Annotated in this window: 39 protein-coding genes, 1 tRNA gene and 1 pseudogene; 14 read left to right on the top strand and 27 right to left on the bottom strand. The window is 47.6% G+C overall.

Annotation, left to right across the window (positions count from 1 at the left end):
• The 5 genes from DWY57_RS17520 to DWY57_RS17500 form a co-directional block, all read left to right on the top strand.
• The coding region (locus tag DWY57_RS17520; protein WP_243634711.1) for a hypothetical protein at positions 1–960 on the top strand (960 nt) is incomplete at its 5' end.
• Positions 945–1,424: a YqaA family protein gene (locus DWY57_RS17515; RefSeq protein WP_005830979.1), complete on the top strand. Its 480-nt coding sequence runs from the start codon at positions 945–947 to the stop codon at positions 1,422–1,424. The genes DWY57_RS17520 and DWY57_RS17515, both read left to right, overlap by 16 nt.
• A 162-nt stretch (positions 1,425–1,586) precedes the next feature.
• Complete coding sequence (mnmD, locus tag DWY57_RS17510; protein WP_119962157.1) at positions 1,587–2,273, top strand: tRNA (5-methylaminomethyl-2-thiouridine)(34)-methyltransferase MnmD; 687 nt, start codon at positions 1,587–1,589, stop codon at positions 2,271–2,273.
• A 70-nt stretch (positions 2,274–2,343) separates the two neighbouring features.
• Positions 2,344–3,246 (top strand): zinc ABC transporter substrate-binding protein, encoded by a 903-nt coding sequence (locus DWY57_RS17505; RefSeq protein ID WP_117964994.1) that lies wholly within the window; start codon positions 2,344–2,346, stop codon positions 3,244–3,246.
• A 34-nt stretch (positions 3,247–3,280) separates the two neighbouring features.
• Positions 3,281–4,090, top strand: a complete 810-nt coding sequence (locus DWY57_RS17500; protein ID WP_119962156.1) for a metal ABC transporter ATP-binding protein — start codon at positions 3,281–3,283, stop codon at positions 4,088–4,090.
• An 82-nt stretch (positions 4,091–4,172) separates the two neighbouring features.
• Here DWY57_RS17500 and DWY57_RS17495 read toward each other — a convergent pair whose 3' ends face one another.
• The 6 genes from DWY57_RS17495 to DWY57_RS17470 form a co-directional block, all read right to left on the bottom strand.
• On the bottom strand, positions 4,173–6,062 hold the full coding sequence (locus DWY57_RS17495) for a hypothetical protein (protein ID WP_207805184.1): 1,890 nt from the start codon (positions 6,060–6,062) through the stop codon (positions 4,173–4,175).
• Positions 6,052–8,580 (bottom strand): glycoside hydrolase family 9 protein, encoded by a 2,529-nt coding sequence (locus DWY57_RS17490; protein WP_119962155.1) that lies wholly within the window; start codon positions 8,578–8,580, stop codon positions 6,052–6,054. Before DWY57_RS17490 ends, DWY57_RS17495 begins: the two co-directional genes overlap by 11 nt.
• Positions 8,581–8,585: 5 nt before the next feature.
• Positions 8,586–9,830 carry an AGE family epimerase/isomerase gene (locus DWY57_RS17485; protein ID WP_119962154.1) on the bottom strand — a complete coding sequence of 415 codons (1,245 nt, stop codon included), beginning with the start codon at positions 9,828–9,830 and terminating at the stop codon, positions 8,586–8,588.
• Positions 9,831–10,032: 202 nt separating this feature from the next.
• Positions 10,033–11,712 (bottom strand): RagB/SusD family nutrient uptake outer membrane protein, encoded by a 1,680-nt coding sequence (locus tag DWY57_RS17480; protein WP_008662437.1) that lies wholly within the window; start codon positions 11,710–11,712, stop codon positions 10,033–10,035.
• Between the two features lie 24 nt (positions 11,713–11,736).
• A complete protein-coding gene (locus tag DWY57_RS17475) occupies positions 11,737–14,910 on the bottom strand; it encodes a TonB-dependent receptor (RefSeq protein ID WP_226791258.1) in 3,174 nt (1,057 codons plus the stop codon).
• A 211-nt stretch (positions 14,911–15,121) separates the two neighbouring features.
• Entirely contained in the window at positions 15,122–17,497 is a 2,376-nt protein-coding gene (locus DWY57_RS17470; protein WP_119962153.1) for a TIM-barrel domain-containing protein, read from the bottom strand.
• A gap of 256 nt (positions 17,498–17,753) precedes the next feature.
• Here DWY57_RS17470 and DWY57_RS17465 point away from each other — a divergent pair, with 256 nt between their 5' ends.
• A complete protein-coding gene (locus tag DWY57_RS17465; RefSeq protein WP_119962152.1) occupies positions 17,754–21,665 on the top strand; it encodes a two-component regulator propeller domain-containing protein in 3,912 nt (1,303 codons plus the stop codon).
• 5 nt (positions 21,666–21,670) lie between these two features.
• Here the strand turns inward: DWY57_RS17465 and DWY57_RS17460 are convergent, their stop codons facing one another.
• From DWY57_RS17460 to DWY57_RS17450, 3 genes are read right to left on the bottom strand one after another with little or no spacing between them, the layout of a single operon-like run.
• On the bottom strand, positions 21,671–23,401 hold the full coding sequence (locus DWY57_RS17460; RefSeq protein ID WP_117601054.1) for a glycoside hydrolase family 9 protein: 1,731 nt from the start codon (positions 23,399–23,401) through the stop codon (positions 21,671–21,673).
• Between the two features lie 43 nt (positions 23,402–23,444).
• Positions 23,445–25,319, bottom strand: coding sequence for a hypothetical protein (locus DWY57_RS17455; RefSeq protein WP_226791264.1), 1,875 nt, complete (start codon positions 25,317–25,319; stop codon positions 23,445–23,447).
• A 23-nt stretch (positions 25,320–25,342) separates the two neighbouring features.
• Positions 25,343–26,596, bottom strand: a complete 1,254-nt coding sequence (locus DWY57_RS17450; protein ID WP_117601094.1) for an AGE family epimerase/isomerase — start codon at positions 26,594–26,596, stop codon at positions 25,343–25,345.
• A gap of 349 nt (positions 26,597–26,945) precedes the next feature.
• On the opposite strand from DWY57_RS17450, the gene DWY57_RS17445 reads away from it, so the two are divergent.
• Positions 26,946–29,480: a glycoside hydrolase family 9 protein gene (locus tag DWY57_RS17445; protein ID WP_119962151.1), complete on the top strand. Its 2,535-nt coding sequence runs from the start codon at positions 26,946–26,948 to the stop codon at positions 29,478–29,480.
• A gap of 145 nt (positions 29,481–29,625) precedes the next feature.
• Here the strand turns inward: DWY57_RS17445 and DWY57_RS17440 are convergent, their stop codons facing one another.
• Together DWY57_RS17440 and DWY57_RS17435 are read right to left on the bottom strand one after the other, a co-directional pair.
• Entirely contained in the window at positions 29,626–31,047 is a 1,422-nt protein-coding gene (locus tag DWY57_RS17440; RefSeq protein ID WP_119962150.1) for a sialate O-acetylesterase, read from the bottom strand.
• A gap of 126 nt (positions 31,048–31,173) precedes the next feature.
• Positions 31,174–31,494, bottom strand: a complete 321-nt coding sequence (locus DWY57_RS17435; protein ID WP_117601093.1) for a multidrug efflux SMR transporter — start codon at positions 31,492–31,494, stop codon at positions 31,174–31,176.
• Positions 31,495–31,640: 146 nt separating this feature from the next.
• Here DWY57_RS17435 and DWY57_RS17430 point away from each other — a divergent pair, with 146 nt between their 5' ends.
• Both DWY57_RS17430 and DWY57_RS17425 read left to right on the top strand, forming a co-directional pair.
• Positions 31,641–32,216 (top strand): Crp/Fnr family transcriptional regulator, encoded by a 576-nt coding sequence (locus tag DWY57_RS17430; protein WP_117601050.1) that lies wholly within the window; start codon positions 31,641–31,643, stop codon positions 32,214–32,216.
• Between the two features lie 259 nt (positions 32,217–32,475).
• Entirely contained in the window at positions 32,476–32,934 is a 459-nt protein-coding gene (locus DWY57_RS17425) for a DUF1349 domain-containing protein (protein ID WP_119962149.1), read from the top strand.
• Between the two features lie 303 nt (positions 32,935–33,237).
• On the opposite strand, the gene DWY57_RS17420 is transcribed toward DWY57_RS17425, so the two are convergent.
• The gene (locus DWY57_RS17420; RefSeq protein WP_119962148.1) at positions 33,238–34,515 is read right to left on the bottom strand and encodes an ATP-binding protein; all 1,278 of its coding nucleotides are present in this window, start codon (positions 34,513–34,515) and stop codon (positions 33,238–33,240) included.
• A 419-nt stretch (positions 34,516–34,934) separates the two neighbouring features.
• Between DWY57_RS17420 and DWY57_RS17415 the strand changes: the two genes are divergently transcribed.
• Together DWY57_RS17415 and DWY57_RS17410 are read left to right on the top strand one after the other, a co-directional pair.
• A complete protein-coding gene (locus DWY57_RS17415; RefSeq protein ID WP_117878865.1) occupies positions 34,935–38,279 on the top strand; it encodes a DUF2723 domain-containing protein in 3,345 nt (1,114 codons plus the stop codon).
• A 112-nt stretch (positions 38,280–38,391) separates the two neighbouring features.
• Entirely contained in the window at positions 38,392–39,048 is a 657-nt protein-coding gene (locus tag DWY57_RS17410) for a polysaccharide deacetylase family protein (RefSeq protein WP_005831030.1), read from the top strand.
• Between the two features lie 143 nt (positions 39,049–39,191).
• Here the strand turns inward: DWY57_RS17410 and DWY57_RS17405 are convergent, their stop codons facing one another.
• Positions 39,192–40,088, bottom strand: a complete 897-nt coding sequence (locus DWY57_RS17405; RefSeq protein WP_005831035.1) for a DUF4595 domain-containing protein — start codon at positions 40,086–40,088, stop codon at positions 39,192–39,194.
• Between the two features lie 321 nt (positions 40,089–40,409).
• Here DWY57_RS17405 and DWY57_RS17395 point away from each other — a divergent pair, with 321 nt between their 5' ends.
• On the top strand, positions 40,410–42,299 hold the full coding sequence (locus DWY57_RS17395; RefSeq protein WP_117601046.1) for an ATP-binding protein: 1,890 nt from the start codon (positions 40,410–40,412) through the stop codon (positions 42,297–42,299).
• The gene (locus DWY57_RS17390; protein WP_098032031.1) at positions 42,296–42,928 is read left to right on the top strand and encodes a response regulator transcription factor; all 633 of its coding nucleotides are present in this window, start codon (positions 42,296–42,298) and stop codon (positions 42,926–42,928) included. Before DWY57_RS17395 ends, DWY57_RS17390 begins: the two co-directional genes overlap by 4 nt.
• 78 nt (positions 42,929–43,006) lie before the next feature.
• Here the strand turns inward: DWY57_RS17390 and DWY57_RS17385 are convergent, their stop codons facing one another.
• The 12 genes and pseudogenes from DWY57_RS17385 to DWY57_RS17330 form a co-directional block, all read right to left on the bottom strand.
• Entirely contained in the window at positions 43,007–44,239 is a 1,233-nt protein-coding gene (locus DWY57_RS17385; RefSeq protein WP_117601045.1) for a DUF4861 domain-containing protein, read from the bottom strand.
• Positions 44,240–44,414: 175 nt separating this feature from the next.
• Complete coding sequence (locus DWY57_RS17380) at positions 44,415–45,218, bottom strand: gluconate 5-dehydrogenase (RefSeq protein ID WP_117601044.1); 804 nt, start codon at positions 45,216–45,218, stop codon at positions 44,415–44,417.
• A 56-nt stretch (positions 45,219–45,274) separates the two neighbouring features.
• Positions 45,275–45,409: pseudogene (locus tag DWY57_RS17375) on the bottom strand (5-keto-4-deoxyuronate isomerase); the annotation flags it as partial.
• A 253-nt stretch (positions 45,410–45,662) separates the two neighbouring features.
• Positions 45,663–45,733 (bottom strand) — tRNA-Gln (locus DWY57_RS17370).
• A gap of 124 nt (positions 45,734–45,857) precedes the next feature.
• The gene (gene tyrS, locus DWY57_RS17365) at positions 45,858–47,150 is read right to left on the bottom strand and encodes a tyrosine--tRNA ligase (protein WP_005834072.1); all 1,293 of its coding nucleotides are present in this window, start codon (positions 47,148–47,150) and stop codon (positions 45,858–45,860) included.
• 107 nt (positions 47,151–47,257) lie between these two features.
• Complete coding sequence (locus tag DWY57_RS17360) at positions 47,258–47,923, bottom strand: TatD family hydrolase (RefSeq protein WP_117881053.1); 666 nt, start codon at positions 47,921–47,923, stop codon at positions 47,258–47,260.
• Positions 47,920–48,141: a membrane protein insertion efficiency factor YidD gene (gene yidD / locus DWY57_RS17355; RefSeq protein ID WP_005831056.1), complete on the bottom strand. Its 222-nt coding sequence runs from the start codon at positions 48,139–48,141 to the stop codon at positions 47,920–47,922. Before yidD ends, DWY57_RS17360 begins: the two co-directional genes overlap by 4 nt.
• Positions 48,138–48,554, bottom strand: a complete 417-nt coding sequence (gene rnpA / locus DWY57_RS17350) for a ribonuclease P protein component (protein ID WP_119962147.1) — start codon at positions 48,552–48,554, stop codon at positions 48,138–48,140. Before rnpA ends, yidD begins: the two co-directional genes overlap by 4 nt.
• A 144-nt stretch (positions 48,555–48,698) precedes the next feature.
• A complete protein-coding gene (locus tag DWY57_RS17345) occupies positions 48,699–49,451 on the bottom strand; it encodes a uroporphyrinogen-III synthase (RefSeq protein ID WP_005834069.1) in 753 nt (250 codons plus the stop codon).
• Between the two features lie 4 nt (positions 49,452–49,455).
• Positions 49,456–50,187 carry a DUF4271 domain-containing protein gene (locus DWY57_RS17340; protein ID WP_117601042.1) on the bottom strand — a complete coding sequence of 244 codons (732 nt, stop codon included), beginning with the start codon at positions 50,185–50,187 and terminating at the stop codon, positions 49,456–49,458.
• Positions 50,184–50,771, bottom strand: coding sequence for a TIGR00730 family Rossman fold protein (locus DWY57_RS17335; protein WP_117601092.1), 588 nt, complete (start codon positions 50,769–50,771; stop codon positions 50,184–50,186). Before DWY57_RS17335 ends, DWY57_RS17340 begins: the two co-directional genes overlap by 4 nt.
• Positions 50,772–50,844: 73 nt before the next feature.
• The gene (locus tag DWY57_RS17330) at positions 50,845–51,033 is read right to left on the bottom strand and encodes a hypothetical protein (protein ID WP_009037546.1); all 189 of its coding nucleotides are present in this window, start codon (positions 51,031–51,033) and stop codon (positions 50,845–50,847) included.
• A gap of 148 nt (positions 51,034–51,181) precedes the next feature.
• On the opposite strand from DWY57_RS17330, the gene DWY57_RS17325 reads away from it, so the two are divergent.
• Positions 51,182–51,580, top strand: a complete 399-nt coding sequence (locus DWY57_RS17325) for a DUF2809 domain-containing protein (RefSeq protein WP_117601091.1) — start codon at positions 51,182–51,184, stop codon at positions 51,578–51,580.
• A gap of 327 nt (positions 51,581–51,907) precedes the next feature.
• Here DWY57_RS17325 and DWY57_RS17320 read toward each other — a convergent pair whose 3' ends face one another.
• Together DWY57_RS17320 and DWY57_RS21415 are read right to left on the bottom strand one after the other, a co-directional pair.
• Positions 51,908–52,180 (bottom strand): hypothetical protein, encoded by a 273-nt coding sequence (locus tag DWY57_RS17320; RefSeq protein ID WP_009037544.1) that lies wholly within the window; start codon positions 52,178–52,180, stop codon positions 51,908–51,910.
• 329 nt (positions 52,181–52,509) lie between these two features.
• Positions 52,510–52,934 (bottom strand): RHS repeat-associated core domain-containing protein (locus tag DWY57_RS21415; protein ID WP_279387046.1); only part of this gene is annotated, 425 nt, incomplete at its 5' end.

The raw sequence follows: 52,934 nt of genomic DNA, 5'->3' as shown, positions 1-52,934 counted from the left end.
GGGCGGTTCACACTCCCCGCCGCTATCCTAATTTCAGTATCCTGCTGGATACTGACTGCCGTTCTGTTGCCCGAGACGGAGACACAGCAAAGCGGATATTCCCTTTGGGAAACATTCTGCGACTTCTGCATCCCCACCTGGGCAAACCGTCTCTTCAGCTTTATTCTGTATGCCGTCATCGGGTATTTCCTGATACAGCTCAACAATACGTTCGCCATCATCCGGATGCGGGCATCGGTACAGACTTCTGTCTACTTCCTGCTGATATCCGTCTGCCCCAGCCTGCACATGCTGTATGCGGGAGACTTGGCATCCGCCTCCTTCCTGGTGGCACTGTTTTTCCTCTTCAGGAGCTACCAGCAGGCACGGCCCACGGGCAGTCTCTTCCACGCCTTTGTCTTCATCGGACTGGGCAGCCTGCTTTTTCCGCAGCTCATGCTGTTTGTCCCTATCTTCTGGATAGGCGCCTACAACTTCCAGTCTCTCCAACCCAAAAGTTTCTTTGCTTCCTTGGTAGGATGGAGCGTACCCTACTGGCTGTTGCTGGGACACGCCCTCTACTACGGGCAAATGGAACTCTTCTGCCAGCCCTTCCGCGAGCTGGTGACCTTCGCTCCCATCCGGTTCGACTATCAGCCGTGGAAACTCGCCACCCTTGGGTATCTCCTTGTTCTGTTCATCGTCAGCGCGGCACACTGTCTCATTGCCGGCTATGAAGACAAGATACGCACCCGGAGCTATCTACACTTCCTCATCCTGCTGAATTTCTGCATCTTTGTCTATATCGGACTGCAACCGGCATTGAGTGTCCACTTGATGTCCTTCCTGCTCATCGGTGTCAGCATCCTGGCGGGACACTTGTTTGTACTGACAAATAGCCGCAGTTCCAATATATTCTTCATTTGTGCATTTATCGGATTATTCATTCTATTAGGATTCAATATATGGACGCTTTTGTAGATACACTCGTACAGCTGCTGATTGACTGGGGATATGTCGGTCTGTTCATCTCTGCCCTATTGGCAGGAAGCATCATTCCGTTCAGTTCCGAGATAGTGATGGTAGCACTGGTCAAGGTCGGTCTGAGCCCGGCACTGTGCGTACTCTCCGCCACCTTGGGAAATACGCTGGGAGGCATGACGTGCTACTACATGGGACGTCTGGGACGTATAGACTGGATTGAGAAATATTTCAAGGTAAAAAGGGAAAAGATAGAACGGATGCAGCATTTCCTCCAAGGGAAAGGGGCACTGATGGCTTTCTTCGCCTTTCTGCCTTTTGTGGGAGAGGCCATAGCCATTGCACTGGGCTTCATGCGCAGTAATCTGATGCTGACCACCACGTCCATGTTTGCAGGGAAACTGGTGCGCTACATAGCTATGCTGTGGGCACTGCAAGGAGCCATTTCGATGATGAATTATTGACATGTAGTGAGTTTGAGCAATAGATGTATAGATACAACGCGTTGGATGTATAGATGCAACGTGCTGGATGTATAGATGCAGCACGCTGGATATATAGGCGCAACAACACGCTGAATCACAGAGAATTAAACTAAATAAAAACATTCAACAAAAGCAGAAGTGATGCAACGAATCATAGAGAAGACGGAAGACGGAAGTGTGACACTGTTTGTACCGGAACTGAATGAACATTATCATTCGGTAAAGGGGGCACGTACAGAGTCACAGCACATCTTCATCGACATGGGACTGAAAGCATCCGCTACTGCCCGCCCGCATATCCTTGAAATCGGTTTCGGCACCGGACTGAATGCCCTGCTTACACTGGAAACTGCCGAAAAGGAAAAGAGACCTGTGCACTATATCGGTATTGAACTCTATCCGCTTGCATGGCCGGAGGTGGATGCGCTAAAATATAGCGACAATCCTCTGTTCGAGGAACTGCATCGGGCTGCGTGGGAAGAAGAAGTTGCCATAACTCCTTATTTCACACTGAGAAAAGTGCAGGCAGATGTCGAAACAATAAACATTGACAGTTTGTTAATGATTAATAAATCTCCGTTTGATGTTGTCTACTTCGATGCCTTTGCACCCGAAAAGCAACCGGGAATGTGGGAGGAAAAAGTCTTCCGGAATATCCATGCCACCATGAGCACTGATGGCGTGCTGACCACCTACTGCGCCAAAGGAGTAGTACGTCGCATGCTGCAAGCCATAGGATTCAAGGTAGAGCGTCTCCCAGGTCCCCCCGGAGGGAAACGGGAGATACTGAGGGGAAGGAAAGAGGAAGTGATAATGGATAAGGAATAGTTGATAATGAATAGTTGATGCCCCCTGCCACAGCGCAGCCAAATTGTAAATTGTAAATAGTAAATTGTAAATGAAAAAGTTTTGTTTTTTACTCCTCATAGCCACCTTGCTCTTCTCGTGCAAGCAAGGAGGCCAACAGAACAAGAAGAATGACGATAAACCCGTGATTACCGTCACCATCGAGCCGCTGCGGTATTTCACCGAAGCCATTGCCGGCGATGAATTCACCGTCGTCAGCATGGTGCCCAAAGGTTCAAGTCCGGAAACCTACGACCCCACGCCCCAGCAGCTCGTCGACCTCGCGCAAAGTAAGGCCTATTTCCGCATCGGCTACATCGGTTTCGAACAGACATGGACGGAAAAACTGACGGACAATGCTCCCCACCTGCAATTCTTCGACATGTCCGAGAATGTGGAACTTATTCTGGACGAGACCCATGCGCATCACCATAAAGACGGACATGTACACGAAGGCCATACGCACGCCGGTGGTGTGGAACCCCACATCTGGAACTCCACCATCAACGCCCAAATCATTGCCGGGAACATTCTGAATGCACTCTGCACCATAGACAAAGCCAATGAAAACGCCTACATGGAACGTTACAACGCACTCATCCGGCGGATAGAGCATACGGACAGCCTCATCTGCCAGATGCTTTCCAGTCCGAATGCCGACCGTGCCTTCATGATTTATCATCCGGCACTTTCCTACTTTGCCCGCGACTACAACCTGCACCAGATTCCTATCGAAGCCGGTGGAAAGGAACCCTCTCCCACCCATCTGAAGAACCTGATAAACTCCTGCAAGAAGGAGAAGGTACGCATCATCTTTGTACAGCCGGAATTCGACCGCCGCAATGCCGACCTTATCGCCCAGCAGACCGGAACCCGGGTGGTGGCTATCAATCCCCTCTCATACGACTGGGAGGAGGAGATGATGAATACCGCCAGAGCGCTTGTAAAAGAGTAAACGATGATTCTGTCCATTTAACGAAGAAGAAGCTATGCCTGCATCCCCCATTATAGAGATAAAGAACCTCAGCGCCGGATACGATAACCGGACCGTACTGCATGATATAAACCTGATTATCTACGAACGTGATTTTCTGGGCATCATCGGTCCCAACGGTGGTGGAAAGACTACCCTTATCAAATGTATACTGGGACTGCTGAAACCCACCGCCGGGGAAATTCTATATCACCCCTGCCCCCCATCCCCCTCCGAAATTGCCAATTGTCAATCATCAACTGTCAATTGTCAATTATCTATGGGTTACTTGCCCCAGTACAGCAGCATCGACCGGAAATTTCCCATCACCGTAGAGGAGGTCATCCTTTCAGGACTCAGCAGCAAGAAGCCGCTGGCTTCACGCTTCACCGCCCGGCACCGCGAGAAAGCCTCTGCCGTGATAGCCCGCATGGGGCTGGAAGGCATGGAGCAGCGTGCCATCGGCGCTTTGAGCGGCGGACAGTTGCAACGTGCCCTCCTGGGCCGTGCCATCATCTCCGACCCGCAGGTGGTGATTCTCGACGAACCCAGCACATACATCGACAAGCATTTCGAAGCCCGCCTCTACGAACTGCTGGCAGAGATAAACAAGGATTGCGCCATTATTCTCGTCAGCCACGACATCGGCACGGTGTTGCAGCAAGTCAAGTCCATTGCCTGCGTCAACGAAACCCTGGACTACCATCCCGATACCGGCGTTACGGAAGAATGGCTGGAACGCAACTTCAACTGCCCGATAGAGTTGCTGGGGCACGGGACACTGCCGCACAGGATATTGAAAGAACACAAGCATTCTCACGGATGACTGGAAGCAAAGGAGGCCGGCCCATTGTAGAACCGACCTCCCGTTACCCTTCCGAATAACTATCCGACAATCTTCTTACCCGTCATTTATATTGGAAAGCCTTATACGAATGGGGCAGTAATGACAAACGGAAAGAGTTCTTTGGTGTCACCGGACGCCTGCTCTGTACGGGTTCGGCAGGAAGGGGAGCCAGAATATCCCCATTCTCCAGATTTTCCAACTTCGTCACCTCATCATCGGTAACAATACGCACTTCCACCGGTTCATCATTGAAGTTCTCCACCACCAGTGTTTTATTGTCATACACAAACAATCCGACTTTGGAGGGAGCCTCCAGATAGACATCCATATCCTTACTCATAATGCGGCGAATCTCATTCAAGGCTTTTGCCGGGAAATCATATAAATTTCCCATATCATCGGGAATGGTCAATACATATAGATTGCCGGCGGCATAGGGAGCTCTCAACAAAATAGGATACCCCGATACTCCTCCCGTCAACGGACGGCCCGCACTGACTACTTCCCAAGCATCATTCGTATAATACTGAACCTGCGGTATCAATAAATCGCGTCCGGCTTGTCCGTATCGGCCAAAATCATTGACAAGAGCTTTCAAATCGGTACAACGCAACTCTACTATTTCGGCAATTTTTTCAGGAATGGCTTTCAGCAAGCCGCTTGTAATCACCACATCCCGTCCGCTTTGCAATTGCTTCCTAATGTCGGTCATGAGCTCCGGAGCTTGAGCCGCCTGGGCAGTCAGCAGCACCACTTGTTGGTCTTTCGGAAAAACGGGACGTATATCCATCGGCAAACCTATCATGCCCAGATAATTCTGCAAGAAATCATCACCCGCCACATGAAAAGGCTTGTAGGACTTGATGCCAATGGGGTTACCCAACTTACCTATCAGTTTATCAGTCTGTTTCAATACAACATCCGCAATGCGTGCCATGGTGGTAGGCTCTATGGAAGTTCCGTCCTTCTGCCGGATAGGGGCAGTCATCTCATCATAATTAAAGCTGGTGCCCATGCCCTGCCAAGGGGTACGGAACCTGGGAGACAACTTCACGCCCAGAAGCTGGTTATAGGCAAAGAAAATGATTTCGGGAGCCTTGGCAAGCATGGTCAGATGCAGCTGCTCAGCATAGCGGTCCATGCCTAGATTCAGTCCACCGGAGTCCACCCATCCTCCACCGTTGTAGCCCGGACGCAGATTATCGAAATAGCGGATAATATTATAGCTTAGATAATTCTGCAGATGCTGGTTGCCGGCAGGGTCCCTTGTTTCGGTACCCGTCCAGACACCGTCAAAGAGTTGGGGACCTTCCTCCAGATTAAAGCCCAAACCTTGGAAATGGTCGTACCAGTTGGGATACTTGATGATTACCTTTACACGAGGATTCACCTTCTTGGCAGGTTTCAGCACAAGGTCGCGCCCGGCTTCAGTCATCAGCTTCAAACGGTATTCCGTCCAGCTCTGCGCACCTTTGGCTTTTATCTCTATGTCCGACTTGCAACTGGTGAAGAAAAAGTCATCCAGAATAAACTCGTCAAAGTGCTTTGCCGTATGTTCTGCAATCTTTCGCACCATCTCACGATGCTCGGGATTGGAATAGCAGAACGTCTCGAAACTGTTTGCCTCGTTGATGGTGTAGGTAATTCCTCCGGCAGTCTCTATTCCCCGGTCATGGAAAAATTTCTTAGCTTGCTCCAGGGTGGCGTCATCCACAATCAGTAAATCACGATGTGTTTCCAGATAAATCTTGTCCACTTCCAACTGTTGTGAAATCACATTCCAAGTCGAATCCAGCCAATGGATGTCCTTCATCTTGTCTACCTCGTAGGCACGTACATAGACCGATACCTTAAAATTGTCATAAGCTTTTGCCTGCATGGCCATAGTGCAGACCATGCAGAGCAGAAAAGCTACAATTACAAACTTATCTACCTTTATTTTACTGTTCATTACCATTCAATATTTTCTGAGATGCCAATACCATATACATAAACCACGTAGCATGTCCGCCCAAACAGTATTCACCTTCCTGCCATAAGAACGGGAAATGAAGTAATTCGGGCAAGTCGGGACGAATCAGATTTGTACCCGGAGACACTCCACCCGGAATATAAGACCAGTCGGCACGGTTGACACCATAGGCAGCTTTCATCGTTTCGGCACCGACTCCCGTTACAAACGCTGCCTGATTACATCCCGGATGCATACCGAGCAGGTATTGGACAGCATTGAAAATATAGTCCGGTGCAAACAAGTCAGGATAGGCAGCATGCAGGTAACAGTAATTGTAGCCCAGATGCTGGGGTTCCCATGAACCGGAAGAACGGTTACCTCTGTCATGCGGCACTCCATACGGAGTTTTACTGCTATACTCCTGATACATAGCCTGCAACTCCGGCAGTGCTTTGCGAACAGCCTTGCTGAAACGTGCATTTCCCACAGCTTTGTCGAAACGTCCGATGAACCAACCCGTCTGACGGATATTCTTGCAGATGAAATCCTGCTGCTGCAAAACGAAATCACGGTACTCCACTTCCTTTGTCGCCAAATAAAGTTCTACGGCAGCATGTACCTTGGCTGTCAGCACCCGGTTGTTGTCGCAGCGGGTAATCCTGAACAATTCACGGGCTATCTCCAGACAATCCGCTCTCAATGCATCGTTATGTCCCTTCAAGACACGTGAAATACCTGCCAGCCAGGCAGCCACCTGAAGTTCCCTACCAGGGTTGTCCTCCGTAAACACCCAGCGGTCGTCGGCAGTCCCACTGACATGGTCTGTATGGGCCGACGCATCACCCAAGTGTGCATACTGGCGTACGGTAGGACACAGAATCCCTCTGTAGAGACGCCCCAGAGCCTTCCAACCCGCCACTATCGTCAAAGCACCGTTTTCCACCTGCTGCAACAAGTCATTCTTTCCATCCGGCTGGTGAATCTCGACTATCTTCTTTTCAAAATCTATGGAAGTCTCGTCCCAATAGGCACCAAAGTTCTCACAAGCCATGGCAAGTATATAGGCCTCGCCTGCCTGGGATTCCACACGCAAGTCATAGTCCCCCGCATCGTGCCATCCACCCACATTCAGCCCTGGAACCAAATCACCCGGCTGGTACTTACAAAGAGTAGAGGTTCCCTGAGTATATCCGTCTATATGGTTGATATCGGTTTTGGCCATACGTGCATCGTCATGATGACAGAAGTCATGCCATACACGGTATTTTTCGTTCACACGCATGTGGCACATCTGTACCGGCAAGAAGTATTCCACCTCTGCCTGCCAGATACCCTTGTCCCACACATCTTTGGCAATGCGGAACACCGGAGAAGCAGCATCGCCGTACATCACCTGATAGAGCCCTTCTTCCGTCACTTCCGTGAAGTCGAACTGCAGATAGTGGTAACGTTGGAAATCTCCCCAATCCTTGGCAGCCTGCTGCTTTACCAGTTTCCTGCCATCGGCAACAATGCGATAAAGGGCAGGTTGCTTGAAGTCTGTATCCCGTTTGTCCAACTCTATGACAGCTACTTTCTTCTGTCCAGGATGGTAACCTACTTGAGAGGCTTGCACCACCGGTGCATAACGCCAGTCTTTAGTGACTGTCGGACGGATTATCCATTTCACCGCACCTTCCTTTGTCCCTACCGGGAACTCCGAACGGAGCACAAACCAACCGTTGTTATGATTTATCCTTCCATCATACAGCAGCAAGTCTCCTTTCTCACTTTCAATCGTAATCTTTGCCAAATCATCCTGAGGATTGAGTACAAACTTTTTCCCTGCGGCCAAAGGAGCAGAGACGATATCATCGGCAATCATCGGGTTATAAGTCTTTCTATCCAACAGCAACTGGTCCAAATCAGCTTTCCCGCCAGGGTTGAAATCTCCGATATGCTCCATGTTGGAAGACTGTTTCATGGTGGGCCCCATCGCCTGGTGGGGAAAGACTCCCGTCCGGTTGTCCATAATCCACGGCTTGCCCAGCAAAGTGGAAGGTACCAATTCCAGATTAAAGCCCAACTTGCCGGCAAACCGCTCGGGCACCGGTTGGTCCAAATCAACGGTCAATACCAGATAATCCTTCTCGCCTTTGACCTTAATGGTATAGCCAAAAACAAAATCCGGATAAATCATCGGATTAAAGCCTGCCATATGTTTGGCCGAATCCGGATAACTCAATGTGACACGGATTTCATTGTCAGCCTCATCCACCACCCGGCTTCTCATCTTGGGCAATCCCTGCCACTGCCCTTGCGAGATTTCAAAGCGCACATCTCCATTGGCAGCCCTGCGGTCTCCATTCAAAACAAGGGTCAGTCCTCCCTGGTGTCCTTCAGGGTAGACGTCACTGAACACCATCACATTGGCCCCGCCATTCTCAAAATATCCCGATGGATTGATTCTGAAATCCTGGGCGTGCAGCCCCATACAAAGCATCAGTGATGCTGCACCTGCTATAAATTTCTTCATAAATACTATTTTAAACGATTATGTATTTCCACTCCCAAGCGTACCGTATGATACGGGCAACGCCACATACTCACTTTGGGAGTATCCTTCTTGGGTTCTCCATCAAAACAATCACTGTACCATTCACCGTATTCCCGGTCTATCATACAGTCCTTTACGAAAGTCCAAACCGTATCGGCCGATTGCAGATAAACGTCATTCCCGCTGATTTGCCAGGCATTGACACAAGCTATCATCGTTTCAATCTGGCCCCACCATGAGGCATGCCCGGTTGTTCTTCCGCCCTTCTTTTCATACATCATATACCCTTTGTCACTCAGTCCTTCCGCCAAGCAAGCATCCGTCACATCCAGCGCAAGCCGATTCGCCCTATCCATCAGTTGCCGGTCTTCTAACACACGGGCAGCCTCACAAAGCAGCCATCCCGCCTCCACATCATGCCCATAAGAGTCCATCTCAACCAGACTGTTCCATGCATTATCAAAGAACAAATTAAAATGCCTCCTTGAAGAGTCATAAATACGGTCCATAAACAACCCGGTGCAGAACTTGAGTCGTTTCCTCAGTCCGTCGTCTTTCCAGCATTGATATAAAAGGGTATAAGCCTCCAGCACGTGCAAATGCGCATTCATAGTCTTGGGTGCATTGTTATCATAATTATCCAGTTGTTTCCAATCTTCAGTAAAAGATTCCACATAACCGTCATATTGCGATTCACGGCCTTTCTCCTCCAAGGTATGATATAAACCGACAGCCATATCCAGACTCTCGCTGTTACCTGTTGCCAGATAGTGTTCAGCCAGCCCATAGATGGCGTAGGTCATGGCATACGTATATTTGGAAGCATTCAGCACCTCACCGTCAGGATTGACCAGCCAATATACCCCACCATGTTCCTTGTCTATAAATGTATCAATGAAGTAGCGTTGCGATTTATCCGCAAGCTTCAGATAAGCCTCATCCTTAAACGTACGGTATGCGGCAGAAAAACTCCACAGAATCCGGGCATTCAGAACCCCTCCTCTCGAAGCATCCACTACCGGAGTACCATTCCGCAATACAGTTCCATAAAAACCGCCGTCGGGAGCCACTGCATAATCCATCCAAAACGGCAACACGCTGTCTCTGACATTCGTGACAATCTCTGTACGCATGCGTGTCTGCATATCTGTCTCCCCTAAATGCGACCGGCAACCTGCCAGACAATATGCAACCAGCAGTGCTATCCAATAAAACATCTTCCTTTCCATAATTATTCTCTAAAACCATCAAACTTTTCCTTGTATAATTCCCCGTTTATCAGAGACTGGTGTTCGTCGTCTCAAGTACTGGTGTTTGTCATGTCAGACACCGGCTTTCATCACGACAGACGCTGACGTCTATCACAACAACTACTGGTGCCTGACATTTCACTCACAAATATTTTATTATTAAGTGTTTATTTATAATTTATCAATATCCCGGATTCTGGTCAGCCTGATTGATGAGCGGGTTGGTCAGAATCTCATTCGTCGGAATCGGGAAGATTTCCTGATAAGCCTCGTGCTCAAAGAAACGGAATGAGTCACCAGTCTGCAGACAAGCCTCTTGTGAAGAGTTGGCTGCTGTCTTCGGATATTCGGCGGCAAACCATTCTTTGCACATACCCATACGGCACAAATCATGGTAAAGCGAGAACTCGGCATTGAATTCATGGCGACGCTCTATAATCAGCGCCACCTTCCATACCGGAGAAGTATAGCCTTTGGCTGCTTTATAGCTTGTATAATAGGTCTCTGCATCCGGCACTTCCACCGTCTGGGTATTCAACATGTCGGCGGGTAGGTCAATCATCGTCGCTCCCATCTCCAAATTACCCCAAGCACGGTTACGTATCTGACGTATCATGTTCCATCCGGTAGCGTTGTCACCTGTCTCGAAACAACATTCTGCATAGTCGAGCATGATGCCTGCATAACGCTTCAGAGTCAATGAAATAGGATTGAATACTTTGTTGTTCTCACCTGGCTTGCATCTCCAGTATTTCAAGGAATAAACAGTAGGCATATTTTCGGAGCCTTGGAAAAGACCGTCAAAACCACTTGTCACCCCTACAGTCTGCCCGGTAATGGGATGCGTATCCCCTTTGGCAACAGCAGAGTACTGGCGGCGTTTGTCACCCGGTTCAAAGGAACGTACAAACTCCCAAGAAAGACAGAGAGAACCCCAGCCTCCCCATTCGGGTGCCGCGCACATATATCCGTACCACATCATGGCATCTGAAGACGAATCGGCTCCCCAACCCATATATCCTTGTTCATGATACATCACCTCAAATACGGACTCTTTGGTCCAATGTGTATCCCAGGCATGAAGGTTACCGAAGCAGGGCTCCAATGAATAGGTTCCACTGTCCACTATATCCTTCAGTTCCGTCTTGGCTTTCGTAAAGTCTTTCTTCAACATATACAGCTCGGCCAAATAAGCTTTGCAGAACCCCTTGGTTATACGTCCGTATTCACCATTCATGGGTAACCAATCCAGATGGTCGCGTCCAAAAGACAAATCTTCCTCGATAGCCGCATAAGTCTCATCCACGGATTCCGGGCGTGCCTTTCCTACCGAAGTAGTATAGGTTTCACCGGTAAGCAACATCGGTACCCTTCCGAAAAGTTTCGTCAGGTAAAGGTAGTTATAACCGCGGATGGCACGTGCTTGCGCTTCATAAACGGTCTTGGAATTGCTGTCCGCAAATATAGAGGCATCCGCTGTCTCCAGGCCAGCCAGGAAACGGTTTGCACGGTCCACTGCACGATAACTCATCCGCCATGCAGTCTCCAGGGAACCCTTATCGGGTTTCCAGGCATGACGCTGCCATTCCGCATCCCAACCGGAAGCCTGACAGTCCATCGTAGAATGGTTGGCAGCAAATACCTGAGGCTTGAATCCCCATGTCTCGTCATCACCGGAACCGTGCTGGTCCGTATAAAAGGTATCATAAAGTCCGTTCAATCCGGAAAGGACATTCTCCTCCGTTTTAAACATGAAATCTGCCGGAAGAATATCGTAATGATCCACTTCCAAATAATCGTCACAAGACGTTACGGTGCTTAAGGCCAGCACACCGATCAACAGTTTATATAAGTTTTTCATAATCATATTTTTTATCCGTTAGTATTAGAACTGTACACTCAGACCGAAAGTAACCGACATCGGGAACGGATAACGTCCTCCGTCAAATCCCGAATACAATACATTGGAGTCACCGACTTCCGGATCGCCGAACTTATTGTACGAAGAGATGGTACATACATTGTCGACACTGGCAAATACGCGTGCATTTTCCATTTTCACCGGCTTCAGCACATTCTTCGGGAATGTATATCCTATCTGAATATTTGAAATCTTCAGATAATCCCCCTTCTGGATGTAGGCGTCGGACACACGCATGTTCTTATTATAGTCTGTCTTGGTGATACGCGGATATTTGGCGCCGGTATTCGAAGATGACCATGCATTATTGATATATTCCTTCAGTACATTCTGATAACCGCCGTCGGGTGCATAGACTGAGGTCAAGCGGGCCGAAGAATAAGAAAGGATATCCATACCGGCTACACCGTACAAGTTCATCGAGAAATCAAAGTTTTTCCAGGAAGCGGTAAGGTTCATTCCGTAAGTGAACTTGGGATATCCATTGCCTATAACAGTACGGTCGGCATCGGTAATCTGCCCGTCACCATTCAAATCAACAAACTTATAGTCGCCGGGCTGGGTAGTCTTGTCCTGATATACACCACTTTCAACTCCCTTTTCAACCGCCAGCCTATTCATTTCATCAATTTCGGCCTGGGTTCTGAAAATGCCTTCTACCTTCCAGCCATAGTAGGAACCTACAGGATAGCCGTTCTGTGTAATGGAGTGGTTGTCCCAGTTGTCGCCATCTTGTGCTGAACCTGACTTGCTGAATATCGGATCGCCGACTTCAATAGCCTCGTTCTTCAGGGTAGACCCATTCAGTCTTATGCCGATATTCCAATCGCTGAAGCTCTTGTTCCACGCAGCAGTAAACTCGAAACCTGAGTTACGGATATGTCCCGCATTAGTATAGACATTGGAGAAACCGGTGGAAGGACGAATCTGGCGATACAGAAGCAGATCCTTTGCGTCACGGATAAAGTAATCGGCAGAGAAAGAAAGCTCATTGTTCATAAAGGCAAAGTCAATACCGATATTTGTCTGCTCATTGGTTTCCCATTTCAGGTTGGTATCAATTTCTTTCTGCTGGGCAATACCGGCACCGTTAATCACACTCGAACCATTAAAGAACCAGTACATTGCATTTGCCGAAGACAACTGTGCTATGGACAAGTTGGTACCATTGCCCGCATTACCGGTCTGTCCCCATCCGGCACGCAACTTCAAGTTACTGAACAGTTCTAAATCCTTAATGAACTTTTCCTCGGAAAGACGCCAAGCTACAGAAGCGGAAGGGAATGTACCATAACGATTGCCGGCACCAAAGTTCGAAGAACCGTCGCGGCGTACCGTTGCAGTCACAATATAGCGGTCGTTCAAAGTATAAGTCAGACGGCCGAAGTAAGAAAGGAACCTTGTCTTCAAATCCAGCCCACCATCCGTTTGCTTAGACGATGGGTCATTGGTCAATGAAATTTTGCGGATGTTGTCTGCCGGGAAATCGTTGGCACTGGAATTCAGCCAGGCACCGTTCGTATCGCTGGTAGAGAAACCGGCCATTGCACTTACGCGGTGATGCTCATTGGACCAGTCATAGTTCAAGAACGCTTCCAGACCGAGTGAAGTGGACTGGCTCTGGTTCAGCGAGAACGAGTCCTTACGGTCTTGAGTTCCAAAGGTTCTATCATTATAGGCTGTATAGCCATTATAACCTTTTGTATAATAATTATAACTGGCAATAGTCTTGAAAGTCAACCCTTTGTACAAATCGAGTTGTAGGAAAGCACTAGCAAGCATACGGTCCCATTTATTAATACTGTCGGCAGTCTTGGCAGCAGCAACCAGATTGTCAGCTCCCTTGTTCACGTCTCCATTGCCTTCTTTCTTGTAATGTCCCCAAGTACCGTCGGGCAACACAATAGGCATGGAATAGAAAACACCGTCCTCTACATAATCCATGGTTGGAATGGCTTGTGCATAGTTTCTCAGGTTGCCTCCTCCCATCTTTTCCGAATGTGCATAGTTCAAGTTCAAGCCTACATGCAGAAAGTCTTTCACTTTGTGAGTGATATTAGCGCGTGCCGTCAAGCGTTTAAAATTCGACTCAATCACGATACCCTGGTTGTTCAAATAACCCAGAGATAAGTTGGCTTGGGTATTTTCGCTGCCTCCCGAAGCAGAAAGGTTATAGTTCTGCTGTAATGCCGTGCGTGACATTTCATCCTGCCAGTCAATGCTGTTCAGTCTGCCTATGTAATCCTCGCCATATGCCAGATTGGTCATGGCAATACCGTCATTCTTGACGGCGGAACGTACAGCACTTGCAAACAAGCCCGCATCAGCCACATCAATCTTATTCGAATTGAACTGGAGGGCATAGTTGGCCGAAAAGTTCACCTTTGCCTTCCCCTTACCACCGTTCTTGGTAGTAATCATAATGACGCCATTGGCACCGCGAGTACCATAGATTGCCGTAGCCGAAGCATCCTTCAGAATTTCGATGGACTCTACATCATTAGGATTCAAGAAATCGATGGAAGTTCCCACCTGCACACCGTCCACTACATAGAGTGGGTCGGCAGAGCCATTCACGGTTGCCACACCGCGGATACGGATGGAGAAACCTCCTTCCGGGTCACCGGAAGAACGGATGACAGATACACCTGCCGCAGCTCCCTGCAAACCTTGTCCCAAGTTCACCGGATTCCGCTTCATCATTTCCTCCGCATTCACGGAAGCCACAGAACCGGTGAGGTCGGATTTCTTCATCGTACCGTAGCCCACAACAACTACCTCATCCAAGGTTTCGGTATCCTCCTTTAAAATAATTTTCAGAGCATTCATATTCCCGGTTACTTTGACCGTTCGCGCCAGATAACCGATGTAACTGGTCTTCAGCGTAGAACCTACGGGACACTGCAAGGAGAAGTTACCGTCCAAATCGGTAATCATACCGTTTGTCGTACCTTCCACAATGACATTGGCACCGATGATGGGCTCGCCTTTCTCATCCACCACTTGGCCCTTCACAGTAACTACACTCTGCTGTACGACAGTGACACCTGCAAACGGCTGTACGCTTGTTGCAAAGAGAGGTCCGGCACATGCCAGCGATACTGACATGATACCCAAATACTTCATCACATTTCTCATAAATACTAAATACTTAGGTTTAACAAATACCCCGGTCATAAGCACATCGGGAAAAAGATATGCGACACAATTTTGTGCCACTATAGAGGCACTGCCGTGCCATTGGGAAGGCACATCTGTGCCACCATAGTGGCACAGATTTCGGTAACTATATCCCTTTCTCTTCCATACCGGCAGGGGTGAATTCAATATAGATTTTCAAAGATTAAGTTCAGAAACTCAGGGAAGTGCCTTCAACCTGGTTCAACAGTTGCGGTTTGGCCTTTCCACAATCCACTTTCACAACCTGAATACGGTTGTCGGCAGGTAGACAAACCAATCCTTCCGCCTGCTTCTTGTCAGCACTGTATACCTTCAGGTTCATTTTGCTCCAATCCATCTCAGCAGTGGACTGCGCCAACTTCAGATGAGGAAGTACCGAACCGTCACGTACCAGCATGATTATCGGCAGACTGCCTGCTTCAATTCGGTGCCATCCACCTTCGTAGACTTTCTCTGTCTGGTAGTCTATCCATTTTCCTTCGGGAAGGTAAACTGTGCGGCCCGTCATACCGGATTCAAGCAAGGGGGCAACCAGAATCTGCGAACCGAAGAGATACTCGTCATCCACTTTCCATGCTCCCGGATCATCGGGGAATTCTACAAACAAGGCTCTTAGCATCGGTAAGCCCTTTTCTGTACATTCCTTAGCCTGAGCATACACATAAGGCATCAGACGGTACTTCATCTCTGCACTCTTGCGGAAGACATCCTGCACACGCTTGCTGTCGTACAACCACGGCTCTGTCGGAGGTGCCCCATGCGCGCGGGTATGGGAAGTAAGAAAACCGAACGGTATCCAGCGGCAATACAAGTCCTCCGGAGTGGATTTTACAAAGCCACCCATATCATGGCTCCAAAAGGAGAAACCGGACAAGCCGAAGGACAAGCCTGCACGAAGCGTACCCAGCAGTCCCGTGTTCGTAGTTGCAGCATCACCGCCCCAATGCAATGGATAACGCTGGGAACCGGCCCATGCGGCACGTGCCCACATTATATTCTCGTTGTGCAACTTCTTGGTTATCTCGGACACTGCCATATCATAACGCACCGGATAGAGGTTATGCTCATACCATCCGCTCTTGCCGGAAGCGTAAATACCGTTCAGTGGAGCAGCCTCGCCGAAGTCTACTTTAATGGCACTGACACCGATATTCAGCAATCCCGCCAGCTTGTCCTGATACCACTTTACGGTTTCCGGATTGGAAAAATCGAGCACCACATCTTCGTAGGGAAGTTCACCATTTCCATTTTTCACATACATGTCTTTCTCTATCAGTTCAGAGAAATAACGATTTTTAGGAGTGAAATAAGGCAACTGCCACAAACATACATGGAAACCTTGTGACCTCAAATCCTTCAACATCTGCTGTGGATTCTGGAAACGGTTCTCGGAGAATTTATAGTCACACTGCCAGTCCACATCAAACCAGCCGGTATCGAAATGGATAACATCGCACGGATACTTGTTCTTACGGATATTGGCCGCTACATCATAACCTTCCTTTTCACTGAAATAGGTAATACGGCTCATCCACGTACCGAAAGACCACAAGGGGGGCATGCCCGGCTTTCCTACCAAATCGGTGTACTCGTCCAGAATATCTTTCGGCTCGCCGAAGAAAACGAACAAATCCAGGTTCTCGTCACCCATGAACATTTTGTTCAGCCCAATATAGGTAGCACCAAAATCACAAGTCACGGGAGCGGATGTATGCATAAACATACCATATCCCCGGTTACTCATAAAGAAAGGAATCGGTTTGTACATCTGGTCCGTCTCAGGCCCTTGTGGGTCTGTAACGAACAAGTTCACCTTCTGTCCGGCCTTGTTCAGCCCAGTGGCAGACTCTCCGCAACCAAAAATCATTTCATCCGCAGTCAAGGTAAATACCGGATTGATGCGGCGGGCATTGTCACTTCCCCGCTTCACAAAACAGAACGGTGTATATTTTACCTGCGTAGAGTCCGCATCACTCAAAGCGGCAGTCTGGCTCAAGATACGTCCGGCTTTATCCTTCAAGACGATTCTCCAGGGATTCTTGTTAATCTGAATGGTTCCATAGTCACTGGAATAGACAATCTTGTCATTCGTCTCGGTAACTTTCCAGCTTCCATCCCTGCCCGGTTCCTTTGCCAACATGATGGAAGCGGCAGGTTTAGGTTCCACCGGGGTCGTTAGCATACGGATACGTACCGTACGCGGAGTTACAAAGTCAATCTTGAATTTGAGGTTAGGGTCATTTTCATAGGCAGTGAAAGGAAAATCGAGCATTCTCATTTTCCGGGGCTGTGAACCGTTGGTATTGAAGGCTTGACGGGGCATCAGATGCCCGCGTTTCCAGTTCACCAGCCCTTCACCCGACTTGGCATCGAATGACTCCAGGTGATCTGCAAAAAACAAAGTATTACTCAAGTCACGGAAATCGGTACTCATGTCCAGAGGTTGGTTCATCAGATACGAGGTACCGTCATTGACATGTGGCTGTGCCAACAGATTGCCGCCGGCAAACAACAGCATCGCCACTGCTAAAAGTTCTTTCTTCATACTATTAGGATTTAAATGATCTTGCCTGCAAATGTATTTTTCTTAAAGGAAACACAGATGCCTTAAAAATGTCTTTTAATATCCGGTTTTGTTTCATAGAACCCATATAGGATCATTGGAAACAAAATGCATACTATTTTTCACCAAACGGAGGATATCATCCCACGCGAATACGCAAATCTTCCCTTGCTCGTTCGGAGGATTATATTTAAGTTTGCAGTTACAATATTGTTAATCCTTCTAATAAAGAAAATACATGAAACAACTGCTCCTATTCCTTATATGCAACCTGACCTTTCTCCTTACTGTTCAAGGTAACTCAACGGAAATCCCGCTGGCTGTCATGTTCAAGCAGCTCTCTACAACAGAAGGACTCTCCAACAACAGTATCCGAAGCATCTACAGAGACAATAGGGGATTCCTCTGGGTGGGGACAGAATCAGGACTCAACAAATACGACGGCTACTCCTTCCAGCAGTATTACCAGAACAACTCCAACCTGCCGGACGATGCCATCAGCGAAATTTTCGAAGGACCGGACGACAATGTATGGATAAGGACTTCCAGCGGCTACAGTATCTATAATTATAAGACCGGTAAATTCGACAATGACTATAAACCCATACTCGATGGGCTGCAAATCCCCAGTAAAAACATTCTGAGGATGGGAAAAACCTCCAAGAATGAATTTTGGGCCTACGACTATTCCAAACTTTACATACGAAGCATGGACAACAGCTCCATCAAAGCCTATCCACTGGCAGTTGAAAAGATTTCAAGCCTCTATATAGGTGTCCAGTTCATTTATATAATGTACTCCAACGGTACCCTATACAGTATCAGCAAGCAGACTTCCGAAGTCAAGGAAATAGCCATTCCCGCCATCTATAGACCTTTGCTGGAGAATCATGAGCCACACATTTACATAGACCAAAACGAAAACCTATGGGTATACACCTTCCAAAACAGCCTGCTTTTGCACAAGAACAGTTTTACACAGCAATGGGAGAACATCAGCCTAAACAATAACACCCACATACAGTACAATCGCGTGCAACGCATCCTCGACCTGGGAGACGGCAACGTATGGATACTTACCAGCCATATGGGGTTGTTCGTTTACAACGCCCTGACCAAATCTCTTACCAACTTGGTGCACAATCCATTGAAACCGCACACCATTGCCAGCAACAATCTGAATACCATTTACCGGGACAAAGACGGAACCATATACATAGGGAATTTCAAACACGGTATTTCCTATTATAGCCCCATGTCTCAAATCATACTATGCAACAAATCCCTGGAATATGATGATATCCTAACCTTCTGCGAAGACACAAGCCAGGAATCCATTTACTACGGAACAGACGGTACGGGACTAATCCGACGTTCACTGGTGACCGATTCATACGAAAAGATAGCAACTCCCGCCAATATTGTAGTCGACTTATCCATCGACTCCAAAAACCGCCTATGGATAGGCACCTTCCAGAAAGGACTGCTATGCTACTCGAAAGGGCAAATCAAACAATACACGGTAAGCAACAGCCAGCTTCTCGAAAACAATGTGTATACAGTAGAGGTGGACAAACACGGATACATCTGGATAGGTACCATGAAAGGATATATACAGAGGTTAAATCCGGAAACCGGGCAGTTTGACACCATCTTGTACCGTCCGGGAGAATTCTTTGTCCGTGATATGTACTATGACAAAGACAGCACCCTTTACGTAGCAACCAGAGGAGGACTCATTATTATCGATACGGAAACCCAAGCCTATAATATATACGCCGAAGCCAGCCGTTTCAAGGAGAACAATATGCTCACTGTCTATAAGGACAGCCGGGACCTTCTTTGGATAGGACATCCACACGGACTGAGCATATGGAACCAGAAGAACGACTCCATCTACTTTCTTGACCAGAAAAACGGGCTTGCCGCCAATCTCGTCAGAGCCATCACGGAAGACAACAACAACCAAATGTGGATTGGCACCGGCAACGGCATCTCACGAATCAAAATAACAAACGATACATACACCATCGTGAACTACTCCGTAAGCGACGGACTGATATGCAACGATACCAATGTCCACGCCATCCTCAAACTGCAGAACGGCAATATACTGATAGGTACTCCTCAAGGTTACCAGACTATCATTCCACAAGACATCCTGACCACAAGTTATGATGCCAACATTTACCTTACCGGTATTGAGTTCAAATTCGGAATGCCCCATCCGGACATCCTGAACGGCAGCTCACTTGAATGTGCACAACACCTTTCCTTCACTGAAAAGGAAAATTCATTCACTCTGTCCTTCTCCGCTCTCGACCTGGTGGAAACGGATAAGATAAAATATGCCTATAAGATTCATTCCAACTGGATTTATGCCGAAAACAACAAAGTAAACCTATCCATGCTGACTGCCGGAAACTATACTTTATCCGTCAAGGCATGCAACTCACAAGGCATATGGAGCCCCAACGTCAAGGAACTGAAAATAAAGATACTCCCTCCTTGGTGGCGCACCTGGTGGGCCTATACCATATATACCGGTATCATTTTGTGTATCCTTCTGTCCATTATCCGCAATCTGCGCTTACGCCAAAAGCAGAAACAAATCATGCAGGCCATCGAGGTGGAAAATGAAAGGCAGCAGAAAATCAACAATATGAAACTGCAGTTCTTTGCCAACATAAGCCACGAACTGCGGACTCCCTTGTCACTTATCATCAATCCGCTTGAAGAGTTTTTCGTAGACCATCCCGAATATCGTAAAGGCATTCTGGATATAGTCAAACAAAATGCCGACTATCTGCTGGAATTGATTAACCAACTGCTGGATTTCAGAAAGCTGGATGCCAAGGCTGAAACCCTGAAATGCAAACATGACAACATCCTTATCATTCTGAGTGAAATATTCCACTCTTTCGATCCGATAGCACAGAAACGGAACATCAGCTATAGCCTTACCGCTCCACAACATTCTGTATTCATGGATTTTGACTATGGCAAGATACGCAAGATATGCACAAATATCCTGTCAAATGCATTCAAGTTCACTCCCAATAAAGGAAGCATCTCACTGGATATTGCCGTAAGAGGCACAAATCTGGAACTGACCTTTACCGACACCGGTTGCGGCATAGAGGATGAAGCCAAGGAGAAAATATTCCAAAGATTCTATCAGTCGAGCAAAAACCAGTCGAGCAACGGAGGCAGCGGCATTGGACTGCACATTGTTTCCGAATACGTAAAGATGCATCAGGGTACTGTCTGTGTCAGGGATAACCAGCCTTGTGGTTCTGTATTCCTGATTACCCTACCCCTGCACCAGAACAGTAATGAAACCAAAAACGGAGAACCGGTCGAAGAACCGGAAATAAAGGAAGAATCCCATCCATTCACCATACTACTCGTAGATGACAACTACGACTTCTTGAAATTTCTCTCTGAAAGTCTTGCCAGGCAGTATCATGTATTAAAAGCCACAAACGGAAAACATGCACTAAATGTACTGGAAAAGGAAGATATTGATTTAGTGGTCAGTGACATCATGATGCCCGAGATGGATGGTCTGGAACTATGTTCAACCATCAAGAATGACATACGCTACTCCCATATCCCCATTATCCTCCTGACAGCTAAGGCAAGTGAAGAACACCAATTGGAAGGGCTTAGCGTTGGTGCAGACGACTATATCACCAAGCCTTTCAATATGGAAGTCCTCAAGCTGCGCATCAACAAGATTATCGAGATGAACGTCAAACGTCAGGAAATATTCAATCAGGACATTAAAATCGAGCCAAGCCGTATCACCATCACTCCCCTTGACCGGCAGCTGGTGGAAAAAGCCATCCAGATTGTAGAGGACAATATCAGCGAAACCGAGTTTTCCGTCGAGGAGCTGGCCAGCAGCCTGAATATATCACGCAGCTATTTCTACAAGAAAATGATTAAGATAACGGGAAAGAAACCCATCGAATTCATCAGGACCATCCGTATGAAACGTGCACAACAACTCTTGACAGAAAGCCAGATGCAAGTTTCGGAAATTGCATATACCTTGGGGTATAACTCCCCCAAGGTATTCTCCAAACATTTTAAAGAAGAGTTCAACATCAGCCCATCCGAATTTATAAGGCAGCAGGCTGAATAGCAACATTATTTTGACATCAAAGCATCCAACGAAGACACCAACGCCACCAAAGCGGCACTCCAATTAATGGCTATCTCATTGGAAGCATACGAACCCTCCACATCTGCATAAGACTCATCCGGCAGGTTGGAAGCATAAGCAATGCCATCCTGCTGCCCAGGATTGGGACCGCCAACCAGGAAACCGGGAAGAGGTGCCTCTATATCATCCGATGTAGAAAGACGATGGTGCGGATACAGAGGACTCTTCATCCCGAAACCGGTAACATAACAATATCCCGTAGCATTCTTTCCTAAAATGTAGTCCATATTGCGGTAGGCGTTCGTCAGGTACGACTTCTCGCCCGTAAGCAAATAGGCGCAAACCAGTGAAGTGGCTTGGTTAGCACACCCTTCGGCAAGGCATCCCCAGAAGAAATCTTTGGCATCGTTGCCGTAAGGAGCATGGAAAGGAGAGCGGTCAGCACCCCGCACAGCCTCGACAGCATAGTCCAGTAACAGGTCTTTCATGGCATTTGCCAATTCCACGTCTTCACCCTGATATTCCCTGCCCGGTTGCAGCCAGGCAAACACGCCCAACGCAGTGGTATTGCCCCAAGAAGGAGTCTTATATGCAGTCGGCAGATGCTTCTTCACTTGTTCCCGGTAAACGGGCTTTCCCGTAGCAAGATAGAGCTCGGAAGCCGCCCAGAAGAATTCGTCATCGGCACTACGATCACCGTAAGCTCCCGTAACCACGGCAGGTTGATATTGCTTGTTGAGGAGGTCCTGATGATAGAGCGCTTGCGGATACGCTTCTGCCCAGGCGTAAGCACGTTCGGCAGCCTGTAAAGCCACTGTCGAAAAGCCCGGATAATCCTCTTCGTAAGGAGTAAACAAGGCAGAAGCCTGCGCCAAAGCCGCAGCATAGTCCAATGCCGCCGTTACTGATTTCTGAACCACATAACGAGGCTGCTTACACTCCGTAGGCTTGATGAATCCCTCGAACGAAGGGGTAGTCAGCTTGTGGTAGACTCCTCCGTCGGCAGGGTCTTGCATAGTCAGCATCCATCTCAGGTTATAGTACATCTCGTCCAGCAAATCGGGCGTGTGGTTTCCGCTTTCCGGGATGTTCACCTGTTGACGGATAAAATAATCAGGAAAGCGGGCATAAATCGCCTGCATCAGTCCAATGGAATAGGCGGAGTTCACAATATACTTGTTATAGTCTCCGGCATCATACCATCCTCCCGGAGAAGAAATCACCGTTCCCGCCTTACGTTCCGGCCCGGCAGCATTGGGATGTATCAGTACCTTGTCATCGGGATGGCCTGCCGGACGGCTCCACCGACCCGCATAAGTCGCTTCGATGGGCATGCCCGTACGTTGGTAATAGAAAGATTTCAAAGCTGCATCGGCCAAAGGGGACAGTACTCTTTCTTTTATTTCGAATGCCACTGAATCTCCGTTAACCATCAGAAAATAGTTTCCCGGTGCCGTGATGTCACTGAAATCCAATATCGTCCTGCTCTTATCCGACCAAGCAGATGAAGCAATATATCCGGGCTTACCGGAAAATACCCGATTACCCGTGGCTGCATCTACTATGGTAAATTCACGGACCTCACCGGTATTCACCACAGCTACTTTTTCCTGCTGGGGATAGTACCCTAACTGATTCAAACGTATAGTTTCTGAAGGATGCCCTAAAGTGGCCATCCCTCCCAGAACTGTAAACAGACATGTAGTTATATTCATATCACTATTCTTTAGTAATCATTTATATTATTCTATTTCAAAACTATTTATCAGACAATAAGGTAATGAAACTGATGGCCGGCAAGTGTACCCGTACCTGCCCATTCTCCACTTTCACTGCAGTTTCCTTCATGCAGTCTTTTGTATTGGTCACATAGACTTTCAGTTCCTTCACTTCTGCAGGGATACCGGAGATGACAGCCTCGCAATCCGCCCCATTATTGACCATATGGACGGCATATTCCCCACGCACCATATTTCCGAAAGCCGCACAGTTTACGTTTTTCTTGCTGCTACTGACCGGAATGGCCAAGGCATCGGCCGGAGTGGAGGCCAGTTGCTTGATATTCCAGAAACGTTGCGTAGGACGCAAAGGACCTTTGGAACCATAAATGCCGTCTCCCCACAACAACGAATAGTCTGAAGTAAGCTGCCACTGCAAGATGGACAATGGCTGGCAAATGGCACAAATACGCGTATACAGATTGATTTCATAAAGTGCAAACGTCGACTCATTGAATATCTCGGCATAACCATGAGCAGCGGCATCCGTACTACCCTCACCAACCAAGAGTGGTACATTGATCGCTTTGGCAGCATCCGCCCACTTCTTTAACGTAACATCATCACAACCACGCCATGAATGGAAAGAAACTGCACCAATATACTTATGAGTCTCAAGATTGTTCAAAGCAGGAAGGATGAAATCGAAAGTCGTGGCATCCGAATTGTCGCCAAGCAGCATGCGGGTAGGAAGATTCAACCCTGCCAGATAAGCACCGAACTCCTTAATGAAATCTGCATGTTCCTGCGGAGTGTGGAGGACATCAATACCCAAATCCGATTCATTGAACGAGAACATGGAGAACTCAATACCATAATACTGTTTGGCATACAACAGATAATCTGCCATGGATTTATAAATCTTCTCCTTTTTCCGGTTATCCAGACGATAAGCAATGACACCGCCTTGACGAGCATAACTTGCAGGACCTCCGTCAATGGCCCACGCAGGTGGAAACCAGCAGCTTAGTATTACCGGCATTCCCATCGCCTTCAAGCGCTTTGCCATGAGGAGACTTTCCTCCACCCGCTTGTTCAGTCCCCCATTCTGTGCGGTGGCAATAGGGTCGGCTTCCTCTTCCGGTTGCCACAATCTCCACGGAAATTCCACACGTCCATAGGCTACACGCAAATTTTCCAGACAGTAATCTATCACTTTAGGGTCGGCAGCAGGATTCTGCAGGCGGAAATTCCCTCCAAAGCCTGTAAACAGACTGCCCGGATTCTGCATATCCAATATAATTTCCGCGTCACTATGATCTATCACTCCGGAAGCATGCAGTGCCATGGACAATGCAGTTCTCTCAGCCTTTTTCAGAGTCGGCATCAGCGAGATATAAACTACGGTACCGGTGGATTCTTTTTCAACCGTGGCCTTTACAGACTTATTGAACTTGAATTCCAACTTCCTATTAGCCGAAGTAACGGTCAGCTTCCTGCCACTTGTCCTTACTTTGGCATCAGCGTAGTTTTCCGGACTTAAAGCAATACAGTAATAGGCTGTCTGGTTCAAAGTAGTGTCCGACAGCGCATCAATAGAAATCTCCACCAAGCCTTTTCCCTTATCAGTCACTTTCTGATGGAACTTTACACCTCGCAGAGTAGTCGTCACTTCCTGCATATCCCCCTCACGATGGAAAACGGGACGGACCTGCTTCTCCTTTCCGGTAATCTCCATATCCCCTTTCAAGGTTCCGACACGCAGGGACGACTCAAAGTCTATCAATTCACCGTCTACACGGACACCCGTGATATTGCTCCATGCCATCACTTCCGTCTGGGCAGAAAGCGGCAGAGACAATATGCCACACAGCAATGCAGCCATTCCCAACTGGAAAATTCGTAAATTCTTCATTATATCAAATATATAAAAGGTTGTCATTTCAGTCTTGTATCAATCTCAAACCCCATACGGCTGTTATGATAAGGACAATTCCACATACTTGCTTTAGGTTCCTTGTAGCGGGGAGTCCCATCTTCCAGCACAGTTCTGAACCATTCGCCATACTCCTTGTCTATCATCCGTGATTTGATGAAGTTCCAGGTACGGACGGCACTGTCCAGATAAGATTGTTCACCGGTCAGCTGCCAGGCATTGATGCATCCTACCACAGTTTCCGCCTGGCACCACCAGGAAGCATCCTTCCTGATTTTGTCCTTATGCCGTTCGTACATCATAGCGCCCATCGGGTTGATGCCCTCTTTCAAGGAGGCGTCTGCAAGTTCCAAAGCCACTTTCCTGCATTTCCCGATGACCTCCGGGTCACCCAGAGCTTCTGCAGCTTCCGTCAGCAGCCAGGAAGTTTCGATGTCATGCCCGTAAGAGTCGATGTCATCCAGATTGTTCCAGTTTGAATCACAGTATAATATCAGGTGATGTGTTTGTGAGTTATACAGTTTGGTTGTTATCAAGTTTATCACTTTTGCAAGGCGCTCGCGAAGGCCGTCATCTTTCCATACTTTATATAACGCTGTGTATGCCTCCAATACATGGATATGGGTATTCATTGTTTTGGTGGCAACACCATCTCCATCATATCCCAACTTTTGGGGAGTTCCCCATTCGCGGGTAAAGGATTCTATATAACCGTCGTTTACGGGATCTTTGATTTTGCTCTCCACGGTCCGGTAAAGCTCTATGGCTTTTTGCAGGCTTTCATTGTTGCCTGTTGCTCTGAAATGTTCGGACAAACCGTAGATGGCATAAGAGCAGCCGTAAGTCTGCTTGTCCGTATTCAGTGGAGTACCGTCTGCTTTTATCAGCCAATATACGCCTCCATACTGCGGGTCGATGAAGTGGTCGATAAAATAGCGTTGCGCCCTGTCAGCCAGTTTGCGGTAGGCAGCATCGCCATACATCCGATAAGCGGTTGAAAAAGTCCAGAGGATGCGGGCATTCAGTACGCCTCCTTTGGGAGCATCCGCTATCGGGGCACCGTCACGTCCCAATGAACCGTAAAAACCTCCGGAAGGGTCTACACTGTATTTTTCCCAAAAAGAGAGGATATTCTCTTTCAAGTCTGAGGTTATCTCATCTTTTAAAATCTTATCCGCGTGTGATTGCGCTTTTAGGAAAGGTGCAATCAGCAGCCCTACTACAATCAGCAGAAAAACGGGAAATAGGTGTCTCATAATGTAGCGATTTAAGAAATTGGCCATAGTTACACTGCAAATTTACAAAAAAACAAGTTGTCATTACTCATTGCCATCCTTTTTCAAGGGATACAATTGGTTCCGATAAAGGTCATTTTTGGGTACTGAATCCTTGTTTTGTCAAACACTGGCGTCTGTCGGCTCAAAGTCCAGTGTCTGTCAGCTCAAACACCAGTGTTCGTCAAGTGCTACAATATCTGCCCCAGAAACATAGGCAAACACCGGAAAAAGATACATTTTATAACGTTATTGGCTACAAACAAAAACCATCCGTTTCCTTTTTAGTCCGTATATTAGTGGAGAATTCTGTAACTCAAAAATAGATACTATGAGAAAGAGACATTTTCTATTCGCATCCGCCCTGGCACTGCTCTGCAGTAGCGGTGCACTGCATGCACAAGATTTCAAGCTGACATCTTCCGGTTATTTCAAGAACCAGGGAGTAGACGTCATGGCTTTTGATGACATCTATCCCGAGGGACACCAAGGAGGAGTATGTATCATCATGAATGGACACCGCGTAGCAACGAATGGAGACATCCGACTGGAAGCCACCCCCGGACAATGGCAGCCCGTACCGAAACAACTCGACCGGAAGCTCAGCGACAACAGCATCACCGCTACGCTCTGCTATCCCGACTCCTCACGCCACCTCACCGGATTCAACCCGATGATTTACCCGGATCTCCACCTTATATATACGGTACAAGTGGAAAGCAAAGGTAAACACATAGAGGTGACCGTAGACCTGGACCGCCCCATTCCCCAGGAATTCATCGGAAAAGTGGGCTTCAACCTTGAATTCTTCCCGGGTTCCCTCTTCGGCAAGCCCTGGATTATGGACGGTCAGAGCGGCATCTTCCCGCAACAACCCAACTCCCCCCTGATGACAACCCAACCCAACTATCTGCATACGGGAAACTATCATGACGGCAAGCAATCGCTGGCAGACATGGACAAACTGATAGGAAAAGGTTACAGCCCGATTGTGGCCGACGACATCATCAGCGAACCTTATGCCAAAGGCCGTAAGTTTACCTCCCGCCCCGACGACCCTTACAACAAAGTAACCATCGAATCATTGAGTGGTGACCTACAACTGTTTGACGGGCGTATGAACCACAATAACGGCTGGTTCGTACTGCGCAGCAACATAAAACCGGGTGTCACCAAAGGGGCCGTCAAATGGATTATCACTCCGAACGTAGTGGCCGACTGGATGTATCAGCCGGTTATCCAGACTTCACAGATAGGTTATCATCCCGCCCAGGACAAGGAAGCCGTCATCGAAATGGATATACGTGACAATAGAAAGGAAACGGCACAAATCATCCGCATTGACGCAGACGGCGAGAAAGTGGTCAAGAACGTCACTCCTGCCAATTGGGGCAAGTTCCTAAGATACAACTATCTGAAGGTGGACTTCACGGATGTGAAGGAACCGGGACTCTACAAGATTAAATACGATACCTCCGTATCTCCTATCTTCCGCATCGACAATGACGTATATGCCCGTGGCGTATGGCAACCCGTACTGGAATACTTCCTTCCCGTACAGATGTGCCACATGCGCGTCAACGAGAAATACCGCGTATGGCACGACTGCTGCCACATGGACGATGCCCGGATGGCACCGGCACACAATCATATCGACGGCTACGACCAGAAAGAGGGCCTGTCCAAATTCAAACCGGGTGAAGTGGTTCCCGGAGTGAACATAGGCGGCTGGCACGATGCCGGAGACTTTGACCTCCGCATCGAATCCCAAGCCGGAGAATCCTATATCCTGGCACTGGCCTACGAAGCTTTCCGCCCGAATCTCGACGTGACTTCCATCGACCAGATAAACCGTGTGACGGAAATCCACCAGCCCGACGGTAAGAATGACCTGCTGCAACAAGTAGAGAACGGCGCCCTTACGGTAGTCAACGGCTACCTGGCACTGGGACGTCTCTACCGGGGAATCATCTGCAACGACCTTCGCCAATACGTACTTCTGGGTGATGCCGCCGCCATGACGGACGGAAAAATCGGTAATGAAGACGACCGTTGGATATTTACAGAGGACAACCCCGGACGAGAACTGTCGACAGCCGCCCAACTTGCTGCCGTATCACGCGTATTGAAAGGCTTCAATGATACATTGAGTGTACATTGTCTCGACATTGCCCGCAAAGTATATGCTTCTACCGAAAGCGGCAACAACAGAGCCTTGTTCCCCAAAGTGCAGGCAGCCGTAGAGTTGTACCTCACCACGGGCGAACAACCCTATATGGACTTCATCCTGGACAACCAGGAGCTCATCATCAAGCAGATAGGCCAAATCGGCTGGTACACGGCACGCGTAGAACAACAGTTTGCACAGATGAAGAACAAGAAAGCCAAAGCCTTCTCTACCGCTTTCCGCAAAGCTCTGGCCGGATACAAACAAGAACTGGACAAGCAAGTGCATGAAACTCCTTATGGCGTTCCCTACCGTCCGAATATCTGGGGTGCAGGCTGGGATATACAGCGTTTCGGCTTCCAGCACTACTTCCTGACAACCGCCTATCCGGAAATATTCCCGAAAGCACCGGTATTCAATGCCCTCAACTTCATTCTCGGATGCCACCCGGGCTCCAACCAGGCTTCCTTCGCCTCGGGTGTTGGCGCACAATCAGCCACTGTAGGCTACGGACTGAACCGCGCAGACTGGTCGTACATTCCCGGTGGAGTCATTTCCGGTACAGCGCTTATCCGTCCCGACTTCCCGGAACTCCTGACGTTCCCGTTCCTCTGGCAACAGACTGAGTATGTGTTGGGAGGAGGTTCGTCCCACTATATGTTCCTGGTACTTGCAGCAGAACAGTTGCTGAAACAATAAGAAAGACAGAGGGGGGAACAAAACCCTCTGGATATTTTCTTTTAGGCGCGGATTACACGGATTTAGTTTACTGCATCCATGGATTCCGCGTAACCCGCGCCTAATATTATAGTATAATGAAAGTGTTTATCTACTTTCCGTTCTTTCACCAATTATCCGTACGGAACGGAATGGTAGGCAATTCATTTCCGCCAATCATCGTACCAATCTGGAAATCATGGAAACAGTAGCGCACGCTGACGGGATGGGATACCTTTTCTGAAGAGATTACCACTTCATTCGTCTGCCAGTGCAGCCATACTTTATCGGCAGGATGAAATACACGGTCCTCGCCTGCCACTTCGAAGCCACGAAGGTCATAGTTACGGCAGATACCCATTTCCAGGTGGTCGAAAGAAACCCAGGCTTCATTGCCTTTAGCAGTCCATGACTTATATTGTGGGCCGAAACAGTGTATCTGCTTCAATCCATAGGTGAGGTTCAATGCCAGATAACTCAAACGTTGGCCCACCTTCCTCTTGTTGCGGGGATGGATGTTGTATATCTCGTAAGGTTCCACAAGGTCGTTGGTAGAAATCATGGCACTGTTCGGAATCTGGCTTTGGGCACGAAATTGCGCTTCGCGCAGGTAGGCAGCTTTCTCTTGCTGAGTGCCTCCATAGGCATAAGGAGCTATTTCTGCAAAGTAAAAAGGCAATTCGCCCAGTCCCCATTCCTTGCGCCACAGCTGCACCATGTCGGCCAGGCGCTCGGCATATGTTTCATGGCGGCCTACGTTAGACTCGCCTTGATACCAGATGAATCCCTTTATGGTATAGTTCTGAAGCGGCTTCAGCATGGCATTGTACATCAGCATGGGGCGGTGCATGGGGTGCAGGCGTTCGATGGAATCGGGGTTGAGGGAAATGTCCGGATAGTTTTCCAGCAACTCCCGGCTTATCCAACCTTCCACAGTGGCTCCACCGTAGGCACTGCTGATGATACCCACGGGAATACGGAGGGCACGGCTCAGTGAAGTTGCGAAATAGTAAGCTGTTGCACTGAAATCGGGTGCGGTCTCGATGGAGGAGAGGTTCCAACTACCTTCGCAGTCTGTTTGCGGTTCATACGTCTGATGCTTGGGAACGGTGAACATGCGCACACCCTTATTTTCGGCAGAAGCTATGATATCATCCACCCCATTCATGATGCAACAGCCGGCAAAACCTTTCAAGGGCATTTCCATATTACTCTGACCGGAAGCAAGCCATACTTCACCGATTAGGACATTCGTCAACGTAGTTTTTTCTCCATCATCAAAGGTTATCTCATAAGGCGTGTATCCTGCTGCCGGAGTTTTCACGGCAAGCAGCCAACGTCCGTCCTTATCGGCACGGCAAGTCGTTGTCTGTCCATTCCACGAAGGCGTGACGCGTACTTCGGCTTTCGGTGCAGCCGTTCCCCACAGTTTTACTTCCGTCTGTTGCTGAAGAACCATATTGTCACTTACCAGTGCAGGCAGTTTTACCTTGGCGCCCAATGAAGCGGCGTAGCATAATAGAATCAATGCAAGAGTTTTACTTTTCATGGCATATTTGTGTTTACTACTTATTCAGAATTCAATAACGTGAGCAAAAATAGGGCTTTTTTGCTCACGTTCATCCTTTTTCAAGTCAAAAGTTTACATCGCATTGTTCCGCAGCAATCGTAGGAATCAAGTCATCTTTAAACCTACAATAGAAGCTATCAACGTAGTAATAAAGAACAAACGGATGAAGGAAACCGACTCATCAAAGAATACAATCCCCAATATTACCGTACTTACCGCACCTATCCCCGTCCACACGGGATAGGCCGTCCCGATAGGTAACGTATGCACCGCCTTGGCAAGCAGCAACATACTGATGGCCAGACAGACAAGAAAGCCTGCACCCCAAAGATAATATTCCGTACCCGTAACGCCTTTCATCTTTCCCAGACAAAAGGCAAAGCCTGACTCAAACAGTCCGGCTACAACCAAAATAATCCAGTTCATACTCAATTCTTCTGTTTCATTATACATTTAAAGAGGGAGCAAAGATAACCTTTCCCGTACTCCTGCCACTTTACATTTGATAAGAAGCACCGGATAAGGTCGAAAATCGTATCTTTGCCACACTAAGAACCAATACTTGCCTGATAATGAACAAATACGATATTATCCATACCATATATCCAATGCCAAAGGCATCTGTCGACAAGCTGGTGGAGAACATCACGGAAGTGGCTTACCCCAAAAGTTCCCTCATACTGGAAGCCGGAAAGACGGAGAGAAACATTTTCTTCGTCGGAAAAGGTATTGTCCGCGCCTACGTGGAAGCGAAAGGTAAAGAAATCACCTTTTGGATTGGTGCCGAGGGAGCCACAGTCGTTTCACTGAAAAGCTACATCGCCAACGCACCCGGTTATGAAACCGTGGAATGCATGGAGGACGTCATTCTTTACGTCTTGAAACAGAGTGTCCTGGCAAGATTGTTCCAAGAAGACATCCACATCGCCAATTGGGGACGCAAGTTTGCAGAGACAGAATTCCTGCAGACTGAAGAGAAATTCATCCCCTTGCTGTTTACTTCCGCAGCCGAACGGTACGAAGTACTGCTGAAGAATAACCCGGAACTGCTGCAAAGAATCCCGCTGGAATGCCTTGCTACGTATTTGGGGATTACTCCGGTGAGTTTGAGCAGAATTAGGGCGGGGATTGGAAAACGACAAGGCTGAATAGAAATAAAAGAAAAGAAATTATACATGAATATATAATCTGTATATTTGTCATTAAATCAAGAACAAGCAGCCCATAAAATCACCTTTTCAATACGGCACATTGGTCGATAAAGGGGAGCAGTACATATTCTCCAACCCGGTATTTGAGTTGTGGTTCAAAGAGGGAGTATTACTGAAAGACTCTAAATTCACTAACTTTGCAACATAAACAAAAAACAATTACACAATAAATAAACATTTATATTTTGGATTGCTTATGAGCATCTTAATGACTGGTTGCGCCGAGAGTAAACCGGATGCGGCAGTAGAGAAAGAAACACTTTCATCCTGCAACGTCAAACTCAGTAACATACAATTTACCCAAGCCAAGAACGGGGCAGAGAACAATGTCACCGTATTCAACGACACACTGAAGTTTGTTGCCGGTCCGCAGACAGACTATTTCCGTTCGCCGGATGGAACTGCCATCAACAACTCACCTGTTATCTTTACAGAGATAGACAACACGAAGCCGTTCACCTTTACAGCCAAAGTGGAACCGCAGTTCACCCTGACGGGAACATACTCAGCCGGCGTACTTTATGTCTATGAGAACGATACCCACAACCAGAAACTATGCTTTGAGCAAGATGAAAACGGAGCACACCGCGTGGTGAGTGTCCGCACCATCGGAACTTCCGAAGTGGCAAGCTTGATAACGAATGAAGTAACGTAACGTCGATATAACTCAACACATTGTAGAATGCCCATCATTAATGTTATTCACATCAATGGTGGGTATTCTACTTTTACCATTCTGACACTTTGTATTTTCTATCGTATGAGGATCCCCCGTATTTCCATCTCTCTGTCTATACGAAAGGAAATTCGAGAACAAAAACATATAAAATACAGATTATAAGGAATATATCAAAACATACCTCCTCCTAATAAATTGAAAATATATCTCCGAAAGCCTTGATACGCCGAGAAAGCAAAGACAAAAGCAATGCTTTTTGTCACATTTACAGAAATATCCCTATCTTTCAAGCAATCCACCTAGTTCCCACGCCCGCACATGCCGTATTCCTTCATTGGACGGCAGGCAGAAGTCATCAAGCGAGACAACCAGTTTCTCATAATTATCTTGTATCGCCTCCAACGAAGCATACTCACGGCGCACCGTTTGTTCATCTACCAGCATGTAGGTGGATTGCAGATATATCGTACGGTCACCTTTCCGAGCGATGAAGTCCACCTCTTTTTCTTTGGCACATCCGGTATAGACATCATAGCCCGCCCGAAGCAACTCCAGATAGACAAGATTCTCCAGTTTATAACCCACACCATAGGCTGTTCCGGGATAGAGGAAATTCTTAAAGGCAAGGTCGTTGATGTAATATTTCGCCGTACCGGACAGTATTTCCTTTCCGCGCAAGTCAAAGCGTTCACAACGATACGCCAAGAACGAGTCTTCGATATAGCCTATGTAGGCAGCCACGGCATCATAGCTCGTCTTCCGGCCTTGGCTCTTGAAATAGTTCACGATGTTGCCGATGGACACTAAATTGGAGGCATTGCCTACAAGAAACGCAAAAAGGTCCTCAAGCAGCCGGGGGTCACGTATGCTGTAGCGTTGGATGATGTCCTTCAGCAAGATGGTGTCCTTCAAGGCAGACAAGTAATTGCGCTGCACCTCCTGCTTTTCGGGCAAGATAAAAAGTTCCGGGATTCCGCCCGTATTCATATAGCCCATATAGCTCTCACGGTTCTGTTCCAGATGCCTTATCTCTGTATACTCCTGATAGCTGAAGGGATATACCGGAAATTGGACGTATCGCCCCGAAAGCAGCGTGGCAAGCTCACCGGACAGCATCCGTGAGTTGGAGCCGCTGATAAAGAGCTCGTACTCCTCGGTATAGTCTTGCGAATAAGAATTGACCGACTTTTCCCATTCTTCGATGAGCTGCACTTCGTCGATGAAAATATATATCCTTCCCTGAGGGTGCAGTTCGCTTTTATAAAGCGCCACCAACTCTTCCAAATCCTTGTGAGTCTTCAAGAAAGCAAAGTCGCTCAGTTCCCGGTTGATGAACAAGGTGTTCTGCGGAGGGACACCGTTTCTTATCAGTTCCCTTGCTATCTGTCTCAACACATAACTTTTTCCGGTACGCCGCTGGCCGATGAGCACCTTTACAAGACGATTGCCTACGTAGTCCATGATTCTGCCGGTATAAGCTACCCGCATGAAACCAAAGTCAAAATCTCCTTCTGTCCAGAGATTGTACTTCCTAAGTATATCCATTCTTTCGTCCATAACCTAAACTTTAGTTGCAAAGATAACAATTTTCGGTTATAAACGAATATTTCTATCAACTCTTTCGTTCATAACCTAAAAAGTTTGCGAAAAAGGCTAGATTTTCGGTTATAAACGAAAGATTCATTTAGACAAGCAAGGAGGATACTTCCTTTCCGCATCCCCCTTTATCGGCCGGATATTCCCTCTATAGAATCATCATTGTTGCATCTATATATCCACCGCGTTGCATCTATACTTCCACCGTGCTGCATCTATAGATGCAGCAAATCCCTTAACCTATCCTAATAATGCTGCTTATTGTCACCTATTTAGAAGCGAAATCATTATATTTGCGCCCATATATGCCAATACGTTGACTAAGCGATGGCAAAACAGCTTGTAAAAAACAAAACTGAATAATAACGAATTTCATCTGAATGAAACAGTACAAAACCGTAAACAACCTTGTAGGCTGGATTACCTTCCTCATTGCAGCGACGGTCTACTGCATGACCATCGAACCTACTGCAAGCTTTTGGGACTGCCCGGAGTTCATCACCACCGGCTATAAGCTGGAAGTAGGACACCCGCCCGGCGCACCGTTCTTCATGCTGGTAGCCAACCTATTCTCACAATTTGCTTCCGACGCCTCCACCGTTGCCAAGATGGTGAACTACATGAGCGCGCTGATGAGCGGCGCATGTATCCTGTTCCTTTTCTGGAGCATCACGCACCTGGTACGCAAACTTGTGGTGACAGACGAAAACAATATCACACGCGGCCAGATGGTTACCATCATGGGTAGCGGTCTGGTGGGCGCACTTGCCTACACGTTCAGCGATACCTTTTGGTTCAGCGCTGTGGAAGGCGAGGTGTATGCCTTCTCCTCACTGTTCACTGCCGTCGTATTCTGGCTCATACTGAAATGGGAGGACGTTGCCAACGAGCCTCACAGTGATCGCTGGCTGATTCTCATTGCCTACCTGACCGGTCTGAGTATCGGCGTGCACCTGCTGAATCTGCTCTGCCTGCCCGCCATCGTACTGGTGTATTACTACAAGAAGGTGCCCAATGCCAACGCAAAAGGTTCCCTGCTGGCATTGCTCGCTTCGGGCATACTGGTAGCAGCCGTACTCTACGGCATCGTGCCGGGTATCGTGAAAGTGGGCGGCTGGTTCGAACTGCTCTTCGTCAACACGCTGGGCATGTCCTTCAACACGGGTGTCATCGTATATATCATCCTGTTGGCAGCCTGCCTCATCTGGGGTATCTACGAAAGCTATACCGAACGCAACAAGGCACGTATGGCACTCTCGTTCATACTCACCATCGCCATGCTGGGTATCCCGTTCTACGGACACGGTACCAGCTCGGTAGTTATCGGTGTCATTGTCATTGCCGCATTGTGGCTCTACCTCCGTCCGAAGACGCAGGCAGCCGTCAAAGAAAAATTCCGCGTATCGGCACGCACGCTGAACACCTCGCTGCTCTGCACCATGATGATTGTCATCGGATATTCCTCGTATGCACTTATCGTCATCCGCTCCACCGCCAACACGCCGATGGACCAGAACTCTCCGGAAGACATCTTCACACTGGGCGAATACCTGGGACGCGAGCAGTATGGCACACGCCCGCTGTTCTATGGCCCTGCCTTCTCCTCGCAAGTGGCGCTGGACGTGAAAGACGGTTACTGCGAACCGCGCATCAAGTACAACGGCACGAAGTTCATCCGCAAGGAGAAAGCTACACCCGATGAAAAGGATTCGTACATCGAAATCCCCGGACGCATTGAGTACGAATATGCCCAGAACATGCTGTTCCCGCGTATGTACAGCAGTGCCCATACACAACAATACCATGCCTGGCAGGACATCAAGGGTTACGATGTGCCCTATGACAAATGCGGTAACATGATTATGGTAAACATGCCCACACAGTGGGAAAACATCAAGTTCTTCTTCTCCTACCAGCTCAACTGGATGTACTGGCGCTACTTCATGTGGAACTTCGCCGGACGCCAGAACGACATACAAGGCAGCGGAGAAATTGAACACGGCAACTGGATTACCGGTATCCCGTTCATCGACAACTGGCTGGTGGGCGACCAGAGCCTCTTGCCTCAGGAACTGAAAGACAACAAGGGACACAACGTATTCTACTGCCTGCCCCTGCTGCTGGGTATCATCGGCCTGCTATGGCAAGCCTACCGTGGGCAGAAAGGCATCCAGCAATTCTGGGTGGTCTTCTTCCTCTTCTTCATGACCGGTATTGCCATCGTGCTCTACCTGAACCAGACTCCGAGCCAACCGCGCGAACGTGACTATGCCTACGCCGGTTCGTTCTACGCCTTCGCCATCTGGATTGGTATGGGTGTGGCAGGACTCGTCCGTCTGCTTCAAGACTATGCCAAGATGAAGGAACTGCCTGCTGCCGCCATCGTTTCCGTAGCCTGCCTCTTTGTCCCCGTGCAGATGGCAAGCCAGACTTGGGACGACCACGACCGCAGCGACCGCTACATGGCACGCGACTTCGGCCAGAACTACCTGATGTCCCTACAAGAAAGCGGCAACCCGATTATCTATACCAACGGTGACAACGATACCTTCCCCCTCTGGTACAACCAGGAGACCGAAGGTTTCCGTACCGACGCCCGCACCTGCAACCTCTCGTACCTGCAGACCGATTGGTACATCGACCAGATGAAGCGCCCCGCCTACGACAGTCCTTCTCTCCCCATCACGTGGGACCGAATGGAGTACGTAGAAGGCACCAACGAATACGTCCCCATCCAGCCTGAGTACAAGAAAAGCATCGACCAGCTCTATGCCGAAGCCGAGAAGCAGGCACTGGACGGTAATCCCGAAGCACTGGTCAATGTAAAGAAAGAATTCGGTGACAACCCGTATGAGCTAAAGAATATCCTCAAGAACTGGGTGCGCAACAAGAATCAGGACTTGAAGGTGATTCCTACCGACAGCATTGTCATCAAGGTAGACAAGGAAGCCGTGCGCCGCAGCGGCATGATGATACCGGGCGACTCAATCCCCGACTACATGCACATTTCGCTGAAAGGCAAACGCGCCCTCTACAAGAGCGAGTTGATGATGCTCGAAATGCTGAGCGAGGCCAACTGGGAACGCCCCATCTATATCGCTGTCAGCGTAGGCAGGGAGAACCAGCTGAACATGGAGAACCACTTCGTTCAGGAAGGTCTTGCCTATCGTTTCACTCCGTTCGACACCAGTAAGACGGGCGTGACAATAGACTCCGAAAAGATGTACGACAACCTAATGAACAAGTTCAAGTTCGGTGGCATCGACAAGCCGGGCATCTATATCGACGAGAACGCCATGCGCATGTGTCACTCTCACCGTCGCATCTTCTCCCAACTCGTGCAGCAGCTGATGCGTGAGGGCAAGAAAGACAAGGCAAAAGCCGCCCTGGACTATGCCGAAAAGATGATTCCCGCCTACAACGTGCCTTACGACTGGCAGAACGGTGCCGTACAGATGGCGGAAGCCTACTACCAACTGGGCGAAACCGCCAAGGCGGACGAGATGATGAAAGCCCTTGCTGACAAGGCTGTAGAGTACCTGACCTGGTATCTGAGCCTGGACGACAACCGCTTCATGATTTCTACCCGTGAATTTGAATACCACTGGGCTGTACTCGATGCCGAGGTGAAGGCCATGAAGAAGTACAACTCCAAGCTCGCCGAAATCTACGAGCCGAAGGTGGAAGAACTGTATAATATGTATGTGGACAGAATGAAGGAGTGAGAATAAGGATTAGGGATTAAAGGATTAGGGATTAGCCTGTGCAGTTCATCACTAATCATTAATAACTAATCCTTAACCCCTAATCCTTAATCCCTAATTAATCATTAATCACGTGTTTATAGAACAACCTCCTGAGTTTTTTCGCAAACTATATCCCGGTGCAGTCTGGAGGATGGACCCCAATGAAAAAGCCGTTTATCTGACTTTCGACGATGGCCCTATCCCCGAAGTAACTCCCTGGGTGCTCGACCTGCTGGATAAGCACAACATCAAAGCCACCTTCTTCATGGTAGGTGACAACATACGGAAGCATCCGGACGAATTCCGGATGGTCGTTGAGCGTGGGCACCGCATCGGTAACCACACCTTCAACCATATCCGTGGATTTGAATACACGGCCAAGAATTATCTGGGAAATACCGAACAGGCGAAGATTTTCATGGAAATGGGTGGGGACATCAATTGCAATGTGGAGAAGGTTCTCTACCCTCTCTTGTTCCGCCCTCCCCACGGCCATATGTTCGCCAACCAGTATCTCACGCTGAAACGAACCTACAAGATTGTGATGTGGGACCTCGTGACCCGCGACTACAGCAAGAAGCTGCGCGGTCCGCAAGTGCTAGCCAACGTGATGCGCTACGCCCGCAACGGCTCCATCATCACCTTCCACGATTCCTTGAAATCCTGGTGCAACGGAAACCTGCAGTACGCATTGCCGCGCGCCATTGACTTCCTGAAGGAAGAGGGATATGAATTCAAAGTATTATAAACTTGAAACAGCAGAAAGTTACCAACATCTGCTGTCACAATAAATTCCACATAAAATAAGAAGGGGTTGTCTCGGCAAAAGGCAACCCCTTACATTTTATAGGCTCATGTCCTGTTCCACAAGAATAAACAGATGTTTTATAATTACCAAGTAAATGTACATCTGTATTCATCCCACTGGTCTTTTACAACCAGTTCCGTAGGATAACTGTCGGAATTCAATGTCCATGTAAAATACATATCGGACACAGAGTCCTCGCCATTGTATGTATAATGCCCTACAAGCGGCAGATGTTTCGTAGCCTTACCAAGCATGCCTCCATAATAGGCATATATCATCTCGTCCATATCCACATCCAGTATTTCATCAAACAACATCAGGCAGCCCTTATTCTCGATAGGAGCTGTTATATTATCCGTCGTATAGTCTATAGCAGCACTATACTCCCACTCGTCATTGCTGTCGATAATTCCGTCACCATTGAGATCCCCACTAGCTACATAACGTGTGGAAGTCTTCACCACATCTCCATCCTTATAGGTAATGTTCGTTATTTCACCATCGCTTTCAGAGCGTTTCATTACAACCAGATGGCCTTCAGTGTCGTATTCCATCTCCCAAGTAAACTCATCGGCATCGGGAGTACCAGCGTGGTCTATTGAGTTGCAAAATTCCACATAACCATCGCTGTTGAGCTGCAAGTTCAGTTCTGTAACATCGCCCTCTTCATCCGTCACGGTGATTCTTGCTCGGTCCTTTGCAACATCTGCCTTTGTAGTAGCGGGAAAGTACTCAAAGACGGCTTTATCCCCATCCTCAGTTGTAATGTTCGTCACCAGCCCTTCTTCATTGTGAGAAATCGCCATGCCCGAAACCGACTTCGGAAGCCCTCCCGTAAACACTTGCGAAGGATTGACCACAGTGGCGGTGTTTTCGCCACCCTCACCATTCTCATTTTCGTCATCGTCACTGCAAGCAGTGAATCCCAAGCACAACGCCACACCCAACATGGAGGCAGCCATCATTTTAAACATTTTCATAAGTTACAAATCTTGTTTTATCCCCATCCCTCTAAGGAAAATCCATAATAACAAAAGTATAAGGAATGCCGTCCGTATCTCACGACAACAAGACTCTGCCATTCAAACCCGGACAGATACTTTTGGCCATTTATCATTCCCAGACAAAGCTTAATATTTTTTGCAAAGTAATAAACTTTTCCTTTCACTCCTTGTCACTGAAAAAGGTGATTTTTCAGCCACATACAGAAAAAATTCAGTATCTCCGATAAAAAGCAAAATGAATAAGACGTATATTTGCAACAACTAAGCACAGATTGAATTCCACTAAAATATACCGATATGAGGGTACGCCATACTAAGCTATTATCACTCCTCTTTTCTTTAACCACTATCCTGCTTCACGCCGGAGAAATACCAACAGACACTCTGTTGGCACACTTCTACAACCGGGCAGCCAATCTCATGGAAGAAGGACACTACGATGAAGCGCAACGTAGCTTCGACAGCGCCTTTGCCACCCGGAACGTAAAGCACTCCTTCATGTATCCCATCTTGCTGAACGAACAAGCCACACTGCTGATCTATGTGGGAAAGACAGAAGAAGCCTTTGCCATGAAAAAAAATATGCTCCCCTACCTGCCGCAGATAGATGATTTGGAAAAGCACATCAGCGTATACAACGATTTGGGCCTCCTCTACCGTCAGCACCAAATGAATGACTCTACACTCTACTATTACAATAAAGCACTGGACAGTGCCTTGCAATATGGTGACGAAAGCTGGATAGCCCACATCTGCAACAATGTGTCCATCCTATACTTCAATATCAGGCAGCTGGACGAAGCAGAAAAGTATACCGACATGGCCACCGAACATGCCGCCAGAACCGAAGACCCATTCGTAGCTTTCACCACCTGGCAAATCAGAGCAACCATAAAGGCTGAACTGAACAAGCTGGATGATGCTGAAAAATCCAACCTCAAAGCCTGGAACATTGCCTGCCACGGAGAGGGAAACGAAGACTTATGGAAGATACGCTGCCTGCCCGGCATGCTGAGACTCTTTGAACGAAAAGAACAACCCGATTCCATAGACCACTACTTGAAATTGGGGAACAAACTAGTACAACGGGTACCATCCAACTCCATCGCTGCCATAGGATTCATACAATCGAGGGCAGCCACCGAAACAAACCGCAAAAACTATGCCCGCGCCTTGAAGGACTTCCACTGGCTGCGTAACCGGAAAACCGGTACCGAGCCCAAAACATTATTTACACAAATGGCACGATGCTACGATGCCTTGGGAAACCCCAAACTGGCCTACACCTATATGGATAGTGCCCGCATGTGGACTGATACGCTGGCACAGCACAATCTGACGCAACAAATGGCAGAATTCAACGTGAAATATCACACGCAAGAAAAGGAATTGGAGATAGCCCACCTGCAACAAGAACAACTGGAACACCAAGCCTTCCTGCTCAAAGCCTCCATTGCTGTAGCCCTTCTGTCTGGCCTTGCTCTAATTACTTTGTTGACGCTCCGCCACAAGAAACGAATGGCCGAAAAGAAGATTGAACTGCTAAAGCAAGAAAACGAACTGAACTCGGCACGCCGCTACATTGAAGGGTTGGAAGAGGAATGCAAATATTTTGCCAAGGAACTGCATGACGGTATAGCCAACGACCTGCTGGGGCTTCAAATGAAGATAGAAACTTCTGCCGGCAAAGGGAATGAGCAGGAACTGGCCTCACTCGTCAGCAAACTGAGAAACAACGTGCGGAATATCTCACACGAACTGATGCCTCCCGAATTCGAGCATCTCAGTCTAGACCAGATACTCGACCGTTATGCTGCCAAACTGGCCGAGAACACCGGCATAGAGGTCAGCTATCATCCAACGGAGAACAACGCATCACGCCATCTTCCCAATGAAACCGCTTATGAGCTGTACCGCATCGTACAAGAACTCACCATGAACATCGTGAAACATGCCTCAGCCAGTCATATAGTCATCAGTCTCCGTGCCGACAACGAAAATAAATATACCCTGCAAATTACAGACAACGGTAAGAATGCAAACAAGCAACAAACAGCAACAAACAACAATGACGGCATAGGATTGCGTACCGTAAACGACCGTATCAGAGCCATCAACGCTACCGCCAATGTATGCTCGTCAACAGAAAACAACGTTTTCACCCTACTGCTTAACATAAACGAATGAAACCAAACAAAGAAACATACAGAATACTGGTAATAGATGACCACCCGATTGTTGCTGAAGGTATCATCGCATTGGCCTCGCAACTCGAAGGAGTGGCGTGCAAAGGAGCCACTTGTGCAAAAGACGTGGAACAACTGACCCTCAAAGAGAGATTCGACCTTTGCATCATCGATCTGGAACTACCGGATATGAATGGATTCCAGCTCATATCCCACCTTCACAGCCGGATACCCGAATGCGGCATTTTAATCTATACCATGCATGAAGAACCTTGGATCATAGCCAAATTATCCACCCTAAACATCAACGGAGCTGTTTCAAAAAATGCCAGCACCAGCGAATTGAGAGACGCCATCAGTACACTGAAAAACGGAACCAGATACTTCAGCAATGTTTTCAGCGAACTGGACAAGGAAAAACAAAACACCCTACCACATGCACTTCCCGAATTGTCGAGACGTGAAAAAGAAGTGCTCGCCTATCTCTCGCAAGGACTGAGCACCTCTGAAATATCCCAATTACTATTTCTCAGCATCAATACAATACAGACTTACCGGAAGCGCCTGATGGAAAAACTGGAGGCCAAAAACGTTGCAGAACTTGTCTACAAGGGGAAGAGCTTATTCTGAGAACACTTGTCATTCGCCCGGACAGTTACAAGCCTCCAGCTTCTCAAGCTTCGCCTTCGGAAAAGGAGGAAAATCAACTTAGCGGATACTCACCGTCATCGGATTGCGTACCTTCTGTGCAAATGCCGCCATATAGCTATTCCAGGCTTCAGCCGTCTTGATGTCCGCACGGTCCCAGGCAAAACCCCAGTAATACACGTAGTCGGCACCCGGCTCATAGTCGCTGACAGCCAGTACATGACCGTCCGCATTGTTACGCATCTTCTTCTCCTCTATGGGGAAAAGCACGGTTTTGGCTTCCTTCACAACGGCAGGGAAAGCGGCCCCCATAAATATCTTGCCATTATCCGGTCCGGTAGTGGGATCTACATACGTCATATAGCCACCGGCAGCATCAGCCACTACAGCACCGTCCGGTTCGTGCAGCACAATACCGGTAACAATGGGCAAGGATTCCTTTAGATTGCTATACGAAACGGCAGTACGGTTCAGATGAGAACCGGCATCCAGCGTAATCAGACGCGTTTCCACCACCGCAGTATCCCCTTTCACAGCCAACGGATTGAACTCCAGCTTCACCGTGAAGCGCAACGGACCGTTGTCCAGCACCTCCTGCGTCTTGTAGCACCACGGATAGATAATGGTATCATTCACCATCAATGCAGACACTCCGGCTCCCAGTGTTGGGCCTACTGCATAGCAGTCCATGCCATAACCGTGGTCTATATGATAGGAGAATGTACGTACCAGCTCATCGGCAGCCTTCGGGTCTGTCTTGCGCAATTCATTAACCTGCTTCCAGGAGTCTGCATCCAGTTCCTTGGCATACATGTCTTCCAGTACCGGTGCAGCAGTGCCTCGCTTCGTGAACAAGTCGTAGCCGAAACCGCGTTCACCCCTTGCCTGCAATGCAGGACCGTAGGCACGGAAGCCTACCAAGTCGTTCTCCCAGGCCATGTCGTCCAGACGTTCGGGATACTGCCGCCCACAAGCCCTTACCTCCACATCGACGGGAGTACCGGCCTGGACGGTATATGCAGCCGATGCATTGGCGGCTACCGTAGCAGGGAAGATTAATTTGTCATCGTAGGTCACTTGGTAGGGAACCTGTTCCCCTTCGACATTCAGAACCACAATCTGTGCGGTGTCTGCCAAATTCAGGCGGTTTGAGATTTCGGTCATGGACACCTCTACCATCTCATCGGAACGGTCCATCGCCAACGGATTAGTTACCGTAACAGTCACTGTCTTGCTATCGTTACAAGCAAGACAGCAGAGGGCCGCCATACATAATAAAAGAAAGTTTCTCATATAATCATTGCTTTTTCCTAATCAGTTGTATAACTTTCTTTTAGGCGCGGATTTCGCGGATTATACGGATTTTCCTTATCCTTTCCGCGAAATCCGCGTAATCCGCGCCCAAAAGAAAAAGGTGACAAGTGACATTATCCTGCCACTTTATCACCTTCTCAATTATCCTTCAAATTTATTTCGGTTGCTTTCCGATGTAAGCCAAGATACCGCCGTCTACATAGAGGATGTGACCGTTTACAGCATTAGAAGCTTCCGATGCCAGGAACACTGCCGGACCGGTAAGTTCTTCCGGGTCCAGCCAGCGGCCTGCCGGAGTCTTGGCGCATATGAACGAGTCGAACGGGTGACGGCTACCGTCGGCCTGCTTTTCACGCAACGGAGCAGTCTGCGGGGTAGCGATGTAACCCGGGCCTATACCGTTACATTGAATGTTATATTCACCATATTCAGAGCAGATGTTACGAGTCAGCATCTTCAAGCCACCCTTGGCAGCAGCATAGGCCGATACAGTCTCACGACCCAGTTCGGACATCATAGAGCAGATATTGATAATTTTACCGTGGCCCTTCTTCATCATGGCAGGCAGAACAGCCTTTGATACGATGAAGGGAGCATTGAGGTCGATATCGATTACACGGCGGAAGTCAGCAGCCTCCATCTCGTGCATAGGAACACGGCGGATGATACCGGCATTGTTTACAAGGATATCAACGGAGCCTACTTCTTTTTCAATCTGGGCTACCATAGCCTGAACAGCAGGTTCATTAGTCACGTCACATACATAACCGTGTACTTTGATACCCTTTGCAGCATATGCAGCCAGTCCTTTGTCTACCAACTCCTGGTTGATATCGTTGAAACAGATAGTTGCTCCTTGCTCTGCAAAAGCTGAAGCGATAGCAAAACCGATACCATAAGAAGCACCTGTAACAAGGGCTACTTTACCTTCCAAAGAAAAATTCAAATACGGATTCATAACGTTAAATTATTAAGTTTAAATAAGTGATATTCTATTTATGTACGATTTGCAAGTAGTTTATACTCAATGGAAACTTTATTTTGGGAGAATGCCTTCCCTATAAGGAAATCGCAGCGAATGCTTTTCGTATCGTAGCTTTTCACATCATCGGGATGCTCAGCATAGCGAATTTCATAGTTCGTTTTCATGATTGCACTACATTTAATAAGTTATAACTTCAGCCATCAAATACACATCGTTTGCGTACACGATGCAAATGTAACAAAAGAAAATGGAGAAACCGTATAAATTTGTGTCAATTATATAGCAATATCGTTCAAAGATTCGTAAAAAGAAAAAATCTATACCTATAGTGCCAACAAGAGGGGGAAAGAATAACAAAAAAACCCACTAAAACTTGCGATTTTAGTGGGTTTTTAGCTGCAATTAGCTGTATCGTAGTTGGACTACCAGGATTCGAACCTGGACAAACAGAACCAAAACCTGTTGTGCTACCATTACACCATAGTCCAAACATAGGGCTTTCTGTTAAAAAGCGGTGCAAAGATAAAAGGAAGCCCCGAAATATCCAAATATTTCGGGGCTATTTTTACTGCCGAAGCATTATTTCCTTAATTACTTCTCTTTAGGATACCGCTATTTGGCGATAATCAGATAGTAATTCTTCTTGCCGCGCTGTACCAGCAGGTATTTTTCGTCCAGCAGGTCGGCTGTCGTAATCACCTGGTCGAAAGCAGCCAGTTTCTCCTTATTCAGAGAAACGCCACCGCCTTGCACCAGCTTACGCATCTCGCCCTTGGAAGCGAATACAGCAGCATTATCCACGAACAAATCCACCGCCTTCACACCGGCAGCCAGTGCATCACGGGATATTTCGAACTGGGGAACACCCTCGAACACAGCCAGCAGCGTATCTTCGTCCAACTTCTTCAGTGCATCAGAAGTTGCATTGCCAAACAAGATGTTGGATGCATCCACAGCAGCATTATAGTCCTCTTCGGAGTGAACCATGATAGTCACTTCCTTGGCCAGACACTTCTGAAGGACGCGCAAATGGGGAGCAGCCTCGTGCTCGGCCGTTAGAGCGTCAATCTCCTCCTTGGACAGTGCAGTGAATATCTTTATGTAGCGTTTGGCATCCTCGTCGCTCACGTTCAGCCAGAACTGGTAGAACTTATATGGAGAAGTGTAGCGCGGGTCGAGCCAGATGTTTCCGGACTCTGTCTTGCCGAACTTGCCACCGTCGGCCTTCGTAATCAGCGGGCTGGTCAGTGCAAACACCTCCCCGCCGTTCGTACGGCGAATCAGCTCGGCACCGGTAGTGATGTTACCCCACTGATCGCTGCCACCCATCTGGAGCTTGCAGCCTTTGGTTTCATACAGATGAAGGAAGTCGTATCCCTGCAACAGTTGGTAGGTGAATTCCGTGAAGGAAAGACCGTCACGTGCCTCACCGTTCAGACGCTTCTTTACAGAATCTTTCGCCATCATATAGTTCACGGTGATGTGCTTACCCACTTCACGGGCAAAATCGAGGAAAGTGAAGTTCTTCATCCAATCGTAGTTGTTCACCAACTCGGCACGGTTGGGGGCATCCGAATCAAAATCCAGGAACTTGGAGAGCTGGGCCTTCATACCGGCCAGATTGCGCTGCAACGTCTCTTCCGTAAGCAGATTGCGTTCTGCAGACTTTCCGGAAGGGTCACCAATCATACCCGTAGCACCGCCAATCAGTGCCAACGGCTTGTGTCCGCAACGCTGGAAGTGACGCAAAATCATCACACTGCAAAGGTGCCCGATGTGCAAAGAGTCCGCAGTAGGGTCGAAACCAATGTATGCAGTCACTTGTTCCTTAGCCAGAAGTTCTTCCGTACCCGGCATCATATCGTGGAGCATGCCACGCCATCTTAATTCTTCTACAAAATTCATCGAATGATTAAGTTATCTGATTAATTATTTAAGTGATTATCTATGAATTGTTTGATTCCTATTTTAATCTGCGCAAAAATACGACTCTTTATTCGAAGAAACAACTCTTAGGGTTTAAAAAAGACTTTGCAGACATTTCTCCGGAGTGTTTCTCCAAGCTCCTCGGGAGAGATGCCGCGCACTTCGGCAGCGCGTGCATACAATTCCCCGATGGAAACTTCACTTTCATCCGTTTCGATGAACAGCCGGTCGGCAGGTACCCGGCACAAGGCTGCTTCCTGGTATTTCTCCCCGAATGAAAGATAAAAGCCATGTTTCAGATATTCCTCCGCCAGCGCCGCCTTGCCACGGAAACCATGTATTATCCACGGATTCGACGGGCGCAAGTCCCGCTTCACCTTCAGCAGTTCATCAACCGCCTTCACCAGATGAATCACCAGCGGCTTTCCCACTTCCTCTGCCAAACATGCCTGGTGTCTGAACACTTCCACCTGCAAATCCATCGGAGCATCTGCCAGCTTGTCCAGCCCGGCTTCGCCCACGGCAAGTACTTGGGGATGACGCACTAACTCCTCCAGGCCGCACACCCTGCTAGCCACAGCACCTTCAACTCCAGAGTGTTCACCTCCACTCCGACCTATATGCCAGGGATGTATCCCCACCGAATACCATCCGCCGCTCTGTGGAGAGAACGTTTCGGGATAGCAATTTGCAATGGCAGTTCCGGGTACTTGCGGAAACCGGTGTGTATGTATGTCTACTGGAATATTCATGGAACGGGATCATATCCGGAACCTCCCCAGGGATGGCAGCGCAGAATGCGCCTTACTGCCAGACAAAACCCCTTGAAAGGTCCGTGTTTCTTGATGGCCTCCACCGCATATTGCGAACAAGTGGGGGTAAAACGGCATGAAGGCCCTATCATGGGCGATATGCACTTCTGATAGAAATAGATGGGAAGCAGCAGCAGATATGAAAGCAGACGCTTCATGACACCTGCGGAGTTTGCTCGGCTTCAGCATTTGCCGCTACCTTCTCGACAATGCGTGCCAAAGCTGTCTTCATACGGTCCTCAATGACAGAAGAGTCTACCAACTGGTCCGAAAGATAGATAAAGGCCACGGCCAGACGGCACTTTTTTTCCGTCAGCACGGCCAGCAGTCCGTGTTTGTTCATGCGGTAGGCTTCACGTATCTGGCGTTTCACGCGGTTGCGCTTCACCGCCCGCTTGAAACGGCGTTTCGAAACACTTACAAGAATGGAAACGGGTGCCTCCAGCTCCTCCACCGGCAGATACACCACACGCAAAGGGAAAACCGAAAACGAGCGTGAGCCGCCCGCAAACATCTTCTCTATCACTTTCTTCTTGTCCAACCGTTCGGACTTACGCAAGGTATTTGGCATGAGAAACAAGGATTAGGGATTAGGGATTAGGGATTAGGGATAAAGGATTAGGGATAAAGAATAAAGGAGGTGGAGGTGAATAGGTTCTTTCATCCTTTATCCTTTATCCTTTATCCTTAATCCCTAATCCTTATTTCTCTCTTTTTACTTTCCTTTATTATTCTCCTTGATAAACATGTCAAGCGCCGCCGTCATTGAGGGTGCCTGCACGCTGGGAGCTTCCAGGTCAAGACGAAGTCCGGCATCACGGACTGCCTGGGCAGTGGTAGAGCCGAATGTTCCGATCTTGATTTCCTTCTGGTCAAAATCAGGGAAATTCTTCTTCAAGGCACTGATGCCTGCCGGACTGAAGAACACCAGCATGTCATAATCAAAAGCCTCATCTGCAGCAAAGTCATTGCTGACAGTACGGTACATGACAGCTTCCGTGTGCTGAATCTTATTCTTATCCAGCAGATTCTTCACGTCATCATTGTGTACATCCGACATTGGTACCAAGTACTTTTCAGTCTTATGCTTAACAATGGAAGGTATCAAATCGTCAATCTTCCCGGTGTTTCCGAAGAAAATCTTACGCTTACGATACTGCACATACTTTTGGATATACAGAGCAACGGCCTCCGTCACGCAGAAATACTTCATTGTTTCGGGAATTGTCACACGCAATTCTGTACACAAGTGGAAGAAATGATCAATAGCATGACGCGAAGTAAAAATAACGGCAGTATGATCCAAGACCGAAATTTTCTGTTGTCTGAACTCTTTCGCTGAAAGGCTCTCCACTTTGATAAATGGGCGAAAATCTATTTTCACACCATACTTCTCGGCGATGTCGTAGTAAGGAGATTTCTCTGATGCCGGTTTCGGCTGCGACACAAGTACTTTCTTAATTTTCAACGTCCTAAAATTTTATTATCAAATAACTGTTTAGCTGCATCACACCTTGATATAACACAAAACAAGGCATGATTTCAAGGGCACAAAAGTACAAAATTAAAAGTAAACCGCCATATAAATTGTTACAAAAAAGCTTTAACCACTTGTATAACATCAATATTTTAGCAAAAAAGGCTAAAATCAATCCGATTATTATCGTCAGCTGCAAACTCAAATCAAAATAGACTATGAACAGAGCAAACGGGAAAAGGGCGAATCCCAAGTAATAAAGTAGCGTAGAATAGGACTCAAGCCATAGCGTTGTAACACTTTCGTCAAAAAAAATCCAACCCAGAAAAGAGTAAAGCATCCACTTCAAGCACAAATAGAGAAGACACATACCGATGTAAATCCCCAATAGAAGTCCCGGCGGCACATGGTGTACCAGTTCCGGCTGTATATCATTGAAGTAGTTGAAGATACAGACGCCTGCTAGGATGCAGGTCTGCAGGATGAGCAGCAGCAGATAGCGCATATCGGCGGCTGTGGAAGTGGCAAATATGCTGGTACGTTCGCGATGAAGCAGGAAATCCTTCACCAGTTGCAGCAGGAACTTGCGGCTGCGTGACAAGACATAGGCCGACAGAAAGAAACAGCACAAAAGGACCACGGTGATGCCATCGTCCATTCTCGGAGAATATGGAATAGGAATCCCCTCCGTCCCCACTACTGCCCAAGCCATCAACAGCCCTATCATATTGCAGCGAATTTACGGATGGAGGCGTCCCACAAGGGAGTGGTATATATCAGTTCCACGGCTTCCTGCGGTGTCTGCGCCACATGCCAGATGGCACCGTGCTGCACGCGCATGAAGTTTTCGTCCACCGCCTGCCGGAGCATATCGAGCAGAGGGTCGAAATAGTTCTTGACATTCAGTATCACAATCGGGTTCAGATACAGTCCGAGTTGCTTCCAAGTGATGATTTCCAGCAGTTCTTCCAGGGTGCCGCAACCACCGGGCAGGGCGATGACGGCATCGCTCAAGTCGGCCATTGTCTTTTTCCGTTCGTGCATGCTTTCCACTTCCACGAGTTGGGTAAGTCCGGTGTGATGCCATCCCTGCTCCACCATGAAGCGGGGAATGACGCCCGTCACCTCTCCCCCTGCCCGGAGTGCCGCATCGGACACAGCGGACATCAGTCCCATATTTCCCGCACCATTAATCAAGCGAATTTGCCGCTGCCCCAGCAGAGTGCCCAACTCACGGGCTGCATCGAAATAAACGGAATCTATCTTTGTGCTCGAAGCACAATATACGCATACGGAATTTATCTTGTTCATCATCTTGCCACACCCTTTTTTAGGTATCGCCACAAAGGTACATGATTTCGGGGAGATTTGAAACAAGAGAGTCTTATTTCCAAAGTTCTTCCGGATTTGTGGTGCGGACGCTGTTCTCGAACAGCCATTGGGTGCCACCGCTCCGAACGGTAAATCCGACGGGAATAGGTGCAAGTCTCCGGTCACCCGGCAAGGGGTCGCCTGTTTCATCGTCCATGCGGCTCAGTTCATGCATGCTGTACCAATAGTTATTTTTGGCCATATACGTGTCATAGTATTGCCCTTCATTTGCTTTTCTGTTTATAGCCTTACACAGACCGTTCGATAGGAAAAAATACGAAAAAGCTCTTCCTTCTCACTCATATCTGTCAATTTTCCATAAATTTGCAATGGACCTAAAACATCATGATGTGAAATACAAACGTTGGATTTACTTAACCGTCACTTTCGTCATCATATTGGCAGGACTTGCTTCCCGGAAATATGGCAATGCATTGCCTAAATTTATTGCAGAGTATATTGGCGATACACTTTGGGCAGCTATGGTCTATTGGGGATTACGCTTTCTCTTCCCTTCGGCATCCATACTCAAAGTGGCCGCAATCTCCTTACTGTTTTCTTATTGCATAGAAATCAGCCAATTATACCAGGTCGATTGGGCGAATGCCATACGAAACACCACGCTCGGAGCATTGGTCTTCGGGCATGGATTTTTATGGTCGGATATGATATGTTATACTGTCGGGGTAATGTTATCTGCCACCGTAGATTCTTGCGCTTCCTTTTCTTCTTCGGATGAAGCAGTATAAAAACAAGACGCGGACAAAGGAACACAGATTCTATGCAAGCCGCTATTATCCCCGCCAAAAGCATTCGTAGGACACATTTCACGAGGCTACACCTTTTACTCCGGATGGCTACACCCTTTCTATGCGATGGTATAGCCATCTGCAAAAAAGGGTGTAGCCCGGCACGGAGGATAGTTACAACATTAGAAATGGTATGACTGTTATATGACAAAAAAATATCCTAACATGCAAGATATGGGATATCTGATGTTAGGATAACGATAAAAATAGTCAATTCATATCAAGGCAAGACGGCCTAATTATCAATACAAAAGAGACTGCGTTTGTTTATGATAAACTGCATTTTTCTTTTGAAGATTTACGGCTATTGACAAGAGAAGCTACTAAATAAAAGATATTAATGATTACATAGCATAGAAAAAACTTCCACACTTTAATCGTTTCTTTTAGCCACTCCTCAACCCATAAGATATCAATCTTATCCCCACATCGATTTTCAATCTCATATTTATAACTAATTTCACAATTAATAATTGCGTATATAATTAATAATGAAAGAATTATTGATGTGGCAACAAACACAATTCTAAGCCATTTCATAATCTATCTTGTTTTATAAACTACACCTCCTGGTTTGGATATTCTCACTAAATGATTCTGCATTGATATTGGAAGAACAAATCTGTTGACAATAGGAATAGTAGTCCATGTTCCCAAATTACTTGTTTGTTGTAGCCTTGTCCCTTTCAGAGCATTTGACCCACTTTTATTCAACACGTCAGATACCATTGTTGTACAATTATTACTTGTCAGCTTATATTCATCAATAATACGAGCAGAAGAACTGTTATAATAATCACTTTTAGGATTATCTGGCATTGTAGTTGACATATTAATTAAACTTTTCGTCTAAAATATTAGCAACTTTTTCATCTGCCACATCTGTTACTACAAATACAGACATTCCACCAGCTGCTTTTTTTGTCATTGTAAGCTTTTGCTTCATCCCCCATTAACTTTAAAAGAACACCGGAACCATTTCCTAAAGAATTAGAGCTTCTATCTGGCCCTTTATTAGTTCCATTGTATCGTCCGTAGCTATAAACAGTCATATTAGATCCTTCACCAACACTAATCCATGTGTGACCAAAGGACTGAGTTTCAGTGCAAATTCTAATACTATCTCCATTCACATCAATATTAACAACCGGACTATTCGCCCCGTACTGATACGGAGACATCGAATAATACTTCTCGGCAAATCTGTCATTAGTCGTAAACCTTCCTAACGCCGTATCATAATGTCTCGCCCCATAATCATACCAGTTCAAACCCTTCTTCGTATCAAGCTCCT

It is taken from the genome of Bacteroides sp. AF25-5LB (assembly GCF_003602965.1).
GTDB classification, from domain to species: domain Bacteria; phylum Bacteroidota; class Bacteroidia; order Bacteroidales; family Bacteroidaceae; genus Bacteroides; species Bacteroides uniformis.
Note: the sequence above shows the minus strand (reverse complement) of the source record. Positions and strands in the feature narration are given on the sequence as shown.

What these genes read in the sequence shown, in the direction of transcription:
- DWY57_RS17515 (WP_005830979.1), top strand. Translation starts at nt 945, where the DNA reads ATGGACGCTTTTGTAGATACACTCGTACAGCTGCTGATTGACTGGGGA.
- mnmD (WP_119962157.1), top strand. Translation starts at nt 1,587, where the DNA reads ATGCAACGAATCATAGAGAAGACGGAAGACGGAAGTGTGACACTGTTT.
- DWY57_RS17505 (WP_117964994.1), top strand. Translation starts at nt 2,344, where the DNA reads ATGAAAAAGTTTTGTTTTTTACTCCTCATAGCCACCTTGCTCTTCTCG.
- DWY57_RS17500 (WP_119962156.1), top strand. Translation starts at nt 3,281, where the DNA reads ATGCCTGCATCCCCCATTATAGAGATAAAGAACCTCAGCGCCGGATAC.
- DWY57_RS17495 (WP_207805184.1), bottom strand. Translation starts at nt 6,062, where the DNA reads ATGAACAGTAAAATAAAGGTAGATAAGTTTGTAATTGTAGCTTTTCTG.
- DWY57_RS17490 (WP_119962155.1), bottom strand. Translation starts at nt 8,580, where the DNA reads ATGAAGAAATTTATAGCAGGTGCAGCATCACTGATGCTTTGTATGGGG.
- DWY57_RS17485 (WP_119962154.1), bottom strand. Translation starts at nt 9,830, where the DNA reads ATGGAAAGGAAGATGTTTTATTGGATAGCACTGCTGGTTGCATATTGT.
- DWY57_RS17480 (WP_008662437.1), bottom strand. Translation starts at nt 11,712, where the DNA reads ATGAAAAACTTATATAAACTGTTGATCGGTGTGCTGGCCTTAAGCACC.
- DWY57_RS17475 (WP_226791258.1), bottom strand. Translation starts at nt 14,910, where the DNA reads ATGAGAAATGTGATGAAGTATTTGGGTATCATGTCAGTATCGCTGGCA.
- DWY57_RS17470 (WP_119962153.1), bottom strand. Translation starts at nt 17,497, where the DNA reads ATGAAGAAAGAACTTTTAGCAGTGGCGATGCTGTTGTTTGCCGGCGGC.
- DWY57_RS17465 (WP_119962152.1), top strand. Translation starts at nt 17,754, where the DNA reads ATGAAACAACTGCTCCTATTCCTTATATGCAACCTGACCTTTCTCCTT.
- DWY57_RS17460 (WP_117601054.1), bottom strand. Translation starts at nt 23,401, where the DNA reads ATGAATATAACTACATGTCTGTTTACAGTTCTGGGAGGGATGGCCACT.
- DWY57_RS17455 (WP_226791264.1), bottom strand. Translation starts at nt 25,319, where the DNA reads ATGAAGAATTTACGAATTTTCCAGTTGGGAATGGCTGCATTGCTGTGT.
- DWY57_RS17450 (WP_117601094.1), bottom strand. Translation starts at nt 26,596, where the DNA reads ATGAGACACCTATTTCCCGTTTTTCTGCTGATTGTAGTAGGGCTGCTG.
- DWY57_RS17445 (WP_119962151.1), top strand. Translation starts at nt 26,946, where the DNA reads ATGAGAAAGAGACATTTTCTATTCGCATCCGCCCTGGCACTGCTCTGC.
- DWY57_RS17440 (WP_119962150.1), bottom strand. Translation starts at nt 31,047, where the DNA reads ATGAAAAGTAAAACTCTTGCATTGATTCTATTATGCTACGCCGCTTCA.
- DWY57_RS17435 (WP_117601093.1), bottom strand. Translation starts at nt 31,494, where the DNA reads ATGAACTGGATTATTTTGGTTGTAGCCGGACTGTTTGAGTCAGGCTTT.
- DWY57_RS17430 (WP_117601050.1), top strand. Translation starts at nt 31,641, where the DNA reads ATGAACAAATACGATATTATCCATACCATATATCCAATGCCAAAGGCA.
- DWY57_RS17425 (WP_119962149.1), top strand. Translation starts at nt 32,476, where the DNA reads ATGAGCATCTTAATGACTGGTTGCGCCGAGAGTAAACCGGATGCGGCA.
- DWY57_RS17420 (WP_119962148.1), bottom strand. Translation starts at nt 34,515, where the DNA reads ATGGACGAAAGAATGGATATACTTAGGAAGTACAATCTCTGGACAGAA.
- DWY57_RS17415 (WP_117878865.1), top strand. Translation starts at nt 34,935, where the DNA reads ATGAAACAGTACAAAACCGTAAACAACCTTGTAGGCTGGATTACCTTC.
- DWY57_RS17405 (WP_005831035.1), bottom strand. Translation starts at nt 40,088, where the DNA reads ATGAAAATGTTTAAAATGATGGCTGCCTCCATGTTGGGTGTGGCGTTG.
- DWY57_RS17395 (WP_117601046.1), top strand. Translation starts at nt 40,410, where the DNA reads ATGAGGGTACGCCATACTAAGCTATTATCACTCCTCTTTTCTTTAACC.
- DWY57_RS17390 (WP_098032031.1), top strand. Translation starts at nt 42,296, where the DNA reads ATGAAACCAAACAAAGAAACATACAGAATACTGGTAATAGATGACCAC.
- DWY57_RS17385 (WP_117601045.1), bottom strand. Translation starts at nt 44,239, where the DNA reads ATGAGAAACTTTCTTTTATTATGTATGGCGGCCCTCTGCTGTCTTGCT.
- DWY57_RS17380 (WP_117601044.1), bottom strand. Translation starts at nt 45,218, where the DNA reads ATGAATCCGTATTTGAATTTTTCTTTGGAAGGTAAAGTAGCCCTTGTT.
- tyrS (WP_005834072.1), bottom strand. Translation starts at nt 47,150, where the DNA reads ATGAATTTTGTAGAAGAATTAAGATGGCGTGGCATGCTCCACGATATG.
- DWY57_RS17360 (WP_117881053.1), bottom strand. Translation starts at nt 47,923, where the DNA reads ATGAATATTCCAGTAGACATACATACACACCGGTTTCCGCAAGTACCC.
- yidD (WP_005831056.1), bottom strand. Translation starts at nt 48,141, where the DNA reads ATGAAGCGTCTGCTTTCATATCTGCTGCTGCTTCCCATCTATTTCTAT.
- rnpA (WP_119962147.1), bottom strand. Translation starts at nt 48,554, where the DNA reads ATGCCAAATACCTTGCGTAAGTCCGAACGGTTGGACAAGAAGAAAGTG.
- DWY57_RS17340 (WP_117601042.1), bottom strand. Translation starts at nt 50,187, where the DNA reads ATGATAGGGCTGTTGATGGCTTGGGCAGTAGTGGGGACGGAGGGGATT.
- DWY57_RS17335 (WP_117601092.1), bottom strand. Translation starts at nt 50,771, where the DNA reads ATGAACAAGATAAATTCCGTATGCGTATATTGTGCTTCGAGCACAAAG.
- DWY57_RS17330 (WP_009037546.1), bottom strand. Translation starts at nt 51,033, where the DNA reads ATGGCCAAAAATAACTATTGGTACAGCATGCATGAACTGAGCCGCATG.
- DWY57_RS17320 (WP_009037544.1), bottom strand. Translation starts at nt 52,180, where the DNA reads ATGAAATGGCTTAGAATTGTGTTTGTTGCCACATCAATAATTCTTTCA.